Genomic DNA, 57,671 nt, shown 5'->3' with positions numbered 1-57,671 from the left:
ATTTTTCACGGGTAGGAATTTTCTGAACTGAAAATTCCGTATGATACCGTTGTGGTCGCGGATTTTGCCGATTCGGAATGCGAAGCATCGGCAAAATCCTGTTACAGTGCGCGGGCATGGAGTGCCAGTGTACTGTAACCATTTCGTTACAGATCACGCACTGCCTGTCCGCACACTGCAGCAGGATCCTGATGCAGGAAAGCAGCTATACATCCTCGTCCAGCATCCGGATCAGGTCTTCCCTTGTGATGCTGCTGAGTGCTCCAGTTCCCTCCGTCACCACAGTGTCCGCGAGATCCCGCTTCATCTCCTGAAGCTTCAGGATGTTCTCCTCGATCGTATGTTTTGTGATGAGTTTGAATACGGAGACCTGATTTTCCTGACCGATCCTGTGGGCACGGTCTGTCGCCTGGTTCTGCGCCGCCACATTCCACCACGGATCGTAATGGATCACCACATCCGCAGCTGTCAGGTTTAATCCTGTTCCGCCTGCCTTCAGGGAAATCAGGAACACCATCACATCGTCCTTCTGGAAAGAAGATGCCATCTGCATGCGGTCCCGCTTCGGTGTCGAACCGGTGAGCAGGTAGAACGGGATCTTCTCCTTTTTCAGACGCTTTGCGATGATCTCGAGCATCGACGTGAACTGTGAGAATAAGAGGATCTTATGACCTGCCGATGTCCCGTTCAAGAGCAGTTCCATGCAGGTGTCAAGCTTCGCAGAGCCGCCTTTATATCCCTCAAAACACAGGGACGGCTCACAGCAGATCTGGCGCAGACGCATGAGTTCCGCGAGGATCTGCATCCTCTCTTTTCCGTAGTCACCGTCGGTTCCCTCCATCAGCTGTTCCTTTAAGGAGGCGGCTGCCGCCGTGTAGAGATCCTTCTGCTCGCCTTCCATGTTGGAATACAGGACCGTCTCAAGCTTATCCGGAAGCTCCTTTAAGACGTCTTTCTTTAATCTTCTCAGGATAAACGGACCTGTGAGCTTCTTTAACTGAGCCAGGGCATTCGGATCCTGGTCTCTCACGATCGGCATCTCAAACGCCCGCTTAAATTTCTGCGAGGTGAATAAAAATCCCGGCATCAGGAAATCAAAGATACTCCACAACTCTCCGAGATGGTTCTCGATCGGCGTTCCCGTCAAAGCAAAGCGTGTTCTTGCCGGAACAGCCTTTACAGACTTCGCCGCCTGTGTGGAGGAATTCTTGATATACTGCGCCTCATCGATGATCTCAAAGCGGAACTCCTTTTCATGATACCAGAGAATATCGCGCTTTAAAAGGTCGTAGGAGGTGATGATCACATCCGGCTTTTCTGTCTCGTAAGCTGCGAACATCTCCTCGCGCTCGGCCTGGTTTCCCGCCGCCGTCATGATCTTAAGTTCCGGTGCAAACTGGGCAAACTCATTTTCCCAGTTGTATACAAGGGACGCCGGGCACACGACAAGAGAAACTCCGCCGTTTTTCGCCTTCTCATCGAGCAGAAGGGCGATGACCTGGATCGTCTTTCCAAGACCCATCTCATCTGCGAGAATTCCACCGAAACCATATGCATCCAGGCTCTTTAACCACCGGTATCCGACTTTCTGGTAACTGCGGAGCGTTGAAGCGAGGCGCTCCGGGATCTCATAATCGCTGTCTTCCACGTCTTTCATGCCGCGGACCACCGCCTTGAACAGCTGGTCCCGGTAGACGCTGACACTCTTATCCTCTTTTAACGCCGCATCTAGGAACATGGCGCGGTACGCCGGAAGTTTGATCGTCTCGGAACCAACCAGCTCCTTCGAGACACCCAGCTGTTCCGCGATCTTTGCCACCGTGAGAAGTCCGCCGTCCCCGAGTGTCAGGAAGTCGCCGTTCTTCATCCGGTAGAAGCTCTTTTTCTTCCCGTAAGCCGCAAGGACCGCCGCCAGCTCTTCCCTCGGAAGTGCCCCGGTATCCACCTCAAGCTCCAGCCATCTTCCAAGCGTTCTCACCTGGACAGATGTGCTCACCGGCGGGAGAACGCGGATCTTCTTGAAGGACTCGGACACGAACACGTCACCCGTGTCCATGAACTTCTTCATTCCCTCAGAGATCAGACGATATACCGCCTCGTCATCATTTTTGATCACAAGGTTTCCGGAACCGTCCTCCGTATATTTAAAGTAGGTAGTGATCAGCTGGCTCACCTTGAACTCTCCCGGAACATCCCGGCAGATCTCTTTCGGAACATTCTCATCTGCCAACGGATGGAAGGAAAAATCTCCATATGCAAGCTCCGGGCGCAGATTGACCGTCCCGACAGCGTCACTGTCAAAATAGAACGAGGCTTTCAACTCTTTCGGGCGGTAGCTCTCAAGATCCACGCCTTCTGAGCGAATCAGTCCGAAGGATTCCAGCTTTCTCAGAACACGCTCGTAAAAGAGCGGCATATCCCGGTCGTTGACTGAGACCTCGTTCTCCGCGTCCAGTCCCATGACCATGTATTCCATAAATACGGTCAGGCACTCCGTGTAGTCCGCATCACAGCAGTAGATTGCCTCCTGATCTGCGATAAACAGGGATTTTTCACCGGAAAAGGCCATGATATCCTTGTCCACGGTGACTTTGATGCCGTCTCTTCCCTCTTTTTTCACTACCGCGGTAAAGACCGGATTTTCCCTTTTTACTGTGAGCATCCGTTTTTTCTTCCGGTAGTCCTCGCACTCGATGGTCTGACCTTCCATGATCGCTAAGAAGCGCTCTCTCCCGGCTTTTCCGAGGATCAGCTCCTTTAACGCCGGCTCCGCCTCCATGGAAAATCTTCCGCTTCCGCGGTACTGTTCCCGGAAAAATCCGACACGCTCCATGATGAGAAGCGCAAGCGCACGGCTCTCCTCATCAAAAGCCTGGAGACTGTGGTGGAAAGCCAGTCCTTTTCCGTACTGGACAAGACTCATGTTTTCCATTGCTTTCGCGAAGGCGGTCAGATCCTTCACCGGGTACTGTTTCTCCCGTCCCACCGTGAAGCGGACCTTCACCTGTTCCCGCGAGATCGCGACGATCGGGACCAGACGGTAATGTCCTTCCTCGGAGGCCCCCATGATCCGGCTCACCTCACGGTTTGTGTATTCCCGGACCATAAAGCGGACCTTCTGTGAAGTGGAGACCGGATGTTTTGACTCTCTGCTCTCCCTGCGGATCCACTCCGCGAGCAGGGCATGGGCATGCGGGCACATCGGGATCCCGTCCGGTCCCTGTGTGCAGGAGACTCCGCAAAATCCAAGATTTCTTCCTGTTTTACTGATATGCGAACAAGAGTAGTCAAAATTCTGACTACCCTTGCGCAGGATACGGACACGGTATTCATCTTCCCCGTCCATGACGGTTCCTCTGATCTCTGTTTCGCCTTTCCAGAAGGTTTCGGCGGTAAGCTCCGTTACTTCCATATCGATTTGTCCCCCAGGTTTTTTAATAAAATATCCTACGAAACCAGATCGCTCCGCGCTTCGCGCTCCCACGATCTCAAACTTCATTCGCAATCCGGCCTCACGGCCTACTTGCTCATGAAGTTTTACCTGTCAAATGTCTGTGCATCTTGGGAAGCAAGCTTCCCAATCTGTACAGCCGCTTGACAGGTTATTTCATCACATTCTCTCCGGAGCGTCAAATCCCAGGACGTTGATGCAGGTCATAAGAACATTGCGGGTTAATGTAACAAGGCTGATATATCCGGCCTGTTTCTTTTTATCTTCCTCGGCGATGATCTTTGTCTCGTGATAGAAGTGGTTTAATGCGTTGGAGAGCTCGTAGATGTAAGCACAGATCTTATGCGGTGCAAGCTCCTCAAAACAGGTGAGCATCACGTCACTGTATCTGGAGAGTGCGAGCATTAAGGTCTTCTCCGGCTCTGCGGACGGCGGAAGGATCTCGCCGTTCTCTGTATTTTCACAGGTATCCTGATATTTCTTTAAGATCGAATTGATTCGCGCGATCGTGTACAGGATATACGGACCTGTATTTCCCTCGAAAGAAGTAAACCGGTCGATATCGAAGACATAATCCTTTGTCGCCTGGTTGGAGAGATCCCCGTATTTTAAAGCGGCAAGACCAACGATCTCAGCTGTCTTCTTCGCCTCATCCTCGGAGACGGTACGGTTTTCCATAATACGGTTGTAAGCAGCCTCATCGATATCCGCGATCAGGTTCTCCAGACGCATAACGCCGCCCTCTCTCGTCTTAAACGGCTTTCCGTCCTTTCCGTTCATCGTTCCGAAACCGACGAAATCCATCTTCCGGTCTGCCGGAACGATCCCCGCCTTCTTCGCAACACGGAACACCTGGGTAAAATGAAGCTCCTGGCGCTTGTCCACAACATAGATGTAGTGATCCGGCTTGAAATCTTCCTCTCTCTCAACGATCGTTGCAAGGTCAGAAGTCGCATAGAGAGCGGCTCCGTCGGATTTTCTCACGATACACGGCGGAAGCTCCTTCGTATCGGTCGGCTCCGCGATATCGACAACAAGAGCACCCTGGCTCTCGTAAGCAAGTCCCTTATCCTGAAGATCCTTGATCAGTCCCGGGATATACGGCTGCGCGTCGCTCTCCCCTTTCCAGAGATCAAAATCAACATCGAGATTTGCATAGTTTCTCTTCAAATCCTTTAAAGACACATTCATGATGTGCTTCCAGATCGCACGATACGGCGCATATCCACTCTGAAGCTTGAAAGTTGCCTCCTGCGCACGCTCCTTGAACGCCTCATCCACCTTGGACTTTCCGCTCGCCGCCGGGTAAATCTCCTCAAGCTCAGAGATCGTAAACGGTGCCTCCTTCGGATACTCCCCTGTAAAATTCGGATCAAAATACGGAAGCTCCAGCTTTCTGTCCTTTAACTCCTCGATGATAAGTCCCATCTGAAGCCCCCAGTCACCGAGATGAACATCACCGATCACCTTGTGGCCGACAAAACGTCCCATGCGCTTTAACGCCTCACCGATCACCGCAGAACGAAGATGACCGACATGAAGCGGTTTCGCAACATTCGCTCCGCCATAGTCGATAATGATCGTCTCCGGATTCTCGACCTCATCCATACCAAGCTTCTTCGCATCCTTCATTCCGTTCATATAGTCAGAAAGAAAAGAAGCATCTACCTTTAAATTGATGAATCCCGGCATAACGGCATTCACCTCTTCAAACACCTTGCTGTCCTTTAACTGCTCTACGACACCGTTCGCGATATCGATCGGTTTCTTTTTATATGTCTTTGCAGCTGCCATCGCACCATTGCACTGATACTCGCAAAGGTCCGGGCGGTTAGACAACGTCACTTTCGCAAAATTCTCGTCATAACCATTCGCCGCAAAAGCTTTTCTCATCTCATCCGTGATGATATCCAGAATCTTTTTCATCTGATCTTCTCCTTTATTAGCGTGCGAGTCTGCGATCATCCCATTCGCCGCACCAAAACAGCCAAACAATACCGCAGACTGATACAGTAACTATCATTATACCGTATCACGGTAGAAAAATCCATACTTCTGCACACTTTTTTGCACAATCCGCGCCGAGCGCAGCAACGGCGCACTCCTTGCGCCTGCAGCGGAGAGCTTCCGGTCAGGAGTGCATGAATACGGGGAAGGATCCCACCGCACTCCTGCCCGGAAGCTCTCCGCCCCGCTCTCGCCAACACACTCTCTCCCGAAAAAACAACTGCCAGGCTCTCCAAAGAACCCGGCAGTCACAACTATATCACGCTCTGATCTCTTATTTCCCGATCACACTCGCCGCAAAATTCACCGACGCCATCGCATCCTTGCAATACGCATCCGCCCCGATCGCATCCGCATACTCCTGCGTCAGAACCGCACCTCCGACCATGACCTTCACCCAGGGCGCATCCTTCCTCAGCGCCTTGATCGTCTCCTCCATCGACGGAACCGTTGTCGTCATAAGAGCACTGAGCCCGACCACCGGCACATGCTCCCTGATCGCCTCTTCCACGACCGTCTCCGGCGTAACATCTCTTCCAAGATCGATCACATCAAAACTATAATTTTCCAGAAGGACCTTCACGATATTCTTCCCAATATCATGGATATCCCCCTTCACCGTCGCCAGGATCACCTTTCCCTTCTTCTCCTGGACCTCTCCGCTCGCCTCCATGGACTCCTTCACGACAGCAAACGCCGCCTTCGCAGCCTCCGCACTCATCAGAAGCTGCGGAAGGAACACCGTTCCGGCCTCGAATCCCTTTCCGACCTCGTCGAGAGCCGGGATCATGTCCGTGTTGATGAGTTCGAGCGCATCCGTATCCTTCAGGGCAAGTCTCGCCGCATCAGACGCCGCCTGGGACATTCCCTTTATGATACTCTTCTTTAACGCAGAGCCCGTATCCGCTGCTCCTGCCCCGGATGCAGTTCCGGAACCTGCCGCACTTCCGGTGCCCGCAGTCCCGCTCACGCCTGCCGCCTGGTTCACAGCCGCTGCCTTTAAGATCTCCTTCTGTCTCTTTTTCTCCGCTTCCTTCGGACCGTAGATCCCCACATATCCCGCACAGTTCTCATCCTGCGCCGTCAGCACCAGGAAACTGTCGTAAACCTGCATCATCGCTTCCAGATTCGGGTTCACGATCCCTGCAGAAAGCCCATTCTGCATTGCGAGAAGGAAAAATGACGCATTGATATTTTCGCGCATCGGAAGTCCGAATGACACGTTGGAAACGCCGAGAACCGTCTTTCCGCCCAGCTCGTCCCGGACTCTCCGCACAGTTTCCAGGGTTGTAAGTGCCCCGTTCTTATCGGAGCTAACCGCCATGCAGAGGCAGTCCACGAGAATGTCCTTCTTCGGGATCCCGTAGGATGCCGCCGTCTCGTAGATCTTCTTCGCGACCGCAATTCTTCCGTCCGCAGTCTCCGGGATCCCGTCCTCATCGAGTGCCAGGGCAACGACAACACCGCCGTAATGCTTTACGAGCGGGAAGATCTGTTCCATGACCTCTTTCTTTCCGTTTACCGAGTTGATCAGCGGTTTTCCGTTGTAGATCCTGAGCGCCCGCTCCATCGCCACCGGATCGGAAGTATCGATCTGCAGCGGCAGGTCCAGGACACCCTGAAGTTCCTTCACGACATCCACCATCATCTGTGGTTCATCGATCCCCGGAAGTCCCACGTTGACGTCGAGAACATCGGCGCGGCTCTCCTGCTGGGCAACACCCATGGAGAGGATGTATGTCAGGTCCTTATCCTTTAATGCCTGCTTGAATTTCGGCTTTCCGGTCGGATTGATCCGCTCTCCGATCAGGATCGGGCGGCCGCCGAACGTCACCGCATGGGAGTAGGAGGAGATCACGGTCCGTCCTTTATCTGTGATCTCACAGACCGGGATCGCGTCGCAGACAAGTTTTGTCTTGTGAATGTGCTCCGGCGTCGTTCCGCAGCAGCCTCCGAGGACCGTCGCCCCGTTCCGTGCCATCTCCTTCATCGCCTCGGCAAACTCGTCCGCATTGATATCGTAGACAGTCTTTCCGCCCTCACTTCTCGGGAGTCCTGCGTTCGGGTTTACAAGGATCGGTGTGGAGGAAACACGTACCATATCTTTTAAAAACGGAAGAAGCTGGATCGGTCCAAGTCCGCAGTTTAATCCGATCACATCGGCGCCGAGGCCTTCCAAAAGCGCCGTCACGGACTCCACATTTCCTCCGGTCAGCATTTTTCCCTTTTCATCGAGGGTGATCGTCGCAAAGACCGGGAGATTGCTGTTTTCTTTTGCTGCCAGGACTGCTGCCTTTAACTCGTAGCCGTCTCCCATCGTCTCGATGATCACAAGGTCGGCTCCCGCCTCTTTTCCGGCGATGACCACCTCTTTATATGCCTCATAGGCATCCTCAAACTCGAGATCGCCGTACGGCTTTAAGAGCTTTCCGGTCGGTCCCATGTCGAGCGCCGCGTATCCGTGTCCGCAGGCTTTGATCGCGCGCTTCGCATTTCCCACCGCTGCCGCAACGATCTCCTGCACCGAATATCCGTCCTCGGCCTTGAATTTAAAATGGTTCGCACCGAAGGTATTGGTCGTCACCACATCAGAGCCTGCTTCCAGGTATTCCCTGTGGATCTCCTCGATGATCTCCGGTTTGGAAAGATTCCATGTCTCCGGAAGTTCCCCGGGCTGCAGTCCTCTCGCCTGCAGAAGGCTTCCCATTCCTCCGTCAAAATAAATTCGTCTCTCTTTCATCAGTTCCAGAATATTCATGGTTCTCTCCTATCGTCCCTGATCCGGATCCTGACCGGATCAGCTCGTAATTTTCCATCATTTTTTATTTTCTGTATCTCAGTCCTGACATCTCCGGAACACGCAGTCCTTTTTCCCGCACGCTTCACATCCTTCGATCGTACATGCTGCCGGTGTCCTGCTCACACCGATCACCGCCGTCACCGATTTTGACGGCATCATAAGATATCCCTCTGTCAGAGTGATCCCGATCCTTTTCCCCGCCTCCAGGCCGTCAAGGATCTCTTTTTGCGCCGACAGCGGAAAATCTCCGTATCCCGGCGAAAATCTCGGTCTGAGATAGAGGCCTTTTTCCAGATATTCCTTTTTCCACCCGGCATTCAGCTCATTGCAGTAAGCTTCCACCATCGCAGCGGCGGCAGCCTGCATGACCACCGCTTTTGCCACGGAAAGTTTCCCGTACCTGGCCAGAAGTCTGTCCACCTGTGCGCCGACAGTGACCGCCATCACCAGCACGGAATCACAGCCAGCCAGGTTTTTTCTTAAATTTTCACTCTTCACCCGAAAACATCCGCCATTGATCGTCCCATCATCTTCCATGATCAGCGGATACTCCCGGATCAGATGTCTGAAATCTGCCGCACTCTCTGCTTCCCGGATACATTCCTCTAAAAGCCGCTCCGTCTCCGGATCCGGTTCATGTTTTCCAAGCCCCAGATAGCGGAGCGCTTCTTTTCTGTCTGTCTGCATTTTCTGATCGGTTCCTTCACTGTTTTTTCATATTTCCTGGATCTTCTCTGCACTGTTTCCGAGGATCTTTTCCGGTTTTGAATGAGTTTCTTCCTTATTATAATAGACCATATAACCGGCAGTTAAGTCACTTATAACTACAGGTTAATCTATTGCTTCCGTTATAATCTGCCTTTTATCCGTTCTTTTTCGGATGCTTATCAGCATACCACCTGGTATCTGCCCTCGTCCAATATATTCGCTATGTGCCTGGCTATAGGTTTTTCCTATTGCTATTTTGATCCGTCACATTCCCTCAAATTTCCGGATCTCCTCCAGATATTTCTGTCCCAACGGGCTTAGCGCGATTCCTTTTCTCTTCAGATATCCGATCGTCATGACCTCATCCGACTTTAACTTGACGGCAAGGTAATCCGATCCGTTCAGATTGTCGCAGAGGATCCCGGAACAGAGCGTATATCCGTTTAAGCCCACCATCAGGTTTAACAGGGTCGCACGGTCATTTGCACGGATCAGCCGTTTATAGCTGTAGGTGCTGAGGACTTCCTCGGCAAAATAGAAGGAATTATAATTTCCCTGTTCAAAGGAGAGACACGGATATTCCTGAAGTTCCTCGATCGTGATCTCGTCCTGACCGGCCAGCGGATGACCTTTCCAGAGATAGACATAGATCCCGCAGTCCATCAGCGGACAGAATTCCAGATCTGACTCATCAAACAGCTTCGTGAGGACTTTCCGGTTAAAGTCGTTTAAATAAAGAATACCGATCTCACTGCGGAATGTCTTCACATCCTCGATGACCTCGTAAGTCTTTTCCTCCCGCACCGCAAATTCGTATTCATCCATGCCGAACTGCTTGACCATCTCGATGAACGCATTCACCGCGAACGTATAATGCTGCATGGAAACGCCGAATTTTTTCTTCACGTTCTTCTTTTCGATATAGCGGGACTCCATCAGCTTATACTGTTCCGTGACCTGCCTGGCATAGCCCAGGAACTCCTGTCCTTCCGGGGTCAGGACAACGCCGCGGTTGCTTCTCTTAAAAAGCTCCGTTCCGATCTCGTGTTCCAGCTCCTTTAACGCCAGTGAGAGACTCGGCTGGGAAATAAACAGGAGCTTCGCCGCTTCGTTCATGGAACCGGTGTCTGCGATCGTGATCACATATTTTAACTGCGTAAGCGTCATAATACTCTCCTTTCCGGCCGGTTCGGATGGCCAGGATCTTCGTTCGCCCAGTTACTCAGATTTTACCGATTCCCGCGCATTTTGTCAATCACAGAGACACATCGTCTGACACGTCCGCTATTTTTTACGGACAGAATATTTCCAAACGGAAGCTGCGGATTCTGCCGCTTTGAAATGCGGAATACCGGCTTCTTTCCGTCCAGTAAAACAAGCCTTGTTTTATTCCGCAACTCAGAATAAATCCAGCGTTTTTCTCCCCAAAATGCTATAAACCCGTAAAAAACACGTGTTTTTCCCCGTTAAAATTTTAATTAGCTTGACATTCTGAAGTAAACTCCCTATAATTCAAAATAATCTTTAACCGTTCCACTTCAAATTGACAAAGCAGTGAATGGTTATCATGATAACAAGTTCCAGAGGAGGAAACATTATGAAAAAAAGATTTTTAAGCCTTGGCCTTGCAATGGCAATGGCAGCATCTTTAACAGCATGTGGAAGCTCTTCTTCCACAACAGAAACAACAACAGCTGCAGCAGCTGACGCGACAACAGCCGCTGCCGGAGAGAGCACAGCAGCTTCCGGTGAAGTATTCAAGATCGGTGGTATCGGCCCGGTTACAGGTGCAGCTGCCGTATACGGTCTCGCAGTTAAGAACGGCGCACAGATCGCAGTTGATGAGATCAATGCTGACGGCGGCATCAACGGCTACCAGATCGATTTCCAGTTCCAGGATGATGAGCATGACGCAGAAAAAGCCGTCAACGCTTACAACACCTTAAAAGACTGGGGCATGCAGATGCTCATGGGTACTGTAACATCCGCTCCGTGCGTAGCAGTCGCTGACAAGACAATGGCTGACAATATGTTCCAGATCACACCGTCCGGTTCTTCCGTTGAGTGTGCACAGAACCCGAACGTATTCCGCGTATGCTTCTCTGACCCGGATCAGGGTGCTGCATCCGCAACCTACATTGCTGAGAACAAGCTTGCTGATAAGATCGCAGTGATCTACGACAGCTCCGATGTATATTCCAGCGGTATCTACGAGAGGTTCGCTTCCGAGGCTGCAAACCATGGTCTTGATATCGTTGCTGCTGAGGCATTCACAGCTGATTCCAACAAGGACTTCTCCACACAGCTTCAGAAAGCAAAGGATGCAGGCGCTGACCTTGTATTCCTTCCGATCTACTACACAGAGGCATCCCTGATCCTCAACCAGGCAAACACTATGGGTTACGCTCCGAAATTCTTCGGATGTGACGGTATGGACGGTATCCTTCAGGTTGACAACTTCGATACAAAGCTTGCTGAGGGCTTAATGCTCTTAACACCGTTCGCAGCAGATGCTGACGACGAGCTCACACAGAAGTTCGTAACTGCTTACAAAGAGAAATACGGCGAGACACCGATCCAGTTCGCTGCTGATGCATACGATGCGATCTATGCGATCAAAGCTGCTGCTGAGGAAGCTGGCATCACACCGGAGACTTCTGTAAGCGATACATGCGACAAGATGAAAGAAGCAATGTTAAAGGTCACTGTAAACGGTCTTACAGGTGAGAACATGACATGGACAGAAGACGGCGAGCCGCACAAGGCACCGAAGGCTGTCAAGGTTGTAGACGGCGCTTACCAGGCGATGTAATCAGACATGAAAGAATGACGTTACCGGACACATCATGTGAACCGTAACAATGACAGAATTAAGAGGATTGTCGCTTCGGCAATCCTCTTGTTTCTTTCAGGGTCTTATGGTATTATGAACATAAAATTTGCTGTCGGGGGCAAAAATCCGTCAGCAGGATCCCGCCCGCAACTGTCCATCCGGTCTGTACGTTCCTATTATAGACCGCAAGAACCGGCGAAAACCCGCCGGAAAAGATACCGAGGTGTAAAAGTTATGATGGGTTTTATCAACTATTTAATCAATGGAATCAGCCTTGGCAGTGTCTACGCGATCATCGCACTCGGATACACCATGGTCTACGGAATTGCCAAAATGCTGAACTTCGCCCATGGAGATATCATCATGGTCGGAAGCTATACCGTATTTATCACAACGCGCTACCTGGGAATGCCGACTTTCTTAAGCGTGCTCCTGGCCGTTGTCGTGTGCACGCTCCTCGGTATCGTCATCGAGCGCGTTGCCTACAAACCACTGCGTGACGCCTCCCCGCTGTCCGTCCTGATCACGGCGATCGGTGTCAGCTACTTATTACAGAACGTCGCTCTCCTCTTATTCGGAGCCGACACAAAGTCCTTTACATCCGTTGTGACATTCCCGGCGATCAAGCTCGCAGACGGAGCCATCACGATCACCGGAGAGACGACCGTTACGATCCTCTCCTGTATCGTCATCATGATCGGACTTACCGCATTTATCAACAAGACAAAAGCAGGTCAGGCAATGCTCGCTGTCTCTGAGGACCGCGGCGCTGCAACCTTAATGGGTGTAAACGTAAACGGTACGATCGCCTTAACATTCGCGATCGGTTCTGCTCTCGCTGCGATCGCAGGCGTGCTGCTCTGCTCCGCTTACCCGTCCCTGACCCCGTACACAGGATCCATGCCTGGTATCAAGGCTTTCGTAGCCGCAGTTTTCGGCGGGATCGGTTCCATCCCGGGCGCCCTGATCGGCGGAGTCCTGCTCGGAATTATTGAGATCCTGTCAAAAGCGTATATCTCTTCCCAGCTTTCCGATGCGATCGTGTTCTCCGTACTGATCATCGTCCTTTTAGTACGTCCGACCGGTATCCTGGGCAAGAAACTGAACGAGAAAGTGTAGGTGATCGACATGAAAAGTACAGCAAAAAAGAAAACATTCGTCAACAATATGATCACCCTCGGAATGGTGGCCGCTGCCTGGCTCATCATGGAGATCCTCATGAACACCGGACATGTATCCAGCCTTTTAAAGGGACTTCTCGTCCCGTTCTGTATCTATGTGATCATGGCAGTATCCTTAAACCTTACCGTCGGAATCCTCGGTGAATTAAGCCTTGGACATGCGGGATTCATGTGCGTCGGTGCATTCGCCGGTGCCCTCTTCTCCAAATGCATGAAGGGAACCTTAAATCCGACTGTAAGCCTTGTGATTGCGATTTTTATCGGCGCTGCCGTTGCAGCTGTCTGCGGTATCCTGATCGGTATCCCGGTTTTACGTCTGCGCGGTGACTATCTCGCGATCGTTACCCTGGCATTCGGTGAGATCATCAAGAACCTCATCAACGCCATATTCCTTGGACGGGACGCAGATGGTTTCCACATTTCCTTTAAGGACTCCATGTCCCTCGGCTTAAAAGACGGCGGTGAAGTCCTCATCAAGGGACCGCAGGGAATCACCGGAACTCCGCAGGCCGCAACCTTTACGATCGGTATCATCCTGGTCCTGATCACTCTCGTGATCGTCATGAACCTTGTAAATTCCAGAACGGGCCGCGCGATCATGTCCATCCGTGACAACCGCATCGCTGCTGAGTCCATCGGAATCAACATCACGAAATATAAGCTGCTCGCATTCAGCATCTCCGCAGCTTTAGCAGGTGTTGCCGGCGTTCTCTACGCCCACAACCTGACCACACTGACTGCTCTCCCAAAGAACTTCGGCTACAACATGTCCATCATGATCCTTGTATACGTCGTTCTCGGCGGAATCGGAAGCATCCGCGGATCGGTGATCTCCACCGTCATCCTCTATCTGCTCCCGGAGCTTTTAAGAGGCTTAAACAACTACCGTATGCTGATCTACGCGATCGTCCTGATCCTTGCGATGCTCTTCAACTCTGCACCGCAGTTCATCACGCTCCGCAAACGGATTTTCGGCGGATTTGCATCACATACCACACATTCCGGAAAGGGGGAAGCTTAAAATGTCAGACATGTTAAGTGTAAAGGGACTGAGCATCTCCTTCGGCGGCTTAAAGGCTGTCAACAATTTTGCGATCAATATCGAAAAGGGCCAGCTCTACGGCCTCATCGGACCGAACGGTGCCGGCAAGACCACGATCTTCAACCTTCTGACCGGTGTTTATAAGCCGGATACGGGAACGATCCTCTTAGACGGTCAGAACCTTACCGGAAAGTCCACGACCGACATCAACAAGGCCGGAATTGCCCGTACTTTCCAGAACATCCGTCTCTTCAAGGACCTCTCCGTTCTTGACAATGTAAAAGCAGGACTTCACAATCACCACCCCTACTCCACGATCGAGGGAATTCTCCGGCTCCCGCGCTATTATAAGGTCGAAAAAGAGATGGATGAGGAAGCCATGGAGCTCTTAAAGGTGTTCGGACTCGACAATGAGTGTGATTTCAAGGCATCCAACCTTCCTTACGGTAAGCAGAGAAAGCTTGAGATCGCCCGCGCGCTCGCAACGAAGCCGAAGCTTCTTCTTCTCGATGAGCCGGCGGCCGGCATGAACCCGAACGAGACCGCGGAGCTGATGGAGACGATCCGCTTCGTCCGTGACCATTTCGGAATGACCATTCTCCTGATCGAACACGATATGAAACTCGTCAGCGGCATCTGTGAGCGCCTCACCGTGTTAAACTTCGGTCAGGTTCTCTGCACAGGTCCTACGCAGGAAGTTTTGAGCAATCCGGATGTTATCAAGGCATATCTCGGTGATGAATAGGAGGAGAAACAGATTATGGCAATGCTGGAAGTAAGAGATCTGGAAGTCTATTATGGCGTGATCCAGGCTTTAAAGGGAATCTCCTTCGATGTAAACCAGGGAGAGATCGTTGCTCTGATCGGTGCCAACGGTGCCGGTAAGACGACTACGCTGCACACGGTAACAGGACTTTTAAGTGCCCGTTCCGGACATATCATCTATGAGGGAACCGATATCACAAGAGTCCCGGGCTACAAGCTTGTCAGCATGGGCATCGCCCATGTTCCGGAGGGGCGCCGCGTGTTCTCCACGCTCTCCGTTCTCCAGAATTTAAAGCTGGGCGCTTATACGAGAAAGGACAAGGCGGAGATGGAAGCGACGTTGAACATGATCTACGAGCGTTTCCCGCGTCTGAAGGAGCGTGTGAACCAGCCAGCCGGTACTCTCTCCGGCGGTGAGCAGCAGATGCTCGCCATGGGCCGCGCTCTCATGAGCCACCCGAAGCTGATCGTTCTTGACGAGCCATCGATGGGTCTGTCTCCGATCTATGTGAATGAGGTGTTTGACATTATCCAGAGTATCAACCGCGACGGTGTGACGGTTCTCCTGGTCGAGCAGAATGCGAAGAAGGCGCTTTCGATCGCGAATAAGGCGTATGTGCTTGAGACGGGGAAGATCGTTTTGAGTGGGGATGCGAAGGATATGATGAATAATGATCAGGTGAAGAAAGCTTATCTGAGTGAGTAAGTGAATTGATCTGTGGTTACGGCTTACGCGTTGCGTGGGCCGTAATTTTTTTGAATGATTCATAGTGGCGGAAGGCGGGACGCGTTGAGCCTGTTTTATATTTTCTTACAGTTCTATAAATTGGGAAATTTTGTGTAACTTTTTGGCGATTTTATGGTATACTCTTTACAGACAGCACTGAAACTGTGCAGAATTAAGGATAATAGCAACTTGTACAGGGGAGGAAGATATTATGAGCAAAGTCATCACTATCAGCCGTGAATTCGGCAGCGGCGGACGCGAGATCGGCGTCTGCCTCGCAAAGAAACTTGGGATTCCTGTTTACGATAAGGAACTGATCGCTATGGCGGCCGAGGACAGCAATATCTCTGAGGATCTTTTTCACGCAAACGATGAGGTGATCGCCAGACAGAAGCGGATCAACTATGATGATCTCGCAACGGTCGATCCTTTCTCTCCTGCCTATGAGATCCCGGTTTCCGATCAGCTTTTTGTGATCCAGTCGAAGATCATCCGCCAGCTTGCGAACGAGGGACCTTGTGTCATCATCGGAAGATGTTCTGACGTGATCGTTGAGGATGCTTTCCGGGTATTTATCTCCTCCGGTCTCAAAAAGCGTGTGGAGCGCATCCTGGCGCTTGAAAAGGAACCGGATGAGGATGTGAAGAAGCTGGAAAGCCGGATTCGTGCCATCGACGCGAAGCGCCGCGACTACTATCAGTACTACAGCGGCAATGAGTGGGGCAAACCGAAAAATTATGATCTCTGCTTAAACAGCGGTACTCTCGGGATCGAGCGGTGCGTAGAGATCATTGCGAATACGGTGTCATTGGAATAGGATATAGAGATTTTGATCGGCTGGAAATCCCCGGCATAGTTATGAGCACATGGCTGCGCCGGGGATTTTTCGTGATATTCCCGTCTTCTGTAATCCTGACCTTTTACGTCCTTGTATCGTACTTACAAATTTACAACTAGTCTTCTATCCCCACTGCTGTTCGGATCTTTTTTGTTCTGATCATTCTTCTGCTCTTCTTTATTTTTTAGCCTTTATTATTTCATTCTTTTGTATATTTTATCACATAAAAGCGTAAAACTTCAACTTATTGAATTTTTCTATTGACAAATGCATCTGACAGCGCTATGATAACTTCAGCAGCCGGAAAGAATCGATCCGGCGGTCAATCTTCAGAGAGGAGAACAGCAGATATGAAGAACCAGATGATGAATCTTTTTGCATCCTATTCTTTTTATTATTTTCCGGGCTATTATTACGGCGCGGACTGTTTCTGCTGCAAAAAACAAACCTCTCCGATCGAAGGTCAAAGGGCCTGAGGAAACGTAACGAAAACGTGGAGCCGGTGTTTGCGATTGCAGCAGACACCGGATTTTTTATTTTAACAGAAAAAAGGAGAAAACAATCATGATCATTATCTTAAAGAAAGACGCCAATAAACAGAAAGTAGAATCTTTAAAGACCGAACTTGTAAACCAGGGCTTCAAGCTTCATCTCTCTGAGGGAACCGAAGCTTCCCTGATCGGACTGATCGGTGATACGAGTATGATCCATGAGGACTGGCTGCGCGCCAACGATGTCGTTGAGGATGTCCGCCGGATCCGCGAGCCGTACAAAAAGGCAAACCGCTCCATGCACCCGGATGACTCCGTGATCGATATCTGCGGCAGAAAGATCGGCGGCGGCAATTTCCAGGTGATTGCCGGACCGTGTTCGATCGAGACGAAGGAACAGATCACAGAGGTCGCTGAGGATGTGAAACGCTCCGGCGCTACTCTTCTCCGCGGCGGTGCTTTCAAGCCGAGAACTTCCCCGTACGCATTCCAGGGGCTTCATGAGCACGGTCTTGATCTTCTCCTCGAGGCAAAAAAAGCCACAGGTCTCCCGGTCGTCACAGAGATCATGAGTGCTGAGCATCTCCCGCTCTTCGATGACGTGGATGTCATCCAGGTCGGTGCGAGAAATATGCAGAACTTCGAGCTCTTAAAGGTTCTCGGAAAGATCGACAAGCCGATCCTCTTAAAGCGCGGACTTGCCAACACTCTGGACGAGCTCTTGATGAGTGCCGAGTACATCATGGCAGGTGGAAATGAAAAGGTCATCCTCTGTGAGCGCGGGATCCGTACTTTCGAGACTTCCTACAGAAATACGCTCGATATCTCCGCTGTCCCGATGTTAAAGAAGAAAACTCACCTTCCGGTCATCATCGACCCGAGCCACGCAGCCGGGATCCGTTTCATGGTCGAGCCGCTCGCTATGGCAGCGATCGCAGCCGGAGCTGACGGTCTCATGATCGAGGTCCACAACAATCCTGAAAAAGCCCTCTGCGACGGTGCCCAGTCCCTGACACCGGAGATGTTTGATCATCTGATGAAGAAAGTGAATAAGACGGTGGATTTCTTCCATACACTTGGGTAAGCCGATCATCTGTCTGAAATCACCGCCATGCAGAATATAAAATGCCCCCTGAATCTCGTTCACTCAGGGGGCATTCTTGGTATTTTTCTCTTGCATCCCAGCATTTTGATCTTAAATGTAAAAAATATATTTTCTCATGTTTTGAACCCAAATGGAAAATGCAAGAACACCTACAGCGGCCATACTATTCAGGCATATATAAACATATTGCAGGGTTGCGAAAAATATAAAATCAGATTTTCCTTTTTCTAAATATGCAGTATAATAAATTTGTCAATATTTTAGGCAGACCAATCCCGCAAAGATGGCTGCCCGGCAGATTTTTATTGAAATATTTCAGGGAGGTTTCCACTATGGTCAGAAAAACAGAAGTCGCATTTGTACCGAATTTAAGAGGCGGTGAAGGCACCGTCGAGATCCGTCATCTTTTAAGCAAGGACGAGCTCATGGGACATGCATCCATGTACGCGCACGTGATCATCCCGCCGCACGGCAGCATCGGTTTCCACCAGCATGTAGAAAATACCGAGCCGTACTATGTGATCAAAGGAAAGGGGATCTTTGAGGACAACGACCACACAGAGACCGAGATCCACCCGGGCGATGTCTGTGTGATCGAGGTTGGTCAGAGCCATGCCATCAAAAATCCGTTTGATGAGCCGTTAGAATTTATGGCACTCGTGATCAATGAACGCGGAAAAGAGATTTAAATCTGCGTTTCCCAGTCCATCCGAAGCAAAAATACGATAAAAATGATCGAGCTTAAGCTCCATGTCAGCGGGTAAGCCGATGAGATCGTCCGGAATACCGGAATGATCCGGAGTGCGATCGTCACGTAGAGAACGCGGATCCCGCACCAGCAGATGAGCATCGTGAACATCGGGACCACTGATTTTCCGGCTCCGCGGAGGACGCCGGACGCGCAGTTGGAAAATGCCAGAAGGAAAAAGAACAGTGCAACCGTTCTTCCATGGATCGTTCCGAAGCGGATCGCTTCCGGTGCATCGACAAAGATCCTAAGAAGGATCGGGATCCAGATAAAAAGACAGATTCCCACAAGCTCTGCCATCACCATGCCGAACGCAAGGCCGATGGCGGAGCCTTTTTTTGCCCGGTCTGCTCTCCCGGCTCCAAGATTCTGGCTCACAAAGGTCGTGAGCGCCATGGACATGCTCATGATCGGGAGAAACGCGATCCCCTCAAGCTTCGCAAAGGCACCCTGTCCGGAGATCGCGAATGCGCCGAATGTATTGATATTTGACTGGACGACGAGATTTCCGATGCTGATGACCGAGTTCTGGAGCCCCGTTGGAAGTCCCTGGACGATAACCTGGCGGATCATTTCTTTATGGAAGCGCAGTTCCTTCCAATGGATCGTCGCTGCCCCGCCGTCCTTTACCATGCGTGACAGGCATAAAAGAACGCTGAGTCCCTGCGCGATCACGGTCGCAACCGCGGCTCCGGCTGCGCTCCATTTGAATCCGGCGACAAAAATGAGATCCAGGATCATGTTCACCACGGAGGAAAAGATCAGGTAATAGAGTGGATGTACGCTGTCCCCGACCGCCCGCATGATGTTCATGCAGATGTTGTACATGATGACCGTGGAGACGCCGGCAAAATAGATTCCAAAGTACAGTCGCGCCTCCGTCATTACGCTGTCCGGCGTGTGAAGCCAGCCAAGCAGGATCGGGACAAACACCTGACCGATGATCGTCGCGAGAATAGAAAACACGATTCCAAGAAGGAAGTTCGTGTGGACTGCCCGCCGCAGGTTCTCCTCGTCCTGTGCTCCAAAGTATTTTGAGATCACGACTCCGCCGCCGATCGCGATCCCGCCGAAGAGCGTGATCACCGACATCGTCACATTTCCGGACAGGCTGACCGCCGCGAATGCATCATTGCTCGCATAGTTCCCGACAACCCAGGCGTCCGCCATGTTGTAGAGCTGCTGCAGAAGCTGACCGAGAAAGATCGGGATCATAAACGTAAAAAGCCCCTTCGCGATCGGTCCTTCCGTCAGATTTCCTTTCTGATCCGCATTTTTCTTTGCCGTGCTTTTTCTGAAAAAATCCATCTTTTTCCTCCCCGCAGGACCAGGGAATATCCGCCGTTCACGGACATTCGTCGTTTAAGTGACACGTTGTAACTAATATAATCGTATCATGCAAGTACCTGCTTGTCAAGTGAAGGTATTTCCTGCGCTATGCTTATAATCTTCGTGTTGGAAGGCGCCTATACACGGATTTTTCCTGTCCGTGCACGGCGCCTTTTCATTCATTATTTTCTGATCCGGGCAGGCATACTCTTCCTGTCTCAGTCCAGCTTCTGTTTCGTCAGATATGTCAGATGCACCACGCTGTCCGGAAGCTGCTCCACTGCCTTCAAGTTCATTTTCCTCCTTTTGATTTCCGATTCTTCCAAATTTCTAGCTTCCATCTCTCTGCCTAACCAACCGCTGATTGTTTTCCAGGCACCATTCATCAGATTTTCCCATCTTCCGCCGCGTACAACCGCAGCATTAATTTCCAAGTGATAACAAATCCGTCCACTCTTTCACATCTGCCTGCGCCTTCGGAACGTTGTTTCTCGAAACAGACAGTCCGTTATCCACGACATCTGCGGCCGCCATGACTATACTGATCTGTTTTACTCTGTTCAGTTTCATTTTGCTCTTTTTCGTCCTTTCATGATTCCTGCAAGCAGGAGATTCAGCCCGAATATCATAACACATGTTTGCGCAATGCGCGGACAGGAACCAGCGGCCTGCCGAACCGTTCCTTGTCTTTTCGGGTCTCTCATGCTATAATCCGATTGATACTACCGATTATATATTCCGATTGTAACAACCGGTCAATGGCTTTCGGTATCTGCCAACGTAAAACGTGACAGCAACAACCGCCGTATTTTCGATGAACATGATGTAAAATGGATCAAAGACCTGGTCTGCCTGAAAAAATGCGGGATGAGCATTCAGGAAATGAAGGAATATCTTGCCCTTTGTCTTCAGGGCGAGAGCACGATCATGAAACGAAAGGAAACGCTTTCCAGGAAGCAGGAAATGCTGCGCGAATCCATCCGGGAGCTGGAGAACAGCATCGACTATATCGACTGGAAGCAGAATTTTTACGATGAGGTGCTTTCCGGGAAACGCCCGTATGTCAGCAACCTGATCTGCTTAAAAGAAGAAACAGACTGAACCGAAAAGGAGATTTTATGCCAGCAATCATAACGATCACCGACCTTAATCTGCCGGAACTCGACCTCTTTTCCCGCTATTCCGAGTCCCAGCTTTATCATATCAACGAACCGGCCCCCGGGATCTTCATTGCGGAAAGCCCGAATGTGATCCGCCGCGCCCTGAATGCCGGATACGAACCTGTCTCCGTCCTGATCGAGGACCGGCAGACGGATCCATGGATCCCGGAACTTTTTTCCGATTACCCGGACCTTCCCGTTTATACCGCAGCTGCCTCTCTTCTCACAAATCTCACCGGCTTCGCACTGACACGCGGACTTCTCTGCGCCATGAAGCGGAAGCCGATGCCTTCTGTGGAGGAGATCTGTAAAGGAAAACGCCGGATCGCCGTGCTCGAAAATGTTGTAAATCCAACAAATATCGGCGCCATCTTCCGCTCAGCCGCAGCGCTCGGCATGGATGCCGTCCTACTCTCCTCCGGCTGCAGCGACCCGTTTTACCGGAGAGCCGCCAGAGTCAGCATGGGAACCGTTTTCCAGATCCCGTGGACTTATTTTCCGAAAGAGGCCGATCTCTCCGCAGGCGGACTTACACACCTCAAAGCCATGGGATACAAGACTGCCGCCATGGCATTAAAGGAAGATTCCGTCTCCATCGATGATCCCGGACTTCTCTCAGAAGAAAAGCTCGCCGTGATCCTCGGAACCGAGGGCGACGGTCTCGCCTCCGCCACGATCGATGGCTGTGACTACACGGTCATGATCCCGATGGCGCATGGCGTTGACTCCTTAAATGTCGCAGCGGCGAGTGCGGTGGCGTTCTGGGAGCTCTCGAGACATTGACGAGACCGGAACCCTGACATCTTCTCGCGTCGGATGCGTTTGTCCTTGATAACCGATTGCTTCGTGCAGGCACGCATCGCCACCTCATGAACACTCGGCAAATTCCGCCATGTGAAAAATCTGTGTATTTCACAGTTTTAACAAACTTAATTCGTATACTTCTTTGTATACTTCATTTTAGAAAGGATCTGATTCTCATGAAAAAACAGGCACTCTTCTGCATGCTTCTTGCAGGGACCCTTATGGTCGGCGGATGCGGACAGAAAGCCGCTGATCCCGCCGCTGATACTACCGCACAGGTGACAGAAGCTTCCGATTCCGCTCCGGCTGATAAACCGGATGGAGCTCCGGGAGAAAATTCTGACAGGCCAGGAAATCCGCCGGATGATACTCCGGGAAATATGGACGGAAAACAGGCTCCTCCAGTCGGAGAAGGCGGTCCTGGCGGCCCGGGCGGACAGAATTCCGCACCGGAATCCTACGATGCTGTCTCCAGCTTTTCTGAAGATAAAGAGGAAAGCGACCAGACCTACGCTTCCACCGGAAAGGATGAAAGTGCAGTTCTTGTGACCAGCGGTGCGTCTGTCACTTTAAATAACTTCACGATCGACCGCACCTCCACCGACAGCACCGGCGGCGACAACTCCAGCTTCTACGGCACCGGCGCCGCTGCCCTTGCCACAGACGGAGCCCTGACACTCACCGGCGGCACGATCACCACCGACGCGAAAGGCGGTGCAGGCGTCTTCAGCTACGGCAACGGCAATGTCTCCGTATCCGACACCACGATCACCACAAAGCAGGACACCTCCGGAGGGATCCACGTCGCCGGCGGCGGAACTCTCACCGCTTCCAACCTTACTGTTGAGACAAACGGCGAATCTTCCGCAGCGATCCGGAGCGACCGCGGCGGCGGGACCATGACCATAAACGGTGGAACCTACACGTCAAAAGGAACCGGTTCCCCGGCTGTCTACTGTACTGCGGACATTACCGTCAGCGATGCAGCGCTCTCCGCGGAAAATTCCGAGGCGGTCTGCATCGAAGGTTTAAACTCCCTGTCCCTCAAAAACTGCACGCTCTCCGGAAACATCCCGGAAAATGAGCAGAATGACTGCGACTGGACCGTGATCCTCTACCAGAGCATGTCCGGCGATTCCGAGGTCGGCGAGAGTAACTTTTCGATGGAGGGCGGCAGCCTGACTTCCTTAAACGGCGGTCTGTTCTACACGACAAACACTGAGAGTTCCTTCTATCTGAAACATGTGGACATCACCTACTCTCCATCCAATGACTTTTTCTTAAAGTGTACCGGCAATGCCAACAAGCGCGGCTGGGGCGAGAGTGGAAAGAACGGCGCTGACTGCACCTTCACCGCAGATGAGCAGGAAATGAGCGGTGCGATCCTCTGGGACAGCATCAGCAATCTGAAGCTGAACCTCACGAACGGAACGATCCTGACCGGCTCGATCCTTCAGGACGAGACAAATGCCGGCGACGGCGGAAACGGGACCTGTGATGTAACGATCGATGCCCTCTCCGCATGGACCGTGACCGGAAACAGCACAGTCTCCTCCCTGATCTGCAAAGGTTCCATCACGGGTGCTGACGGAAAGAGCGTTTCGATTATCGGAACCGACGGCACCGTGTTTGTCCAGGGCGAAGGCGAGTATACGATCACAACGGGAAGCTATGAACATTAGATAGTAACTGTTCAGTAGTTCTGCGCTGACCATAATAAAACAAGGATTCACAGAAAGGAATTTTTATGAACTGGACTGGACTGATCGCTGCGATCGGAACGTTTCTTCTGATCGGCAGTTTTCATGTGATCGTCATCAAGACAGAATATTACTTTGGAAAACAGGTATGGCCTGTGTTCGCGGGGGTCGGGATTTTTTCCCTGCTCGCCTCTCTCCTGATCTCAAATATGATCATCAGCGTGCTGATCGCTGTTTTCGGGATCACCTGCATCTGGAGCATCAAGGAATTATTTGAGCAGGAAGAGCGGGTAAAGAAAGGATGGTTTCCGGAAAATCCGAAGAAAAAGCAGAAATAAGAAAAATCAAAACAGAACGTCGCTGTTACATAAAAAGTCATGTTCCCACCCATTTTTCAGATGGGGAACATGACTTTTTTCACACTTATCGTAACTGTTCAGTACCTTCACAGTCACGAGCAAAAATCCATGAAAAATTGCCTGCGGCAATGGGATTTTTGCCTACCCGCCTATGTTTTCTTACGGTCAGCGCAGTAAATGCGCAGACCTACTGAACATTTACCACTTATCTTCTAATGCAGCATTCTCCAACATAAAGAGTTCCGGTTTTTCTGGAATTTTCTGGTTTTTTCGTTGTAAATACAACGGTTTTTCATTTCCGGTTATACTATACTGAACATGCAGGAAGGAAAAACTGAAACCATCTTCCACGCGGAACATTTCCGCACGATTCTGAGCTAACAGGAGGGATCCTTTATGAAACAGACCATCAACCCAAGAAAAGCAGCCGTCATCGGATGCGGCTTCGTCGGATCTGCCACCGCATTCACCCTGATGCAGAGCCGCCTCTTTTCCGAACTCGTCCTTTTGGACGTCAACCACGACAAAGCCGATGGGGAGGCGAAGGACATCGCCCACGGAATCCCGTTTGCCGGTCAGATGAAGATCTATGCCGGAACTTACGATGACATCGCCGATTCCGCGATCATCATCGTCACCGCCGGAGCGAACCAGAAACCGAATGAGACGCGCCTGGACCTGGTCCACAAAAATGTCGCAATCTACAAAACGATCATCCCCGAGATCGCAAAGCGCGGCTTTGAGGGAATCCTCCTCATCGTGTCCAATCCGGTCGACATCCTGACCTACGCGGCGTTAAAGCTCTCCGGCTTCCCGGAAAACCGCGTCATCGGTTCCGGAACCGTACTCGACACGGCGCGGTTAAAATATGCGCTCGGGGAACATCTCGGTGTCGACAGCCGCAGCGTCCATTCCTTCATCATCGGAGAGCACGGAGACAGCGAGATCGCCGCATGGAGCAGCACCAACGTCTCCGGGATCCCGTTAAACACCTTCTGCGAGATGCGCGGCCATTTCGACCATGACCACGCTATGGACCGGATCGCGGAGGACGTAAAAAACAGCGCTTATGACATCATCTCCAAAAAACAGGCAACCTATTACGGGATCGCCATGAGCGTCAAACGGATCTGCGAATGCATCATCCGCAACGAGCGGTCCATTCTCCCGGTTTCCTCCATGATGCACGGGGAGTACGGGATCGACGGCATCTCCCTCAGCATGCCGGCCATCGTGGGATTAACCGGCATCGAGACGCATGTTCCAATCGCGTTAAATGCGGAGGAAGCTGAAAAGCTCCGGGCGTCTGCGGAGACATTGAAGAAAATTGCAGCGATGTTGGAATTGTAAACTCCATCGGCAATGAAATTACCGGTCTTCCATTTACAGCAGCTCCTCATAATCCTCCGGCAGGAACCGGTGGTAGATCAGATGGCATCCCTCATCCTTAAAACAGTAATAATACCGATCCGGGATGCCATCCGCAAAGTGGAACGCCCAGTCGAAATCGCCGTCCTCAATTTCTTCAAACACGGCATGTTCCGACCATTTGAGGAAAAGCTCCCGGATCTCATCAAGGCTGCATCCATGTCTCCCGACAAGTTCTACAAGATCCTGGATAAACTCCCGTCCTTTCATCTGTTCATGGACGAACACACTGCCCTCTTCCGGGATCTTAATACAGAACCGGTCCCCTTTTGCGGTCACCTGAACAGCTCCAAGCGTATCCTTCGTGTGGACTCCAAGCTCCTGAAGCCGCTCTTCCATCCGTTCCGGGGTATCATCTGTCCCGAAAAAGTGATTCAGCGTCGAGACCGGATAGTACAGCCGGATCACCTCCGGGCGAAACCCGAGCTTCGCCTGCTGCTCCTTCACCATATCGATCAGATTTTCTTCCAGTTCATGAAATCCCATGTTATTCTCCTTTATGCCTCTTTCTTCTCAAATTCCGCCGCAACATCACACAGCAGATCGCGGATCTTCAGCTGCTGCGGACAAATCTGCTCACATTTTCCGCATTTGATGCAGTCGGATGCCTTTCCATGCCCATTCGTGTGGATTTCATAGTAATGGTCAGAATTCCAGTTCTGATACATCTTTTTCGCATTCATGCAGGCGAAAAGATCCGGGATCAAGATCTTTTTCGGACAGCCGTCCACACAGTAGCGGCATTCTGTACACGAAATCAGCTTTTTGCCCCGGATGATCTCACATACCTTCTCTACCGCCTGTGTCTCTTTCTCGTCAAGCGGCCTGAAGTCTTTCATAAAGTCCAGATTTTCCTTCATCTGGTCGATCGTGCTCATTCCGGAGAGGACCATCATGATCCCCGGGAATCCCGCCGCATAGCGGATCGCATATGTCGCCGGACTTCCGCCATGGAGCTCGTCAAATACTGCTTTTGCATTATCCGGAAGATTTGCGAGACTGCCGCCGCGGACCGGTTCCATGACGATCACCGGTTTTCCATGCTTTCTGCAGACTTCATAGCATTTTCCGGACTGAACCGCCGGGTCATCATAGTCGATATAGTTGAACTGGAGCTGTACCACCTCTACCTGCGGATACTCGGTGAGGATCTGGTCAAGAACCTCCGCACAGTCATGGAACGAGATTCCAAAATGGCGGATCTTTCCCTCTTCCTTGAATTTCAGTGCCGTCTCATACGCATGACATTTCTTGAACTTTTCAAACTTTTCAACATTCTGGGCATGCATCAGATAAAAGTCAAAATACTCCACTCCGCAGCGTTCCAGCTGGGACTCAAAAAGCGGGCGGATATCCTCTTCTTTTTCGAAGAAATTTCCTGTCAGCTTATCCGTGAGGATATAGCTTTCTCTCGGGTGACGGCTCGTCAGGCAGTTTTTGATCGCAAGCTCGCTCTTTCCGCCGATATAGCCACGCGCCGTGTCAAAGTAATTGAATCCCTGTTCCAGGAAATAATCGACCATCTGACAGACCTGTTTCTCGTCCACCTCTTCCCCGATCATCGGGAAACGCATACAGCCAAATCCAAAATTTTTCTTGATCTTATCCATCCGCTTCTCCTTTTCCCACGCGATTCACCGGCCGGGATCTAAAATCATCTTCCGTTACAGTACATGGGCACTCCATGCCCGCGCACTGTAACAGGAGTTTGCGTCCCAGTCTCACGGTTTTCACCTGTTTCGTAAGTGACATGTTGTAACTAATTTTGATGTTAGCATACCCCACATGCCTTGTCAAGTGCCTGGAAATCAATTATAATGATGGTGTATTTATTGAATAAAGCATGGAATTGACAGGAGGTGAACCCCATGACAGACTTTGTACGCGCAAGAAGTGAAGAACAGAAACAGGCCCGGATGGCAGAGATCAAGGCTGCTGCCGACTCTCTTTTTAATTCCGTCACCTACCAGGAGATCACCCTGTCCACGATCGCAAGAAAGCTGTCATGGACACGCGCAAACCTCTACAAATACGTGACGACAAAGGAAGAGATCTATCTGGAAATCTGTTCCGATAAGATGCACTCCTATTTCGATGATCTTTTCGCCGCTTTCCCGGAAGGGAAAACATGGACTCCGGACGAGTGGGCTGGCCGCTGGGCCGATGTCTTAAACGACCACCGCGACTATTTCCGCTACAGCGATATCCTCTGCACAATCATCGAGGTCCATGTCTCTGCCTGCCGGCTTGCCTGCTTTAAAAAAAGTTATTTTACCGGCAAAGATGCTTTCGTCAGACTTATGGCAGACCACTTCAGTCTCTCTGACCATGACGCCAGCGAAATTTTTCTCGCCGTCCTGTACCATGCGTCCGGTCTCTGTGGGAGCACTCACTCGAATCCGGTCATGAAGGAAGCATTAAAAATAGCCGGAATCCCGCATAAAGAACGGGATTTCCGGCTCAGTATGTACGAATTTATCCGAATGAACCTCTGGTATTACCTTGAAAGTCCCACAGGATCTCCTACTGCAGGAAATAACACCAGATCGGAAGTGTGATCAATGAGACGACCGTGGAAAAGACAACGATCTTCGTTGCCAGGCGGTCGTCTTTTCCATATTTGACCGCAAGGACTACACTCGTGCTCGCCGCCGGCATCGCGGAGAGGATCACGCAGACCGCTGTGATCAGCGAGTCGATCCGGAACAACCGGCATCCTGCAAGGACGATGACCGGGATCAGGAACAGGCGGATAAATGTATAATAGTAAACTTCTTTTGAGAACACCTCTTTAAACGGCACCTCCGCCAGTGTGCATCCGATGAGCAGCATCGCGCAGAACGTATTAGCTCCGGCGATCGTCCGGACTGTCTGGTTTACAAATCCCGGAAGCTGAAACTGCGAGATGAGAAGCACCATTCCGGTAAAGATCGCGATGATGCACGGATGGGTCAGCACCTTTTTCACAAGTTCTTTTTTCGTCGGCGCCTCCGTAAAGTAAGTGAGTCCTACCGACCACATGAAGATCCTCGTCGGGATCGTATAGACTGCGGCGTACATGATCCCAAGGTCTCCGAAGATTCCTTCCGCAATCGCATTTCCGAGGATCCCGGCATTCGAGACGATCGTCGCGTACTGAAGAACCTTCCGGCTCTCTTCATTCCATCCCGGATAGAGGACGCGGCTGAGCCCGTTCGAGATGATCTGGATCAGAAATGAGATCACGATCACTTCCAGGGTCAGTTTTAAGATATCCATGCTGAATTCCATCTGGAACGATTTGATGATACTCGCAGGAAGTGTCACGTTCATGACAAGATTGCTCAAAAGCGCCTTTCCACTCTTATCGATCATCCCTTTTTTCCTCAGATACCATCCGAGCGCCAGAACGCAGAACATCATGCCCTGCATATTAAATAAACTTGTAAAATCCATTTTGTTCCCCTTACCTGCGGCTGTCCTATATGTTATGGATAACCGCCGTTTTATGCATTACAGTTATTGTAACTCTGGCATTTGGGAGTTGTCAATTGGCATGTCCGGCGCAGTTGCAAAATATGCTTGAAATTCTTTCTATTTGGCAGGCGGATCATCCAGACGCCGCAATTGGTCATTTACAAGACTTACGGGGTAAAAACGTTTTCCGACGATGATTGCAGGATATCGTTCCGCGACAAAACACCTGTTTTCATCTCCTTTTTCCGGTGCTATAATAACTCCTGTTACAGCAGTTTTTCAAAAAGGAGGTCCCCCATGGATTCCATCAATATCCGAAATGCAAAACTTGAAGATGCACCGCGCATCCTGGAAATCTATGCTTATTATGTCGAAAACACCGTGATCACATTCGAATACGAAGTCCCCTCTCTCGAAGAATTCGAAAACCGGATGCGCAACACCATGAAAAAATATCCATATCTCGTGATCGAGCGAAACGGAAAAATCGGAGGCTACTCCTATGCAGGTCCCTTCGTTGGCCGCGCTGCCTACGATTGGGCCTGCGAACTCACGATCTACCTGGACCATAACGCCAAAAAATGCGGTCTCGGCCGAAAACTCTACGAAGCCCTCGCCGACCGCCTGAAAACCATGGGCATTCTGAATCTTTATGCCTGCATCGGCTACCCCAAAGTAGAGGACGAATATCTCAACAAAAACAGTGCCCAGTTCCACGAACATCTCGGCTTCCACCTCTGTGGTACCTTCGAAAACTGCGGCTATAAATTCAACCGCTGGTACGACATGATCTGGATGGAAAAAATCATCGGGGAACACAAAACAGACCAGCCGCCGGTAAAACCGTACTCCTACATGGAATAAAAAGAATCCATAGAGATCAACACTTTTACGGATGTAAATATGCGTTATATTACATTTTTTCGGACGTAAATTCGTTCTATTCTACATTTTTACGGACGTTAAAGTCGTGCTGTACCACATTTTTTTCGGACGTTAGCTCACTCTTTCCTACATTTTTTCGGATGTTAGCCTGTCTCCGGCAACTTTTTTCGGGCAATGGACAGCAAAAAACTCCCTCTTGTACATTCCCCACCCCCGCGCTACAATAATAACCGTTCTGCACCTCACAGAAACATCGACTAACAGGAGACATACACAAATGAATACAAAAAAACAAAACGACACCCGCCCGATCTGGCGAGGTGAACTTGCCCTCTTGATCGTTGTCCTCATCAACAGCTTCGGCGTAGTCCTGATGCTCGACTCCGGCGCCGGAATCTCGGCAATCTCCAGCGTACCATACGCCTTCTCCGAATCATTCCCACGAATGACACTCGGCACCTGGACCTACATCTTTCAGGGCACACTCGTGGCTGTCCTGATGGTCCTTCGAAAAAAATTCGTTCCAACCTATCTCTTCAGCTTCGTAGTCGGCTTTGCCTTCAGCAAGATGCTGGATGTCTACAAAACTGCCCTTGCCGGTCTTCCAATGGGACTCGGATATCAGATCTGTTACTTTATCGTGAGCTATGTCGTCCTCTGCATCGGAATTGCACTCTCCAACCGCTGCGGACTCCCGATCATCCCGACCGACCTGTTCCCGCGTGAAACAGCTGAGATCCTCAAAGTACCCTACTCCAGAGTCAAGATCACCTTCGACGTGATCTGCCTCGCCGTGACTGCCGGACTGACCTTCCTCTTCCTCGGCCACATCAAAGGCCTCGGGATCGGAACGATCCTTGCTGCCTTTACCATGGGAAAAGTGATCGGTCTGATTGGAAACGTCCTCGACCGTCATTTCCGATTTGTATCATTTCTGACAGAAAAAGAACAGACGGCATAAAAAATCCCCCTCCCACTCCTGCCCGCACACCCGGATTTCCGGGCACACTGCAGAAGTTAGAGGGGGATTTTTATTTACGCGAAGCGTGTTTTCACTTGTTATATTCACAAATTACTGTATGACCAGACCGCAGCCATTACTCCAGCTCAAACGCACCTGTATAAAGCTGATAATACACGCCCTTCTGCGCGATCAGCGTCTCATGGTCGCCGCGCTCGATGATGTGACCGTGGTCGAGAACCATGATCGCCTTACTGTTGCGGACCGTGGAAAGACGGTGCGCGATAACAAAGACGGTACGTCCCATCATCAGGTTGTCCATACCTTCCTGGACGAGTGCCTCCGTTCTCGTATCGATCGAGCTTGTCGCCTCATCGAGGATCATGACCGGCGGATCCGCAACGGCTGCTCTCGCGATCGAGATGAGCTGTCTCTGCCCCTGGGAAAGGCTCGCACCATTTCCGGTGAGCATCGTATTGTAGCCCTCCGGCAGTCTCTGGATAAAGTCATCGGCATTCGCCAGTCTCGCTGCCGCCATACACTCCTCGTCCGTGGCGTCCAGACGACCATAGCGGATGTTGTCCATGACCGTGCCGGTAAACAGGTTGACATCCTGTAAAACGACGCCGAGAGATCTTCTAAGATCCGGTTTTCTGATCTTCGTGATGTTGATGCCATCGTAACGGATCTTTCCGTCCGGAATGTCGTAGAAACGGTTGATCAGGTTCGTGATCGTCGTCTTTCCGGCGCCGGTCGCACCTACAAACGCGATCTTCTGACCAGGTTTCGCATAAAGAGTGATATCATGGAGAACAAGCTTCTCCGGTGTGTAGCCGAAATCAACATCCTCCAACCGGATATCGCCCTTTAACGGGGTGTAGGTGACGGTTCCGTCCGCCTTGTGCGGATGTTTCCATGCCCAGATGCCGTTCTTGTCGTTTGTCTCCTTCAAGGTTCCGTCCGCAGTCCACTCCGCGCGGACAAGCGTTACATAACCTTCATCCTTCTCCGGCTCCTCATCAATCAGAGAGAACACTCTGGAAGCTCCTGCGAGTCCCATTGCGACCATGGAAACCTGCATGGATGCCTGCCCGATCGTCTGGGAAAGCTGTCTTGCCATTCCGAGGAACGAGACGATGATACCGATCGTAAGGACACCGTTTCCGCCGAGGCTTAAGTTCGGCGCTCCGCAGTAGACGAGAAGTCCGCCAACGATCGCCAGTACCACATACATCAGGTTGCCGACATTGTTTAAGATCGGCATCAGGGAGTTACCATAGCGGTTTGCAAGTTCTCCGTCGGAGAACAGTTTCTCATTTAACTTGTCGAAATCCTTCTTGCACTCTTCTTCATGACAGAACACCTTTACGACCTTCTGTCCCTGGATCATCTCCTCGATGAAACCTTCCTCTTTCGCGAGCGACTTCTGCTGCTCCATCATATAGCGGGAGCTCGCGCCGCCGAATTTCTTCGTGACCGTCAGCATAAGCACCGAGAACAGGCAGACCAGGATCGTCATCCACACGCTGTAGTAGATCATCATGAGGAACATGACTGTGATCGTCAAAGATGCCTGGAATACCATCGGAAGCGACTGACCGATCATCTGGCGGATCGCGTCCGTATCGTTCGTGTAGGTACTCATGATATCGCCGTGTGCATGTGTATCAAAATATTTGATCGGCAGGGACTGCATCTTATCGAACATGTCCACACGCAGATGCTTTAACGTTCCCTGTGTCACGATCGCCATGAGATGCGTGTAGGTGAACGCCGCTGCAACACCGAACGCGTAGATCGTGAGCATGGAGAGAATCGTCTGCATGAACGGCTGTTTCACACTTTCCATGCCCGATTTCAGGCCCGGAAGGATGCAGGTATCGATCAGCCGCTGTAAAAATACCGTCTGGACAACGGAAGCCGCCGCGCTGACGATAATGCAGCAGATGACCACGATCAGGTGGATCCTGTAATTCTGGAAGATATAGCGGAGCAGGCGGCCGAAAGTGCCTTTTTTCCTATTGTTCTGTTTTTCCATATCACTCTGCCTCCTTGCTCTTTGTCTGGGAATCATTGACTTCCCGGTAAATTCCGTTTAAAGCGAGAAGTTCTTCATGCGTACCGGACTCCACGATCCGTCCGCCGTCCATGACGAGAATGCGGTCCGCATCCTGCACAGAGGAGACACGCTGGGCGATGATGATCTTTGTGGTATCCGGAAGCTCATTCTTAAATGCCTGACGGATCAGGGCATCGGTCTTTGTGTCGACCGCAGAGGTGGAGTCATCGAGGATCAGGATCTTCGGCTTCTTTAAAAGAGCTCTCGCAATACAGAGACGCTGCTTCTGGCCGCCGGAGACGTTCGTTCCTCCCTGCTCGATGTAAGTGTCATAGCCGGCCGGGAACTGGGTGACGAACTCATCCGCCTGCGCAAGCTTGCATGCATGGATCAGCTCCTCGTCTGTGGCGTTCTTGTTGCCCCAGCGGAGGTTATCTTTGATCGTTCCCGAGAACAGGACGTTCTTCTGGAGAACGACGGCCACCGCGTCACGGAGCGCCTGGAGATCATATTCTCTCACATCGCGTCCACCGACTTTGACCGAACCTTCCGAGACGTCATAGAGACGCGGGATCAGCTGGATCAGGGAAGTCTTGGAGGAACCGGTTCCTCCGATGATCCCGATCGTAGCGCCGGACGGGATCTCAAGATCGATGTCCGTGAGCGCATATTTCTTGTTCTTTCCGGAATAGCGGAAGGAAACATGATCAAACTCGATGCTGCCGTCCTTCACTTCCTTCGCTCCGTTTTCCGGAGATCTCAGGACACTCTCATGTGTCAGGACCTCCGCGATACGGTCGCCGGATTCCTGCGCCATGCTGCACATAACAAATACCATGGACAGCATCATCATTGAAGACAGGATCTGGACGCCATAGCTGATCAGGGAGGAAAGTTCACCGGTCGAGAGCGATGTTCCGCCGGATCCGATGATGAGCTTCGCTCCAAAGAAGCTTACTAAAAGCATCGCAAGATAGATGCAGAACATCATGAGCGGGTTGTTCAATGCGAGGATCTTCTCTGCCATCGTGAAGTCTTTCCGGACTTCCTCTGCGGCTTTTCCGAACTTTTCCTTCTCGTAGTCTTCACGGACGAAGGATTTTACAACACGGATGCCGCCGACGTTTTCCTGGACGGAATTGTTTAAGGCATCATACTTCTTAAAGATCCGCTTGAAGATCGGATGTACATAGAAAAAGATGCCGAACAGCGCGATCGCGAGGACCGGGATCAGTGCCAGGAAGATGAAGGACATCCGGACATTGATACTCATGCTCATGATCACGGAGAAGATCATCATGAGCGGGGCACGGACTGCCATCCGGATGAGCATCTGATACGCATTCTGGACGTTTGTGACGTCGGTCGTCATTCTCGTGACCAGAGAGGACGATGAAAACTTGTCGATATCCGCAAACGCGAAATCCTGGGTTTTAAAATAGAGATCTCTCCGGAGGTTCTTTGCAAGTCCGCATCCGGCTGTTGCCGCGGATCTTGCGGAGAGGACTCCAAAACACAGGGACATGGTCGCAAGGACCAGAAGAAGCACGCCGTACTTTAAGATCGGTGTCATGGAAGTTCCCGTCATGTCATCGATGAGCTTTGACATGATGAGCGGGATCGTACATTCCAGCACGACCTCCATGGCAACGAACACGGGCGTCTCGATGGATGCCCGTTTATACTGGCGCACGCTTTTTAAAAGTGTTTTAACCATGAATCTTACCTCGTTTCCATATTATGATTTGTTATGATAAAAGTTCAAAAGGTTCGGTACAGCAAGTCCGTATCCTTGCAGAACCGGCTGTATCTTCCCCCTTTTGTCCTTATAACGGACTTTCTCCTTTCAGATAAGTCTTCTGTCTCCCGCTGCCGGAAAGAGAACAGAGTCTTATCTGACTAATCTGTATCAGGACATGTTCCGGATCATCCGGCTGATGACGCGGAAAAATGTCGCGAGATCATCCTCCGTGATCCCCGCGGTCAGCCTTCGTTCCGTCTCCTCCAGACTCTCCCGGATCATTTCCTGGTACTGGATTCCCTTTTCCGTCACAACGATCCGCTTTAATCTCGCATCGTAGGGAACCGTTTCCCGGCGGATCAGACCATTCTTTTCCATATCCTTTAAGATTTTTGTGGCCGTCGGCGGCCGCAGGCTGTATTCTTCCTCAACATCTTTCTGGAACACATCCGTGTCCATGCTTCTCGCCAGAATAAAATGAAGCGTTTTTCCCTGCGCGGGGCTCAGAGTGTCGTGAAAAGAAAAGGTACTGAAATGCCTCCGGATCAAATTGGACAGCATTCCGATACTTCTGCCAACAGTTTCTTTCATAAATCAAAATCCCCCTTTAAAAAAGAATGTGCCGCAGCTCATTCTCGCACCGAGCGTGATCGCTATCATCTTTGTCTGCCTCATATTTCAGCGCTTCTTTCCATTCTCCGCTCTGACCGTAAGAAAATGTGAAACCAAAATCAGAGTTCCTGTCGTCTCCGACCGTATTCCATTGATTTTATTCTTAGCAAATACTTAGTAAACTAATTTGTTAGCTTGCTAAGTATCATAAAACATCCATCATTTAATGTCAACGAAAAAATTGTGAAAATTCTGTGAGGAAATCATTACATGAAACTCCATATGGGAATGTGAATAAGAGCATATAAGAATATTGTATACAATTTGTGCATGTTTCCGAAAATGAAAAAAATGGAAAAAAAGACTTACGAAGACCGGAAAAATATTGTATACTGCGTTCACATAGAGATTGGAAACGCAGTGAGATGCACACAAAAAGCAGTGGAGTCGCAACGAGTTTTGTTGACTTCGCTGCTTTTTTCTGCCCCTTGCAGTGAGAAGCGCATCCGGAAGAAAAGACATTCCATATGCTTTTCCGATCATGAAAAAGAATATGTACGCTGGCACGTACAATAACCAAAAACACAATTTCACAAAGAGGAGAAAAAGTATGCCAAAAAATAAAAGAGAAAGTCTGATCTACACCGTATTAATGTGCTTTACTATGGTGCTCTGGATGAGCATCTACAATGTAACCCTTCACATGGGAGCTCTGAACCTGACCACGATCCGCGAAGCATGGATCGGTTTCCCGATCGCCTACGTGTTTGCGATGTGCATGGACTGGTTCGTCGTATCAGGCCCGGCAAAGGGATTCGCATTCCGTTTTCTCGTTAAGCCGGAAAGCCCGGTATTACACAAAGTGATCGCAGTTTCCTGCTCCATGGTCGTTCCGATGGTGATCATCATGTCCATGTACGGAGCTCTTGAGGGATGTGTAAAGAGCGGAAACTTCAATCTGCTCCTGAGCATCTGGCTGACAAACATTCCGAAGAACTTTATCATGGCTCTTCCGTTCCAGCTCCTCGTTGCAGGACCGCTTGTACGCCGCGTATTCCGCGGAGCATTCCCGGAAGGAACTGTGTTAGCATGATCGGATAAAAGCTGATCTGCGACAAAAATTTTTGTTATAGATCTCAAAAACGCCCTATCGGCAGAATGCAGCAATCTTTGCGAGTGAACCCATTGAAAAACAAAAGACACAATGCGAGATTGAATTTTTCAATCAGCACTGCGTCTTAGCGTCTGGCTCTTCCGTCTTTCCGGTCATGACCTGATTTCTTGTTTTTGTAACCGTTCGGTTACTTTGTATTATAGCAACCGAACGGTTACTTGTCAAGATAAAAGAAGACGTTCGGCGGAAACTGTTTCATGAGGAATAACATCATGCCGCCGCATTCGCATTCACCTGGTCGATCACCTTCCGGATCCCCATCCATACAGACAGATCTGTGAAGACATCCACAATACTTCCCTGATCTGTAAACGGGGAATCCTGAAGAACAGACAGATCCTTCATCATTCCATTCTGGACAATATATTCCACAATCTGGTTCACAAAATAGATCTGCCGGCTGTCAAGGTTGGTGCTGTCCAGATATTCTGAAAACGCCTGTTTCGCCGCATTCATATCGAGACCGACGATTCCCCGTACAAACTCACCGAGTGGCTTTTCCCCATACTCCGCCTCATAATCTGCCTTCGTTCCGAGATCACTCCAGAGGATCTTTTCCAGCTCCTTCACATCTTCGGAATTCAGCGGGATATTTCCTTTCAGCTTCGCAATCACTGATTCATTCTGATGTTCCCGGATATAGAACTCCGCCTTTGCCTTATAATTTTTCAGATCATCATTTTCGAGCTCCGATTCGTTCCACTCCGTAGATAAAACTTCATCATCCATATTCGTCTCATAAATGATATACTCTTTCGGAATGTACTTCACGAGATCACGCAGATTTTTCCGTATTTTTTCAAAATCATTGACATCCGCACGATCCAGATAATCTGTATGGAGGATCTGCTCAATCAACGGTGCCTGTTTTGTAATCTCCGGAATATTTGCAACCTTTGTAAGACCCCTTGCTCGTTTTATAAGATCATGTTTCCCCCTGGAATATTTCTTTCCGGCCAGATACGCCAGCTCAATTCCGTACATCAGTGCATCAAAACGGAGCGCCTGCGCATCATCTTTTTCCGGTTCAATCAACGGTGCCAGTTCATCCCGAGCTACCAAAGTATCCGCATAAGTCAGCGCCTGATAGTTCTCTCCTGATGAATACAGTTCCACGTATTTTAAATGCTGACGGACTGCAAAATTATCCCGATTCAGCTCGCGCACCTTTCCGGTCATATCTTCAATAAGCGAACTGCGGAATTTTTTTAGTTGTTCTGTCTGATATGCGAGATCCTGAAGCTTGTACGACATTTCGAATTTCAGCTGAAAAATCGCCCCCTGAACCGCAATCGTATTCGCTGTCGATTTTCCTTTGTTCATCCGGAAAAATTCAAAATTCCCACAAAAATCAAAGATATAAAACTTGTCCTTATCTGCACCATCCATAAGTCCCGGACAAAGTCTCGTTCCGCGTCCGATCATCTGCCAGAATTTTGCCTTACTCATAACTTTTTTGAAGAATACAAGGTTTAAGACCTCCGGAACATCAATTCCAGTATCCAGCATATCAACCGATATCGCGATCTGCGGCATTTTCTTTGGATCTGAAAATTCATCGATCGCACTCTGCGCATAGTTCAGATAATTATCTATCACTTTTGCATAGTCTTTCAAGTGTGGATATTCTTTTCCAAACACCTCAAGAATTTTCTCTGCATGCCGGTGGTTCTTCGCAAAAATGATCGTCTTTCCGATCTTATTCCCATAATCCACGCGAAGCCCATTTGTCATCAAAATATTCAAGACTTCACGAATCGTATCTTCATTAAACACCCAGTCATTAAGTGCCGAAGAATTGATCTGCTCCGGAAGATTTCCATCTTCTGTCTCAAAAGTCTCCTCGTACTCCTGCTTATCCTCCTCAGAAAGTTCATCGTAGACAATCCCATTTTCAATAAATTTTAACCTCGTCTCGATCGACATAAAATCCACAAGATAACCATCTTTTACCGCCTGAGCCAGCTCATATCCATATGTCGGCACACCACTTTCCAATTCAAAGATTTCATATGTATTCTTATCGATCTCATCCTTCGGAGTTGCGGTAAGTCCGACAAGCGGGGCATCAAAATAATTGAAAATATCCCGGTATTTATTGTAAATGGATCGATGTGCCTCATCACAGATCACAAGGTCAAAATGTCCGCATGTAAACAATTTTCCATCTTCATCCTGAACCATATCAATGCAGTTCATCATCGTCTGGTAGGTGGAAAAGACACAATGCGCGCCATAATTATCTTTCTCTTCGCAGAGATTCGTGACGGAAAAATCCGGCAGAAGATTGACAAAACTTCTTTTCGCCTGTGTTACCAGGCTGTTCCGGTCTGCAAGAAACAGTACATTTTTGATCCATCCATGATTCAGAAGGACTTTGACAAGCGCGATCACGGTTCTCGTCTTTCCGGAACCGGTTGCCATGACAAGTAGCGCTTTCCTGCGATTTTTCCGATCAAAGCTATCGCAGACTGCTTTCACCGCTGCCTCCTGATAATAGCGCCCGGCAATCTTTTTATCGACAAAAATATTCGTCAAGCCGGTACGCATAGACTGCAGATTGAACAGTTTTTCCAGATCACGCTTTGAATAGATGGAAGCAACCTTCCGCTCCGGATACTGGTTATCCGAAATCCGCGTTTCGAATCCATTTGTCAGGAATACCACAGGTCTTCTTCCCTGCTGTTTTTCGATCAGATCCGCGTATAATTTCGCCTGCTGCCGTCCCTTGCTCACATCCACACAGGTCCGCTTTGCCTCGATGATCGCAAGCGCCTTTCCATCATCCCCATAGAGAACATAATCTGCAAATCCAGTCTCGCTCTTATTCGGCATTCCCGGGATTTCCACTTCATTCAGCCAGTTTTTCCCCTCGATCCAACCGGCATCCTCCAGCATGGCATCGATGTAAAGTTTTCTTGTCTTATATTCCGAAATATCAAGCGGTTTCGGCACATAGGTCGGCTGCTGCTCTTCTCTTCGTGCCGTCAGCTCTGCCTTTAACGCCTGGTTTTCTTTGATCAGTGTTTCCAGGTCGATCTCCGGTGTCTGCGGCTTTATAGCGACTGGTTTCGTCTCTGTCTTACCCAACAGTTTTTCATCAAATGCCCGTTCTGTATATTGATCTGCATAGCAATACGCTACATAATCCATGAAAACAAACAGATTTTCCAGACACAGCGCCGCCTGCTCCTTCGATACCCGTTTTCCTGTATGAGCCGCTGTATTTCCCATTTTCCGGATAAAATCCAACCGCTGCCATAAATCATTATCCACAAGATCCCGGAAATCTTCCGCACTCATCAGGCTGACCAGCTTGTCATCCCATGTTTTCGTCAGCGAGCTGTCAACCGAATACATCCACTTGATTGCAAATTCCATCGCCCGACGGCAGTTTAAAACAGATGCAGACTCATCAATGGAAAAAATCCGCTCCGCTGCGATCGCTGTATCGGCAAAACTTTTGAATTTTGGTTCATCCTTTAAAAAATCAAAGTTCGTCATGATGACACCTCCTGTTCGGGTGTATGACTTTTTTATTACCGTCCGTACAGCACGTGCACAGACTGATTGAATCATTACAAGATTTTCTTTTCTCTGTAGCTTTCAAAAATGTACGATGGATTTTCATAGTAAACACTGCTGTTATAGTCATCAATTTTCGGGCTGATAAAAGAATTATAAACCTGCATCAGTGCATCGATCACACTGATTTTTTCGTTTTCCGCAACCTTCTTGATCAGCCTTTTATAAACTTTTCCAATTTCCCAGTAAGTCGGAATTGTATACTGACAATCTCCTACATTATCAAAACTGCCTTTTTTGATACCTGACTCCGCAATGAAATCATCGCTGACACGGTCTATGTTATCACAATGATAGACATCCGCAAGATCATAAATCTTTTCCAGACGTTTTTTCCCTAATGCGTTTACAACATCTGCTCTTTTGTTTGTTGTCTTCCTGGCAATATAATCGATCAAACTGCATGTAAAAAAGAGATCGTTGTCTTTCTGCGGTTCTCGCCCTGTTTCCTGCATTATTGAATCACCTCATAATCTCTATATTCCAAACACTTCAAGGCATCTTCGGTACAAAAATTAATGAAATCCCGGTCCAAAGTCCTTCGTATTTCTCCCGATCCGAATTTCCGGTTCCTTCACCGGCATGTAGCCGCCGTGATAAACTGTCATTTTAGGCATAAGTAGTGTCCTTTCTACGAATTTTGCATGAAATAGTCGAATATTAACTGGTATTGGGTTGACAGGTGTGCGTATGCAACTGATATCGCAATTTTGATTTGTCGATATGCTTGACAAAATCAGCGAACTGGTTTTGAAGTTCCAACGGTGGGATAGGCACAACCAAATTTAGAATATCTTTATTTGAAATATTAGCCTGTCTAACACCTCTACTAATTCCCGTAAGTCTTTTCTTTATTTGCTCAAATTTGAGCAACTGTGACAAATAATACTTATCTATTCCCTCTTTTATTTCAAGTTTTGCATTCCGCTGATTTAAGTAATACATTTCATAATCATCGTCCAAAATACAAACATTACCGTAGTCATCTTTTCCGACAGTTCCTGTTAATGACATAACCAAATCACCAGGATACATAACATACCTTTCAAGACTTTCATCTTTCTGCCAATACACCATATTAACAGGCTTAAAATATCCAGCATTTATATTTCCAATACGAAGTACAGGAATACCACCTTTTTCATCAAACTGGTCACTCTTAAATGCATATCCGCCTAATACATTAAGTTTCTTAGATAACGGACATTCATTCCACTTTTTCGAATTAATATTCGGATCCCCAAACATCTCGACAAATCGGGCTCTGATCAAATTTTCTAACAATTTTAGTTCTCGTTGTCTCTGAGTTTTTATCTGATTAATATAATTTAATTGTTCAACAATATATACTTGTTCTTTCATACTTCTAAGTGGAATTTTCATCTTTCGCATAGCAGCTTGCGTCAATTTCTGTCTAGTAGCACCATTTATCATTCCTTCTACTTTATAAAACATAAGTGAATAGCATAAATAGTCTACATTTAGGCTTGCTTTTGGTTTTAAAACATGAGCATGATTGTTTACCCAACATTTTCCAGAAACCCTATACGCAATTGGTTTTTCTTTAGAGCCAAAGTTACCGCCATCTTCTGCAAGAAGAACTAATTCATCATCAAAAATGTAATCTGCAACATAATCTTGAATTCCATTTGCACCATAATAAGGATATTTCCCCTCTTCTCTGTCAGATTCTGTAATAGGTATTCGCATTGAATCAAGAATTTCACAGCAGTCTTCTAAATTCATTATTTCCATATTACTTATTTCATCCCCACAAACCCGAACTTGATCAGGCAATGTACTTCTGATGGGATGTCTTTACATTCAATTGGTTGACCATGGCGTACTGCATTGTGGTATCGATCTGTGAATGTCCGAGGATTTTCTGGACCTGCTCAATCGGCATTCCTTTGTCGATTGCACGGGTCGCCATGGTCCGGCGGAATTTATGGGGATGAATTCTTGTCAGATTGATCTTTTGTCCGAGTCTCCGCAGTCGGATCTCAACACCGCTGATCTTTAAGCGGGCATGAGGTGCGTCCAGCGTGACAAACAATGCCGGGTTGTCATCGGAACGGCTGTTTAAATAATTTTGCAGATGCAGCTTTGCCTTCGCATCAAAGTATACTTTGCGCTCCTTATCACCTTTTCCGAACACCACACATTCCCTGGCCTCAAAATCCACATCTTTAATGTTCAGATTTACCAGTTCCCCGACACGGATTCCTGTTGAATACAACAGATCAATGATTGCCAGGTCCCGGACACAACAGCAATGATCCCGCAGTTGCTCAATCCCCTCGTCGGAAATCACTTCCTTTACCTGCTGTTTCGTCTTGATTTTGTGGATCCGACGCATTGGACTCTTCAGGACATAATCCTCTTCTTCCAGCCATGAGAAAAAACTCGAAATGTTCCGGCGGATGTTGTCGATCGTGGATTTCCCACAGTTGTTGATCTTCTGATATTCCGAAAGATACGTCCGGATCTCCTCCGTTGTGATCTTTCTGACCGGTGTCTTTAGCATCTGGAACATTTTTTCTACGGTGACACGGTAATATTGAAGTGTTCTCTCGGAACATCCTTCGATTTTCTTTGCATCCAGGAACATCTGCAAGTAGGTATCATTCGTAGTCTCTACTTTAGTTGTTTCCGGCTGTGCCAGATTTTTCAACAGAACCTCCTGCAGTTTCTTCATCTGTGAAATATTCAGGTATTCTGCCATCTGATTTAAGATATTTACAAGCTTTTCTTCCATGTCGGTATACTCCTTCCTTTGTATACCAACATCCTACTCCTGCAAATGCCATATATTTTTAATCCGGTGCGACTGTTTTATACCTCACAGTTATGATCGGATCAATATTTCCCAATCCCCGTTGCGCTTTCCATTTTTTCTTTGAATCAGTCCCTTTTCCTTTAAAGTTCCCATTCTTATCTTGATCGTGCGCTCTGATTTTCCCAATGCAGCAGACAAAGCTTTTTGAGTGATTCGCGGGTTCTCTTCGATGACCTTCATTACAGCCATTTCTTCCAAAGTGCAATTCAAAATATTATCTATACACTTTGAACTCTCCGCATTCTCACTTTGAATCATCCTATCATCCCGATAATCCACACGCAAATAGCGGTTCTTTAATTCATGATTCACATTCATCAACAGATTTTCGAAAAACTGTTCCAGATATTTTGTTGTTGCATGAATCCCCAACTGAAAATCATTATAATTGGATCGAACCAGCGCATTTCGAAAATACCATGAATGCTCTGCAAATACATCACTGTTGACCCGTAATCCAAATGCCTTCAGATATTGAATAACAAAAATTGCTGTGGTGCGGGTGTTTCCCTCACCAAATGGATGAATCTGCCAGATTCCGGATGTAAATGCCGCAATATGTTTCATTGCATCTGCAACTGAAACTGTTTCATACGGGAACTGTTTTTCCTGTGAAAAATCGTAATCCAATGCAGCCTGTATTTCATTATAAGAAGCGTAATAAACGGTTTTCCCGTTTAAAATCCACTCATCTTTTGTGATATTGTAGCTGCGCAGCCGCCCTGCATGCGGGAATACCCCTGTAAATAAGCGTTTATGAATGTTGATATAAAATGCAGGTGAAAGCTGAAATGTTTTCTCTCCCAATAATTCCACGATGTGCAGCGAAACGAGGTCTGCCTCCCGTGTCCTCTCTTCGGCATCGGTAAGGTGTCCTTTCCGTTTTTCATAGTATGTCTGAATCCGTGTTTTCGCCGCATTCATGTCAATCCTGCCTTCGATATGTTCTTTGGCAATTTTCAACAAATATTCTGAGATTTTTAATCCATCCACATCCTGCAAACCAATTGCAGTCTGCCATGCAGCACTTTTTTCAGCCATCCCTGAATCTCCCTGCCGGATATATTGATCCAAAGCAAGTTTCCATTCCTGCGATTTCCCCATGCATTCACCTTCTGTCACTCAAATTTATCCGAAATATTGCTGCATCAAGCTGTCAAACAGAAGCTGCGCCTCATCAAGTGCCTTTTGTACAGAATCTTTTGATTTGTCGATTTGTTGGACAAAATCAGCAAATTGGTTTTGAAGTTTCATATCTGGTATGTATACCTTAATACTTTGCAACTCCTGCGCATTGATATTTGCCTGGTTTACAGCACCTTTCGCCATCCCCCGTAGTATGACCTTCAATGGTTCAAGATTCATATACTGTGAAAAGACTACAGGTAACATTTCTTTAGTGAGCCGAACCCGAATAATATACCCTGCAATGACCATCTCCTCAGTCAAATCAAAAACTGCTGTTTTACCTACCAGTTCAATACTGTTAGTTCTATTAAAAAGGACATCACCTTTTCTAACAACACATTTTTCGATTTCATCTTCTGAAATGTCGATATATTTCAAATCCTTCAAATCCAAATGTCCATCTGCCGTTAAATTGTTCATTCTTAAATAGGGGTATTTTCCACCTTCAACAGCAGGTTTGCTTGTCCCATATCGCACCTCTGTAACAATGTCCCCAACTGTAACTATTTTCCATCCTTTTTCATTAAGAACTGGATCCCCAAACATCTCGACAAATCGGGCTCTGATAAGATTATCTAAACATTTCAGCTCCTGTTTTCGATCTTCTATTACTTCATAGGCTTTATCAATAACTTTAACAATTTCAAGTTGCTTTGATAGCTCTGGCACAGGAACCTCTAATGCCTTCAGCATTGACATATTTATATTATTTTGCGCAACACCTCTTCCAACTCTATTAACATACGTCTTTTTTGATTTTAAATAATAATATAAATAATCTGTATTTAATTGTTTTATATCGTTAATCATTATCCCAGCTATTGCCTGGTTTGTGCAAGCAGCAATTTCTAATATACCGACTTCTCCTAATGTTGCAAATATTGTATATAGAATTGTTCCTGCAGGCAACATTTTTGTAGATGACCCATCGAGTCCTTCCTTTGTGATGAATTCATCTGTTTCATTAATATATTTCTCTTTGATATCTCCAATTTTTACCCATGGAATTGTCCCATTATTCCAGAATTCTGTTTTTGTCCTTGAAGGTGTGCCACCCGATACAATATTACAAAGCTCTCCAAGTCTTTTTATCTCCATCTACCTCATCCCCACAAACCCGAATTGTCCATTTTCCATCTCCGAAAATCTCCCAATTCCATATTCTCTTTCCATCATCTTCCTACAACCCCAACAGTCTTTCCAGCTCATCCATCTCTTCCCCGATCTTCATCTCCAGCTCCCGAAGCTCGGTCATGATCTCCAGCGTGGACGGATATTCTACCGGAACATACTCGATCTTCTTATATTTATTGATGGAGAGGTCATAATCGTTCTCCACAATTTCTTCCTTCGGGACGAAAAAGCTCTGCTCGGTGCGTTCACGGTCCGTCTCCTTTTCAAGATGATGGAATCGCTCAATGATGTCCGGAATATCATTCTCAGAAATTTCACTTCTCTTATCGTCAAGACTGAGTCCATCTGCTTTCATGTCGTAAAACCAGACTTTATCAGTGCCGCCATGACCAGTCTTTGTAAAGATCAGGATTGCAGTGGAAACTCCCGCATACGGTTTAAACACACCGGATGGCATGGAGATGACGGCTTCCAGGCGGTTGTTCTCGATCAGCTCTTTCCGGATCGCCTTGTGTGCGGTCGATGATCCGAATAATACGCCATCCGGGACGATGCAGGCGCACCGGCCACCGATTTTCAGCATTCTTAAGAAAAGGGCTAGGAACAGAAGCTCTGTTTTCTTTGTTTTGCAGACTTTTAAGAGATCCGCAGATACGATGTCGTAATCGAGGCTGCCCTTAAACGGCGGGTTGGCAAGAATCAGGCTATACTTCTCTTTGTCCGGGTTCTGATCACTCAGGCTGTCACGATACTCGATCGATGGATTTTCCACACCGTGGGTCATCATGTTCATGGCACCAATTCGAAGCATCGTACGGTCCATATCATAGCCATGAAACATATGATTCATATAATGGTCTTTGTTCGCCTTATCAAATAAGACTTCTTTTTTGCAATTCTCCCGCAGATATTCGCTGGCTGTCACCAAAAAGCCGGATGTACCGCAGGCCGGGTCACAGATCACATCATCTGGCTTTGGCTGCATCATGTCAACGATCATCCGGATAATGTGTCTCGGAGTCCGGAACTGTCCGTTTACACCTGCTGTTGCAAGTTTTGATAATAAATATTCATAGACATCGCCCCTGGTATCCGCTTTCTTTAACTGTTCCATCTGTTCGTAAACACCATCCAGCGCATTCACGATCTTATCCAGCATAAGCGGTGTCGGAACTTTGAAGATCGCGTCTCCCATGTACTTTGAATAGGCGCTTTCTTTATTCCCATGAAGGTTTTTCATGAACGGAAATACAAGTTCCTGCATGTTTGCATACATCTTTTCCGCCGGGAAATCATGGAACACACTCCATTTTAACTGATTTCCATCAACCATCCGCTCACCGATCTGCACTTGTCCCGCAAAAATACTCTTATAAGGAATTCCGAGCATCGCTGCTTCCTTTGCATGAGTATTATCCGCATCATCCAGATCCCGGATGAACATCAGATACGTCATCTGCTCGATTACCTCCAGCGGATTCGTCAGACCGCCTGTCCAGAATATCTCCCATAAACTGTCTATTTTATTTTTCAGTTCTCCTGTTACCATCTTTTTTTCCTCATCTTCCACTAAAATAAAAAGCTCTGCGCTTACTTTTATTCCCAATTCTTGCAGAAATGCTCTTTTATATTCCTGTTTATTATCATAAGTATAAAGCATCTGTCGCTATAAATCAACAAATCTACTTTGTCGAACTGCTCTTTCGTTACTGTACAGGGTCTCCGTGTTCTTTCTATAATAAATACACTTCCCCCGCACTTTCTGTCACATCCCCACGAAACTCCGCAAAAATCCACCAAAACTAAGGCTTTCGGCTTCTTGACAATCCCAATTCTACACGCTATAATACAGAGAATGTAAAGCTAAAAATTATAAAGGGTCATTCTGCCCCGAAACAATAAGAAAGGTAAGACGTCATGGCTGATAAGAAACATATTTTAACTTATGCAGGACTGAAAAAATACGAGGATGAGCTTCAGGATCTGAAAGTAAACCGCCGTCGTGAGATTGCCCAGAAGATCAAAGAGGCAAGAGAACAGGGAGACTTATCCGAGAATGCCGAGTACGATGCTGCGAAAGATGAGCAGAGAGATATTGAGTTAAGAATCGAAGAGCTCGAGAAACTGTTAAAGAACGCAGAGGTTGTCGTTGAGGACGAGGTAAATCTTGACAAGATCAATGTCGGCTGTATCGTAAAGGTTTACGATGTCGATTTCGACGAGGAGATGGAATTCAAACTCGTTGGTTCCACAGAGGCAAACAGCCTTGAAAATAAGATCTCCAATGAGTCTCCGGTCGGACACGCGCTGATCGGCAAACGCGTTGGCGATGTTGTTGACGTTGAAACACAGTCCGGAGTTATCCAGTATAAGGTACTCGATATTAAAAGAGTCGATTGATCACTATCGTGTACAGACAGGGATCTCCCGGACTGAAAATTCTGTACACGATCGTATCGATCATACACAAAGACTACAGTGAAGGAGAAATAGAAAAGTGGCTGAACAGCAGAATCAGAACAAGAATGCAAATGCAAAAGAGCAGGATATCCATCAGCTCTTAAAGGTGCGCCGCGAAAAGCTTGCTGAATTACAGGCAGAGGGCAAGGACCCGTTCCAGATCACAAAGTATGATCAGGATACTCACAGCGCAGATATCAAAGACAATTATGCAGAATATGACGGAAAGGAAGTTTCCATCGCCGGACGTATCATGTCCAAGCGTGTGATGGGTAAAGCTTCTTTCTGCAACGTCCAGGACCTTAAGGGCAACATCCAGTGCTATGTATCCCGTGATGAGCTCGGTGACGATTCCTACAAAGACTTCAAGAAGATGGATATCGGCGATATCGTCGGCATCAAAGGCTTTGTATTCACAACAAAGATGGGCGAGATCTCTGTTCATGCCCATTCCGTAACTCTGCTCTCCAAGAGCTTACAGATCCTTCCGGAGAAATACCATGGTCTGACAAACACAGATACCCGTTACCGTCAGAGATATGTGGACCTGATCATGAACGAGGACGTAAAGAAGACTTTCGTGATGCGTTCCAAGATCATCAGCTGCATCCGCAGATATTTAGATAACCTCGGATTCCTCGAGGTTGAGACTCCGATGCTCGTTGCAAATGCCGGCGGTGCTGCTGCAAGACCGTTCGAGACTCACTACAATGCACTTGACGAGGACGTTAAACTTCGTATCTCCCTCGAGCTCTACTTAAAGAGACTCATCGTCGGCGGTATGGAGCGTGTTTACGAGATCGGCCGCGTATTCCGTAACGAAGGTCTTGACACAAGACACAACCCGGAATTCACTCTGATGGAGTTATACCAGGCATATACAGACTACAAGGGAATGATGGACCTCACCGAGAACATGTTCCGTCATATCGCAGAGCAGATCTGCGGATCCACAACGATCCCGTATGCGGATGTTGAGATCGACCTTGGAAAGCCGTTCGAGCGCCTGACCATGATCGACGCGATCAAGAAATATACCGGTATTGATTTCAACGAGATCACGACAACTGAGGAAGCAAAGAAATTAGCAGATGAGAAGGGCGTTCACTATGAGGATCGTCATGTCCGCGGCGACATCATCAACCTCTTCTTCGAGGAATTCGTTGAGGAGCACCTGATCCAGCCGACCTTCATCACAGACCATCCGATCGAGATCTCCCCGCTTACCAAGAAGAAACCGGATCATCCGGAGCAGGTTGAGCGTTTCGAGCTCTATATCTATGCCCGTGAGATGTGCAATGCATACTCCGAGTTAAACGACCCGATCGACCAGAGAGAGCGTTTCAAAGCGCAGGAGGCTGCTCTTGCTGCCGGTGATGACGAGGCAAACACAACAGATGAGGACTTCTTAAATGCCCTTGAGATCGGTATGCCGCCGACCGGTGGTATCGGATACGGTATCGACCGTCTTGTTATGTTATTTACAAACTCCCCGGCGATCCGTGACGTACTGCTCTTCCCGACAATGAAGTCCTTAGACACAAAGAAGTCTGAGAAACCGGTCGTTAAGACATCCGAGAACGCAGCTCCGGAAGTCATCGACTTCTCCAAAGTTGTGATCGAGCCGATGTTCGCTGATTATGTTGATTTCGAGACATTCAGCAAGTGCGATTTCCGCGCTGTTAAGGTAAAAGCCTGCGAAGCAGTCAAGAAGAGCAAAAAGCTCCTTCAGTTCACACTCGATGACGGAACCGGCACAGACCGCACGATCTTAAGCGGTATCCATGCTTTCTACGAGCCGGAAGAGCTTGTCGGAAAGACCCTGATCGCGATCACAAACCTTCCGCCGAGAGCCATGATGGGAATCGATTCCTGCGGTATGCTGCTTAGTGCAATCCATACTGAAGAGGGCGAGGAGAAGTTAAACCTTCTCATGGTTGATAACCATATCCCGGCTGGTGCGAAGCTGTACTAATTAAAACATCCCTGGTGACAAGTTTGTCGGAAATTTCCAATGAAAACGGAACTCCGCCCTGCATAATGACCTGTCTGTATGTCATATCGATAAATACAGATACCGGAATCCCCAGTCTGTCCAGGATTGCCTCTGCCTGTTCTTTTATATTCGGTTGGATTCGCGCTGTCACATTCGCTGTTTTAGCTGCCATATCATATACCTCCTTGTTATCGCAACAGTCGCCAAGGTCTCGCGCAAGCGCGGACTTTGGCTCGTTGTTCGCGTAAATAAAAAACCAGCACCTCCCTTTCCTGATCCTGCAAAAGTGAAGTGCTGGTTTCCAATTTCTTTTCTTAATTTATTTTGTGATCTGGAACGACCGGTTGATCGGGGAGGCAAGGTAATTGCCGCCGAGAACGACTACGGTCATCGTGTAACGCCCCGGCTCAGTCGGCGGGGTTGTTGTGCTGGAATAAACTTTCCATTTGCTGGTAAAGCCTGAATACAGCACACTGACGCTCGACTGATCTGCAACTGCTGCGCCGCCGATTTCCAGGCGAGCTCCGAAATCAGCACCCGCCGCTTCCGCTGCAGAGATCTTTTTGCCGATACTCTGGTTCCATACAAGCTTTGCCTTGTCAGCTTTTAAGACAAGAGCGCCGGCGCCGACACCCGTATTGTAGTTCTTATTGTCGGTGACTGCTGTCACGCTGTAAATTCCGGCATGATTCGGGGCACCGATACTGATCCGGAGATTATCAGCGATGGACGGAAGCTTGTTGATCACCTTGATGACCTGTCCCAAAGCACCGGTATCCACACCGATCTTCTCAAGCACATCGATCACTTCACTGGTATTTAGAAGCTGTCTAAGTTCACCGACTGTAATGCCGTTCTGCAGCATTTCTGTCAGGGTTGGCTGATTTAAGCTTTCCAGCGCCTTATCGACGATCTTAATGACAGTGCTGTTGGAGGTATACTGTTCCGGAAGCTCCAGATAAACGCCTGTAGTCACATTGCTGGTGATTCCGGCGTAGATGATATACAGGTTGAACTGATCCTCCGGATCTGTGGAGACAAGCTCTCTGCCCTTCACAGCCTCGCTCACATATCTGCTGGCGCTGTTGACGCTGACCTTCACATTTGCTTTGTTGATGGTCACGCTGCCCTCAGCTTCTTCACTTGCGCGATACTCTGAATTTCCCTTGAAGGTCACTTTGATCTTCTGCTCGCCTGCGCCGATCTGCGGGAAGCTTCCTAGAACCTTTCCTCCGAGCTCATAGCTTTTTCCTTCAAACGGAACATCGTCCCTGATTCCTTCTCCGTTCAGGAATTTGTCAGCAAAGCTGTCACCGAGCTCGCTGCTCAAACCGTCCAGAAGAGAAAGTCTCGCATTGTAGGAAAAAGTGAAATCGTCAACAGACAGTGTATCCCGCTCCGGAAGCTCGGAATTTTCCCAGTCGATCACATTGTCAAGAACCGCCTGTTTTACTGCTTCCACATCCTTATTGTATGTGAAGGAGGTTTCGCTCTTTAATACGACTTTACTGTTGATCCGGTTATCCGTCACTGTTACTGATACCGTCACGCTGCCCGGCGCATAGTCCCTGCTTCCGCCCCAGGAAATACGGATCTTCCAGCTTCCCGTGCCGAATTTCTTTGTTACAAGTGACTCATCATCGAGCGGTCTGAAATTTTCAATGAGTCCGGAAGGATCTGCATTGTACTTCACCTCGAACTCATCAAAATCCACTTCCGGTTCTGTGGACTCCACTACAGCCTCGTAGATCGCTTTTGCAGTTGCAGTATAATCGATATTCTGATCATGATCAAAAACAAGCCCTGCCTCGTAAGGAGCTTCTTTCAGATTGAACTTCATCTGCTCCCGTTCCGTCATGGTCACGTCTGTCTCTTTTTTAAAACCGGAATACTCCTCATCGCCGTCCCATAAAATACGGATCTTCTGTTTTCCTGCCGGGATTGCCGGATAGGTCAGGAGATTCACCGTCTCCCCGTCCAGTGCGACCCAGTTCTTTCCGAGATTTCCTACAGCGCCTGACTCAGCTTTACCGTAGTACTGGATCGTCACATCGTCACAGGTAATAAACTCCGCATTGGAAGCTGAAAAAACTCTCGTAAAGATCTCTTTTTTCGTCTCTTCGGCATTAAGGGTTCCGTCCTCGTCATATATCAGCGGAATTTCCTGATCCCGGAGCAGTTCGCAATCTACGGTAGGTTTTGCTGTTTTTCTGATTGTGAATTTTTTCTCTCCTGTGCGTACCTGATATTCACCATCCGCATTGTCTGCCAGCGCCGGATGGATATAGGTGTGAGTCACTAAGTATTTTTTGTTGTACTTTCAAATCCGCCTACTGATCCCCATGCGGTATTTTTCAGCAGACCACCGTCTTCCTTTCCAACACACTCGTACTCCCATTCCAGTGTATCTTCACTGTCCGGGAGAAGCGTTTCTGTCAGGATCTGATTCACAGTCTCCGTCTCTGTTCCAGCCGGAATACACACCTCCGGATTTTCAGCGCCGAATGCTGTCAGGCAGAATGCCTGCAGCAGAACAAAAAGTGCCAGTAACGCAATCATGATTGGATGAAGCGTTTTCTTTTTCATATCTGTATCCTCATGTTTCTCTTTAATTTTTTTATTTTTCTTTTCTTCTCTTTTTCATCACAAGACCTGCCGCCAGAAGGACCGCGCCTGCGGAGATCAGGATCCCTACCGGCCACCACAGCTGTCCTGTCTGGGGAAGCTTCTTTTCGTTCTCCACGGTTGTCTCCGTAGATGTCTCTGTTTCACTCTCTGCCGTACTCTCCTCCACTCTGGTTTCCGACTGTGTCTCTGCATCTGTGATCGTCACCGTCTCGTCAGCCGCTGTTGTGATAGTCGGCTTCTTATTCGGAGTCGGATCCCAGTCGTCATCATCGCTGTCATCATAATAACGGGTCGGAGAGGTCGGATTCGACGGATCCGTCGGGTTTGTCGGGTTTTCCGGTTCTTCAATATCACACTTGATATCTGCTTCAGCCGCGGCACCGCCCGCTTCCACGAGAACCGGTGCCGGAATGTAGGTCTTTCCGCCAACGGTCATCGGATCCCCTGTAACAAGGTAGAGAGCCTCTCCATCCGGAAGATTCCGAAAAACCACATGCTTTCCGCTTCCCGTTCCGGTCCGGTAAGGCTGGATCCCCTGCGCCTTCACAAAATTTGTAAGAGTGATTGCAGCCTCTCTGGAACCACCTCCGGAAACATCCGCACCGGATGCCTGAAATTTCTCATTCAGCACATAGACACCCGCCTGTTTTTCTGCAACCCGATAGAGATATAACGTCATTCCGGCCTGTTCAGTTTTTATGTTCAGACTGCCCCGCTGTGCCGCGTAGGACGGATTTTGAAATATCACCATCCATACCGCAAGCACGGCAAAAATAAAGCCCAGGATCTTATTCTTTTTCCGAATTCCTGTCATCTTGGATTCCTTCCTTCTACATCGATTTCTGTATCTGATCTACATGCTTCTTTTTCTCTTCCACGCTGCTGCCGCTGTGCCCATAAACAGGAGTCCCAGACCCGTGAACATTCTCCGTCCCATTCCGCCTGTGGACGGAACCTTCTTATCGAGGACATCACCTTCCACGGAGTCATGTTCTCCATCGTTGACCCAGGCTTCGTTAAACAGCTCGTCCCCCTGGATCGCATCGTCTGTCACGACCGCTTCATAGGTCACTGTAATCGGATTTTCATCCGTCAGATCTTCATAATCGATGATTCCGGTATTAAAGAGGTTTACAAGATCAACCTCAACCTGGAATGCATTAGAACCACTGGCTGTTACCGTGTAATACCCGGAAGGAACTTCTTTTCCATCCCTGCCCGCGGTCACACGGAGCGTACTGTCAATAAACTTCAGATACCGGTTCATTTCATCGTGGAAGACCATGGTCTCCACAACCGAATCCGGGATCGCATATTTTTCATCTGCAGAAAGGGACTGTGCAGAAATCTCATTGTCGTAGTTGTCTCCGCTTACGCTTCTCGCTCTTCTTGCACCGGACGCACTGTACACGCGGACTGTCTCCGCACCGGACGCACTGTGTACGCGGACTGTTCCCGCGCCGGACGCACTGTGTACGCGGACTTTGCGAATCTCCCTTGCGGAGTTTGCCGGTGAGGCGTTGGATGCCGTCACAACATAGCGTGCAAGCAGCTTAGGAAGACTGGAGGTCAGTGTAAACCTGATCTTCTTTCCCTGACTTACGGTTCCGATCTCGTCCTCGCCGTCTGCCTTTTTATCGATCGGATAACTTGTCGTCTCGTAGATCTCCGCGCCATGAGCCGCCTTGATCTGAAATCCCGTCTCATATTCGCCGGAAGCTGCCGAAACGATATGACGATTTTCCGGAAGATTATCGTCTGCGTTCCATCTTGAGCCCTCTGTATCGTCATACCAGCCGTCGATGCGGTGATTGCAGTCGTCGAGGTTCCAACCGGTTCCGACTGCGCAGAAGGTCAGCTTCCGCCCTGCGGTGTTGTAAATATCGTCAGCACCTTTGGCTGCGTGGTTGTTGTAGAGAATCACGCCGTCCGAAAGCTCAGCAGTTCCGTTTTCCCCGTTATAGAGGCCGCCACCGTAGATGGCTGCATGGTTGTTGCAGATGCGGACGCCGGTGCCGATCTTCAAGGTTCCCTCATTGAAAATTCCTGCTCCGGTTGAACCCGTTTGATTTTTACAAACGCTGCCTGCATTTAAAGTCAGTTCTCTCAAGTTACGGATTCCGCGATCATGATTCTCTTCAACCTTAAGCGTTGCTCCATTCTCAACAAACAGCTTATACGTATTTAAAATCCCGTTTGATCTATTTTCACAGGCCGATACAATTGCCCCTGCTTTGACTTCAACATCGCCGTACCAATAATCGCTGCCGCTATATACCTGAAGACCTCTTTTCCCATTTCCGTCGAGACTGATCTCAGCTCCTCCCTCAATGGTTCCTTTTCCTCCGACATCCAGCCCATTTCCGGTATTTCTACAGGAAATCAGTTTTGAAGTACCATCTACAAACAGCTCTTTTACAAAAATTCCCCAGGCGCTACCAATATTCTGATTCGTTGTCACATCAGAATGATCCGTTACGCTCAGTTTTCCGTAATAGCAGCCAATTCCACCACCGTAGTTCGGATTTCCACAGCCCGTAATATCGATATGTGAATATTGTTCTACCGTCACGTCGACCGGATTGACCGTCATTCCGTGCCAGTCACAATCAGTGATATTGAGACTGGAATGATCTGAAATTATAATACTCCGGTTTGGCATATCATCATACTCTGAATTGTCTGCGAAAATACCACTTGCCCGGGATCCTTTATAGCCGGATATCGTCATGACTGTACCATTTACGAGGCATAAATTACTTTCCTGATACAAATACATTCCGCTTCCACTGCCGCCATCCGTGCTATTCTGTGTCCACGTCACATGATCCAAGATGAGGTCTGTATTCGAAATCAGATTCGCAGTGCCGCCACTTCCACCCGGATTATCATTCGCGGTTATATCCAATACGCAGTTTTTAAATGTCAGCCGGCTGGTATTCCAGCTTTTAGCTGCAGCATCATAAGTTCCTTCTGTGTGGATTCCCTTTCCTTCCATCTTGATCGTCTTCTGATCCGACGTGCCGCACTGGATCGTCACATTTTTTCCTGCACCGATCACAAGTCCGTCCGTAAGACTTACATTTTCCTCAAGATCGATCACTACCGGTGACTCTCCCGCAGAATTGATCGCATCCTGAAGATTATTGAACTCCTGTGTTCCTACCTTCGCCACAGCAGCCAACGAAGAAAATGCCATGGCAGCCGTCATCGCAGCGGCGGCTGCGGTGACGGTCATGAAACTTTTCCATGATTTTTTCATGTCTCTACCTCGTTCTCATAACTAACAATAATCCGAAAAGTCTGAATTACTGTTCTTTTTTCTTCCTCTTACCTGTCACGATCACAGCACCTGCTGCCGCTCCCATCAGGGCGATTCCTGCTGCTGTGAAGGCTTTTGTTCCAATTCCACCTGTAGACGGGACATCCGGATCGATGACCGGGCCGTCAACGATATCTTTCTCGCTGTCGTTGACCCATGCACGGTTCTCCACCTTGTCTCCATCAATGGCTTTGTCAGAGACAGCTGCGTCATAGGAAACAATAATCGGCTCTGCATTCTTTAACTCATCATATGTAATATATCCGTCATTGAATGCTGCGATCAGAGCGATGCTTACCCGGAATGTCTCATTGCCTTTTCCGGTTTCTACCTTGTAATACTCTTCTGGAAGTACACTTCCTTTATTTCCGACTGTCACTTTCAAGGTTACTTTATCAAATTCCAGATTTTTGCTCATCTCGTCATGGAAGATCATGCGCTCGGAGAACTTCTCCGGAATCAGCAATCTCTCTGCATTAGAATCGGAACGTACTACAAATCCGGCCAGTCTTGCCGGAAGATGGGATTCCAGTGTAAAGCTTATATTATCGCCCGGTTTTACGCCCTTGATCTCATCCTCACCGTCTGCCTTTTTATCGATATCCGGTCTGCTCTCCTTATCGTCCGCATCAAGTCCATGCGCAGCTTTGATCTGCAGCATACCGGTCTTACTTCCGCTGTTTACAAGAACAATATGGTGCTCACTTTCACCGCCATCGGCATTCCAGCGACTTCCTTCTGTGTCATCATACCAGCCGTCGATCGCGTGATTACAATCGTCGAGGATCCACTCTTTGTTTGTGTCTCCGAATTTCAGTGTCGCGTTTTCTCCGTTGTAGATATCGTCGGCACCTTTTCCGGCATGGTTATTGTAGAGAATAACCGATGAGCCGAGACGCATGGTACCGATATTGTAGATGCCTCCGCCGTATTCGGCACCAATCTTATTCTCATTCTGTATTCCCGTTCCGTTGTTGATGATCGTTGCGGAATCGATCGTCAGATCGCAGGCTGCCTGTTTTGTATAGATTCCGGAACCGGCATTGTTCATGATCGTCACATCTGCGCCCTTCTCGATCGTGCTTTTATATGTTCCATTTCCCTGAAATACAATTCCGCCACTTGTAGCTGCGGATAAAGGTTTCACCCCGTTTTCTTCCACATCCAGCTTGCATGTCTTATCCACATTCAACACTCTGGTTCAGATACCGCTGTACCCGTTGTTTGTTGCTGTTAAGGAGGATTGATTGCTCATGTCGATCCGCCATGCGGAAATTCCCCAGTTACCGTTTCCATCAAACAAAACTTCCGATCCATTTTTTATCGTATAGTATGTACCGTTTGATCCGTTTCCATGGCTGTTTAACACCTGAACTTTACTGTTATCGATCGTGGCATAAAATTTTCCCGTAAAACCTGAGCGGTTATTATCCGAGATGTAGGTCGAATTTTCGAGATTCACATTATAGCCTCCGTCACCGCCATCCCACTCCAGGGCATCCTGCGGATAATTTCGGATCTCCAGCGTGGAATTCTTCAGATTCAGCTTATTATTCGAGCAGAAATAGATCGCATGAGTGTTTGCAGCGACACCTTCGCCATCCATTACCATCTCTGCATTCTCCAGATGCAGTTCTGCATCCTTCGATGCAGAGATCGTCATCCAGCCCCACTCTGCTGTATATGGTGTCGATCCGATTCTTTTCAGTTCCACAGCGCAGTTCTTAAAAGTCAGCTTTTTGCCCCAAAGTGCAATTCCTTTGTCCGTAAATGTAAGATTCTTCTTATCCGTACCACCATCTACCGTCAAGTTCTTGCTCAGATTGAGCCCACTCGTCGCCTCATCCGTATCAAGAACGATCACCGCTCCATCTTCTGCCGCAGCCACTGCCTCATCAAACGTATTATAGGTAGTCCCGCCAATATGTACCTGCGCAAATGCCGAAACCGACATTCCAGCCGTCATCGCAGTTGCTGCCAGACAGACCATGAAAGCCTTATTCATTTTCTTTTTCATTTTCGATCCCCTCCATGTCAATTTATGTCGAAAAAAGCGCCGTTTTCACTTTTTTGTGAACCGGCGCATTTTTTCCATCATTTTTCCGGTCCTGTTACCCGGTGTCCGCGGACAAGAAGCCTGTGGGTATTTACCCCG

Annotated in this window: 47 protein-coding genes; 19 read left to right on the top strand and 28 right to left on the bottom strand. The window is 48.6% G+C overall.

Annotated elements, in window-relative coordinates; all coding sequences use genetic code 11:
• Positions 1-205: 205 nt before the first annotated feature.
• From GPK90_RS18605 to GPK90_RS18585, 5 genes are all read right to left on the bottom strand, one after another.
• Positions 206-3,412: a DEAD/DEAH box helicase gene (locus GPK90_RS18605; protein WP_215703657.1), complete on the bottom strand. Its 3,207-nt coding sequence runs from the start codon at positions 3,410-3,412 to the stop codon at positions 206-208.
• A 198-nt stretch (positions 3,413-3,610) separates the two neighbouring features.
• Positions 3,611-5,377 (bottom strand): arginine--tRNA ligase, encoded by a 1,767-nt coding sequence (gene argS, locus GPK90_RS18600; protein ID WP_215703656.1) that lies wholly within the window; start codon positions 5,375-5,377, stop codon positions 3,611-3,613.
• A gap of 355 nt (positions 5,378-5,732) precedes the next feature.
• The gene (locus tag GPK90_RS18595) at positions 5,733-8,216 is read right to left on the bottom strand and encodes a homocysteine S-methyltransferase family protein (protein ID WP_215703655.1); all 2,484 of its coding nucleotides are present in this window, start codon (positions 8,214-8,216) and stop codon (positions 5,733-5,735) included.
• 78 nt (positions 8,217-8,294) lie between these two features.
• Complete coding sequence (locus GPK90_RS18590; protein ID WP_215703654.1) at positions 8,295-8,945, bottom strand: vitamin B12 dependent-methionine synthase activation domain-containing protein; 651 nt, start codon at positions 8,943-8,945, stop codon at positions 8,295-8,297.
• Between the two features lie 285 nt (positions 8,946-9,230).
• Positions 9,231-10,133, bottom strand: coding sequence for a LysR family transcriptional regulator (locus GPK90_RS18585; RefSeq protein ID WP_118297024.1), 903 nt, complete (start codon positions 10,131-10,133; stop codon positions 9,231-9,233).
• A 430-nt stretch (positions 10,134-10,563) separates the two neighbouring features.
• Between GPK90_RS18585 and GPK90_RS18580 the strand changes: the two genes are divergently transcribed.
• From GPK90_RS18580 to GPK90_RS18545, 8 genes are all read left to right on the top strand, one after another.
• Positions 10,564-11,778: an ABC transporter substrate-binding protein gene (locus GPK90_RS18580; protein WP_215703653.1), complete on the top strand. Its 1,215-nt coding sequence runs from the start codon at positions 10,564-10,566 to the stop codon at positions 11,776-11,778.
• Positions 11,779-12,036: 258 nt separating this feature from the next.
• Entirely contained in the window at positions 12,037-12,918 is an 882-nt protein-coding gene (locus tag GPK90_RS18575) for a branched-chain amino acid ABC transporter permease (RefSeq protein WP_118533227.1), read from the top strand.
• Between the two features lie 9 nt (positions 12,919-12,927).
• Positions 12,928-14,001: a branched-chain amino acid ABC transporter permease gene (locus GPK90_RS18570; protein ID WP_118297138.1), complete on the top strand. Its 1,074-nt coding sequence runs from the start codon at positions 12,928-12,930 to the stop codon at positions 13,999-14,001.
• Between the two features lies 1 nt (position 14,002).
• Positions 14,003-14,767 (top strand): ABC transporter ATP-binding protein, encoded by a 765-nt coding sequence (locus tag GPK90_RS18565; RefSeq protein WP_215703652.1) that lies wholly within the window; start codon positions 14,003-14,005, stop codon positions 14,765-14,767.
• A gap of 15 nt (positions 14,768-14,782) precedes the next feature.
• On the top strand, positions 14,783-15,493 hold the full coding sequence (locus tag GPK90_RS18560; RefSeq protein WP_118514659.1) for an ABC transporter ATP-binding protein: 711 nt from the start codon (positions 14,783-14,785) through the stop codon (positions 15,491-15,493).
• A 232-nt stretch (positions 15,494-15,725) separates the two neighbouring features.
• Entirely contained in the window at positions 15,726-16,331 is a 606-nt protein-coding gene (locus tag GPK90_RS18555; protein ID WP_118533193.1) for a cytidylate kinase-like family protein, read from the top strand.
• 585 nt (positions 16,332-16,916) lie between these two features.
• Positions 16,917-17,927, top strand: coding sequence for a 3-deoxy-7-phosphoheptulonate synthase (aroF, locus tag GPK90_RS18550; RefSeq protein WP_215703651.1), 1,011 nt, complete (start codon positions 16,917-16,919; stop codon positions 17,925-17,927).
• A 353-nt stretch (positions 17,928-18,280) separates the two neighbouring features.
• Positions 18,281-18,637 carry a cupin domain-containing protein gene (locus GPK90_RS18545; RefSeq protein ID WP_118297029.1) on the top strand — a complete coding sequence of 119 codons (357 nt, stop codon included), beginning with the start codon at positions 18,281-18,283 and terminating at the stop codon, positions 18,635-18,637.
• Here the strand turns inward: GPK90_RS18545 and GPK90_RS18540 are convergent.
• Positions 18,634-20,004, bottom strand: a complete 1,371-nt coding sequence (locus GPK90_RS18540) for an MATE family efflux transporter (protein WP_215703650.1) — start codon at positions 20,002-20,004, stop codon at positions 18,634-18,636. The two genes, GPK90_RS18545 and GPK90_RS18540, sit on opposite strands and share 4 nt — an antisense overlap.
• 444 nt (positions 20,005-20,448) lie before the next feature.
• A complete protein-coding gene (locus tag GPK90_RS18535) occupies positions 20,449-20,595 on the bottom strand; it encodes a hypothetical protein (RefSeq protein WP_215703649.1) in 147 nt (48 codons plus the stop codon).
• Between the two features lie 165 nt (positions 20,596-20,760).
• Here GPK90_RS18535 and GPK90_RS18530 point away from each other — a divergent pair, with 165 nt between their 5' ends.
• The 5 genes from GPK90_RS18530 to GPK90_RS18510 all read left to right on the top strand — a co-directional run bounded on the left by GPK90_RS18530 (position 20,761) and on the right by GPK90_RS18510 (position 25,398).
• Positions 20,761-21,126, top strand: coding sequence for a MerR family transcriptional regulator (locus GPK90_RS18530; protein WP_215703662.1), 366 nt, complete (start codon positions 20,761-20,763; stop codon positions 21,124-21,126).
• Between the two features lie 17 nt (positions 21,127-21,143).
• The gene (locus tag GPK90_RS18525; protein ID WP_215703648.1) at positions 21,144-21,968 is read left to right on the top strand and encodes a TrmH family RNA methyltransferase; all 825 of its coding nucleotides are present in this window, start codon (positions 21,144-21,146) and stop codon (positions 21,966-21,968) included.
• A 197-nt stretch (positions 21,969-22,165) separates the two neighbouring features.
• Positions 22,166-23,671: a hypothetical protein gene (locus GPK90_RS18520; RefSeq protein ID WP_215703647.1), complete on the top strand. Its 1,506-nt coding sequence runs from the start codon at positions 22,166-22,168 to the stop codon at positions 23,669-23,671.
• Between the two features lie 65 nt (positions 23,672-23,736).
• A complete protein-coding gene (locus GPK90_RS18515; protein ID WP_118533207.1) occupies positions 23,737-24,027 on the top strand; it encodes a DUF4491 family protein in 291 nt (96 codons plus the stop codon).
• Between the two features lie 417 nt (positions 24,028-24,444).
• Entirely contained in the window at positions 24,445-25,398 is a 954-nt protein-coding gene (locus GPK90_RS18510) for an L-lactate dehydrogenase (protein WP_215703646.1), read from the top strand.
• A 33-nt stretch (positions 25,399-25,431) separates the two neighbouring features.
• On the opposite strand, the gene GPK90_RS18505 is transcribed toward GPK90_RS18510, so the two are convergent.
• Positions 25,432-25,962 carry a DUF3877 family protein gene (locus GPK90_RS18505; RefSeq protein ID WP_118297035.1) on the bottom strand — a complete coding sequence of 177 codons (531 nt, stop codon included), beginning with the start codon at positions 25,960-25,962 and terminating at the stop codon, positions 25,432-25,434.
• 11 nt (positions 25,963-25,973) lie between these two features.
• Positions 25,974-27,086 carry an aldo/keto reductase gene (locus tag GPK90_RS18500; protein ID WP_215703645.1) on the bottom strand — a complete coding sequence of 371 codons (1,113 nt, stop codon included), beginning with the start codon at positions 27,084-27,086 and terminating at the stop codon, positions 25,974-25,976.
• Between the two features lie 258 nt (positions 27,087-27,344).
• Here GPK90_RS18500 and GPK90_RS18495 point away from each other — a divergent pair, with 258 nt between their 5' ends.
• Entirely contained in the window at positions 27,345-28,034 is a 690-nt protein-coding gene (locus tag GPK90_RS18495) for a TetR/AcrR family transcriptional regulator (protein WP_215703644.1), read from the top strand.
• Here the strand turns inward: GPK90_RS18495 and GPK90_RS18490 are convergent.
• Positions 28,000-28,911, bottom strand: coding sequence for an AEC family transporter (locus GPK90_RS18490; protein WP_118297038.1), 912 nt, complete (start codon positions 28,909-28,911; stop codon positions 28,000-28,002). The two genes, GPK90_RS18495 and GPK90_RS18490, sit on opposite strands and share 35 nt — an antisense overlap.
• Before the next feature lie 318 nt (positions 28,912-29,229).
• On the opposite strand from GPK90_RS18490, the gene GPK90_RS18485 reads away from it, so the two are divergent.
• Both GPK90_RS18485 and GPK90_RS18480 read left to right on the top strand, forming a co-directional pair.
• Positions 29,230-29,796 carry a GNAT family N-acetyltransferase gene (locus GPK90_RS18485; protein ID WP_215703643.1) on the top strand — a complete coding sequence of 189 codons (567 nt, stop codon included), beginning with the start codon at positions 29,230-29,232 and terminating at the stop codon, positions 29,794-29,796.
• Between the two features lie 298 nt (positions 29,797-30,094).
• Complete coding sequence (locus GPK90_RS18480; RefSeq protein WP_215703642.1) at positions 30,095-30,778, top strand: DUF6198 family protein; 684 nt, start codon at positions 30,095-30,097, stop codon at positions 30,776-30,778.
• A 136-nt stretch (positions 30,779-30,914) separates the two neighbouring features.
• On the opposite strand, the gene GPK90_RS18475 is transcribed toward GPK90_RS18480, so the two are convergent.
• The 3 genes from GPK90_RS18475 to GPK90_RS18465 form a co-directional block, all read right to left on the bottom strand.
• Positions 30,915-32,816, bottom strand: coding sequence for an ABC transporter ATP-binding protein (locus GPK90_RS18475; RefSeq protein WP_118533219.1), 1,902 nt, complete (start codon positions 32,814-32,816; stop codon positions 30,915-30,917).
• Between the two features lies 1 nt (position 32,817).
• Positions 32,818-34,554, bottom strand: a complete 1,737-nt coding sequence (locus GPK90_RS18470) for an ABC transporter ATP-binding protein (RefSeq protein ID WP_118603374.1) — start codon at positions 34,552-34,554, stop codon at positions 32,818-32,820.
• A 192-nt stretch (positions 34,555-34,746) separates the two neighbouring features.
• Positions 34,747-35,169 carry a MarR family winged helix-turn-helix transcriptional regulator gene (locus GPK90_RS18465; protein ID WP_215703641.1) on the bottom strand — a complete coding sequence of 141 codons (423 nt, stop codon included), beginning with the start codon at positions 35,167-35,169 and terminating at the stop codon, positions 34,747-34,749.
• A 631-nt stretch (positions 35,170-35,800) separates the two neighbouring features.
• Here GPK90_RS18465 and GPK90_RS18460 point away from each other — a divergent pair.
• Positions 35,801-36,283 carry a DUF2798 domain-containing protein gene (locus tag GPK90_RS18460; RefSeq protein ID WP_215703640.1) on the top strand — a complete coding sequence of 161 codons (483 nt, stop codon included), beginning with the start codon at positions 35,801-35,803 and terminating at the stop codon, positions 36,281-36,283.
• A 291-nt stretch (positions 36,284-36,574) separates the two neighbouring features.
• Here GPK90_RS18460 and GPK90_RS18455 read toward each other — a convergent pair whose 3' ends face one another.
• From GPK90_RS18455 to GPK90_RS18420, 8 genes are all read right to left on the bottom strand, one after another.
• On the bottom strand, positions 36,575-39,868 hold the full coding sequence (locus GPK90_RS18455) for a DEAD/DEAH box helicase family protein (protein ID WP_215703639.1): 3,294 nt from the start codon (positions 39,866-39,868) through the stop codon (positions 36,575-36,577).
• Positions 39,869-39,942: 74 nt separating this feature from the next.
• Positions 39,943-40,404 carry a hypothetical protein gene (locus GPK90_RS18450; RefSeq protein WP_118532817.1) on the bottom strand — a complete coding sequence of 154 codons (462 nt, stop codon included), beginning with the start codon at positions 40,402-40,404 and terminating at the stop codon, positions 39,943-39,945.
• 60 nt (positions 40,405-40,464) lie between these two features.
• On the bottom strand, positions 40,465-40,566 hold the full coding sequence (locus tag GPK90_RS19840) for a DUF3990 domain-containing protein (RefSeq protein WP_486463683.1): 102 nt from the start codon (positions 40,564-40,566) through the stop codon (positions 40,465-40,467).
• Between the two features lie 43 nt (positions 40,567-40,609).
• Entirely contained in the window at positions 40,610-41,704 is a 1,095-nt protein-coding gene (locus GPK90_RS18440; RefSeq protein WP_215703638.1) for a restriction endonuclease subunit S, read from the bottom strand.
• Between the two features lie 34 nt (positions 41,705-41,738).
• Entirely contained in the window at positions 41,739-42,707 is a 969-nt protein-coding gene (xerA, locus tag GPK90_RS18435; protein WP_215703637.1) for a site-specific tyrosine recombinase/integron integrase, read from the bottom strand.
• A gap of 90 nt (positions 42,708-42,797) precedes the next feature.
• The gene (locus GPK90_RS18430) at positions 42,798-43,892 is read right to left on the bottom strand and encodes a Fic family protein (RefSeq protein WP_215703636.1); all 1,095 of its coding nucleotides are present in this window, start codon (positions 43,890-43,892) and stop codon (positions 42,798-42,800) included.
• Positions 43,893-43,916: 24 nt separating this feature from the next.
• A complete protein-coding gene (locus GPK90_RS18425) occupies positions 43,917-45,074 on the bottom strand; it encodes a restriction endonuclease subunit S (protein WP_215703635.1) in 1,158 nt (385 codons plus the stop codon).
• Between the two features lie 82 nt (positions 45,075-45,156).
• Entirely contained in the window at positions 45,157-46,659 is a 1,503-nt protein-coding gene (locus tag GPK90_RS18420) for a class I SAM-dependent DNA methyltransferase (protein ID WP_215703634.1), read from the bottom strand.
• Positions 46,660-47,027: 368 nt separating this feature from the next.
• Between GPK90_RS18420 and greA the strand changes: the two genes are divergently transcribed.
• Positions 47,028-47,510, top strand: a complete 483-nt coding sequence (gene greA, locus GPK90_RS18415; protein WP_015554956.1) for a transcription elongation factor GreA — start codon at positions 47,028-47,030, stop codon at positions 47,508-47,510.
• 97 nt (positions 47,511-47,607) lie between these two features.
• Complete coding sequence (gene lysS / locus GPK90_RS18410; RefSeq protein WP_021905726.1) at positions 47,608-49,545, top strand: lysine--tRNA ligase; 1,938 nt, start codon at positions 47,608-47,610, stop codon at positions 49,543-49,545.
• Here the strand turns inward: lysS and GPK90_RS18405 are convergent.
• The 7 genes from GPK90_RS18405 to GPK90_RS18375 all read right to left on the bottom strand — a co-directional run bounded on the left by GPK90_RS18405 (position 49,502) and on the right by GPK90_RS18375 (position 57,533).
• Positions 49,502-49,738: a type II toxin-antitoxin system RelB/DinJ family antitoxin gene (locus GPK90_RS18405; protein WP_215703633.1), complete on the bottom strand. Its 237-nt coding sequence runs from the start codon at positions 49,736-49,738 to the stop codon at positions 49,502-49,504. The two genes, lysS and GPK90_RS18405, sit on opposite strands and share 44 nt — an antisense overlap.
• Positions 49,739-49,885: 147 nt before the next feature.
• Entirely contained in the window at positions 49,886-51,865 is a 1,980-nt protein-coding gene (locus GPK90_RS18400) for a hypothetical protein (protein WP_252197612.1), read from the bottom strand.
• Positions 51,865-52,152 carry a hypothetical protein gene (locus GPK90_RS18395; protein ID WP_215703632.1) on the bottom strand — a complete coding sequence of 96 codons (288 nt, stop codon included), beginning with the start codon at positions 52,150-52,152 and terminating at the stop codon, positions 51,865-51,867. The genes GPK90_RS18400 and GPK90_RS18395 overlap by 1 nt, the downstream gene beginning before the upstream one ends.
• 31 nt (positions 52,153-52,183) lie before the next feature.
• Positions 52,184-53,008 carry an LPXTG cell wall anchor domain-containing protein gene (locus GPK90_RS18390; protein WP_215703631.1) on the bottom strand — a complete coding sequence of 275 codons (825 nt, stop codon included), beginning with the start codon at positions 53,006-53,008 and terminating at the stop codon, positions 52,184-52,186.
• 39 nt (positions 53,009-53,047) lie between these two features.
• On the bottom strand, positions 53,048-55,456 hold the full coding sequence (locus GPK90_RS18385; RefSeq protein ID WP_215703630.1) for a hypothetical protein: 2,409 nt from the start codon (positions 55,454-55,456) through the stop codon (positions 53,048-53,050).
• Between the two features lie 46 nt (positions 55,457-55,502).
• Entirely contained in the window at positions 55,503-56,702 is a 1,200-nt protein-coding gene (locus GPK90_RS19675; protein ID WP_215703629.1) for an isopeptide-forming domain-containing fimbrial protein, read from the bottom strand.
• A 15-nt stretch (positions 56,703-56,717) separates the two neighbouring features.
• A complete protein-coding gene (locus GPK90_RS18375; protein WP_215703628.1) occupies positions 56,718-57,533 on the bottom strand; it encodes a hypothetical protein in 816 nt (271 codons plus the stop codon).
• Positions 57,534-57,671 lie beyond the last annotated feature (138 nt).

The organism is Clostridium sp. MCC344, from assembly GCF_018785365.1.
Classification (GTDB): Bacteria; Bacillota; Clostridia; order Lachnospirales; family Lachnospiraceae; genus Pilosibacter.
Note: the sequence above shows the minus strand (reverse complement) of the source record. Positions and strands in the feature narration are given on the sequence as shown.

Bases quoted from the DNA above. Each gene is read 5' to 3' on its own strand.
- GPK90_RS18595 (WP_215703655.1), bottom strand. From the start codon at position 8,216: ATGAATATTCTGGAACTGATGAAAGAGAGACGAATTTATTTTGACGGA.
- aroF (WP_215703651.1), top strand. From the start codon at position 16,917: ATGATCATTATCTTAAAGAAAGACGCCAATAAACAGAAAGTAGAATCT.
- GPK90_RS18475 (WP_118533219.1), bottom strand. From the start codon at position 32,816: ATGGAAAAACAGAACAATAGGAAAAAAGGCACTTTCGGCCGCCTGCTC.
- GPK90_RS18590 (WP_215703654.1), bottom strand. From the start codon at position 8,945: ATGCAGACAGACAGAAAAGAAGCGCTCCGCTATCTGGGGCTTGGAAAA.
- GPK90_RS18510 (WP_215703646.1), top strand. From the start codon at position 24,445: ATGAAACAGACCATCAACCCAAGAAAAGCAGCCGTCATCGGATGCGGC.
- GPK90_RS18585 (WP_118297024.1), bottom strand. From the start codon at position 10,133: ATGACGCTTACGCAGTTAAAATATGTGATCACGATCGCAGACACCGGT.
- GPK90_RS18450 (WP_118532817.1), bottom strand. From the start codon at position 40,404: ATGCAGGAAACAGGGCGAGAACCGCAGAAAGACAACGATCTCTTTTTT.
- GPK90_RS18560 (WP_118514659.1), top strand. From the start codon at position 14,783: ATGGCAATGCTGGAAGTAAGAGATCTGGAAGTCTATTATGGCGTGATC.
- GPK90_RS19840 (WP_486463683.1), bottom strand. From the start codon at position 40,566: ATGCCTAAAATGACAGTTTATCACGGCGGCTACATGCCGGTGAAGGAA.
- GPK90_RS18505 (WP_118297035.1), bottom strand. From the start codon at position 25,962: ATGGGATTTCATGAACTGGAAGAAAATCTGATCGATATGGTGAAGGAG.
- GPK90_RS18470 (WP_118603374.1), bottom strand. From the start codon at position 34,554: ATGGTTAAAACACTTTTAAAAAGCGTGCGCCAGTATAAACGGGCATCC.
- argS (WP_215703656.1), bottom strand. From the start codon at position 5,377: ATGAAAAAGATTCTGGATATCATCACGGATGAGATGAGAAAAGCTTTT.
- xerA (WP_215703637.1), bottom strand. From the start codon at position 42,707: ATGGAAGAAAAGCTTGTAAATATCTTAAATCAGATGGCAGAATACCTG.
- GPK90_RS18540 (WP_215703650.1), bottom strand. From the start codon at position 20,004: ATGGATTTTTTCAGAAAAAGCACGGCAAAGAAAAATGCGGATCAGAAA.
- GPK90_RS18565 (WP_215703652.1), top strand. From the start codon at position 14,003: ATGTCAGACATGTTAAGTGTAAAGGGACTGAGCATCTCCTTCGGCGGC.
- greA (WP_015554956.1), top strand. From the start codon at position 47,028: ATGGCTGATAAGAAACATATTTTAACTTATGCAGGACTGAAAAAATAC.
- GPK90_RS18375 (WP_215703628.1), bottom strand. From the start codon at position 57,533: ATGAAAAAGAAAATGAATAAGGCTTTCATGGTCTGTCTGGCAGCAACT.
- GPK90_RS18385 (WP_215703630.1), bottom strand. From the start codon at position 55,456: ATGAAAAAATCATGGAAAAGTTTCATGACCGTCACCGCAGCCGCCGCT.
- GPK90_RS18580 (WP_215703653.1), top strand. From the start codon at position 10,564: ATGAAAAAAAGATTTTTAAGCCTTGGCCTTGCAATGGCAATGGCAGCA.
- GPK90_RS18575 (WP_118533227.1), top strand. From the start codon at position 12,037: ATGGGTTTTATCAACTATTTAATCAATGGAATCAGCCTTGGCAGTGTC.
- GPK90_RS18605 (WP_215703657.1), bottom strand. From the start codon at position 3,412: ATGGAAGTAACGGAGCTTACCGCCGAAACCTTCTGGAAAGGCGAAACA.
- GPK90_RS18455 (WP_215703639.1), bottom strand. From the start codon at position 39,868: ATGACGAACTTTGATTTTTTAAAGGATGAACCAAAATTCAAAAGTTTT.
- GPK90_RS18440 (WP_215703638.1), bottom strand. From the start codon at position 41,704: ATGGAAATAATGAATTTAGAAGACTGCTGTGAAATTCTTGATTCAATG.
- GPK90_RS18545 (WP_118297029.1), top strand. From the start codon at position 18,281: ATGGTCAGAAAAACAGAAGTCGCATTTGTACCGAATTTAAGAGGCGGT.
- GPK90_RS18395 (WP_215703632.1), bottom strand. From the start codon at position 52,152: ATGAAAAAGAAAACGCTTCATCCAATCATGATTGCGTTACTGGCACTT.
- GPK90_RS18480 (WP_215703642.1), top strand. From the start codon at position 30,095: ATGAATACAAAAAAACAAAACGACACCCGCCCGATCTGGCGAGGTGAA.
- GPK90_RS18515 (WP_118533207.1), top strand. From the start codon at position 23,737: ATGAACTGGACTGGACTGATCGCTGCGATCGGAACGTTTCTTCTGATC.
- GPK90_RS18535 (WP_215703649.1), bottom strand. From the start codon at position 20,595: ATGAAACTGAACAGAGTAAAACAGATCAGTATAGTCATGGCGGCCGCA.
- GPK90_RS18500 (WP_215703645.1), bottom strand. From the start codon at position 27,086: ATGGATAAGATCAAGAAAAATTTTGGATTTGGCTGTATGCGTTTCCCG.
- GPK90_RS18425 (WP_215703635.1), bottom strand. From the start codon at position 45,074: ATGGAGATAAAAAGACTTGGAGAGCTTTGTAATATTGTATCGGGTGGC.
- GPK90_RS18485 (WP_215703643.1), top strand. From the start codon at position 29,230: ATGGATTCCATCAATATCCGAAATGCAAAACTTGAAGATGCACCGCGC.
- GPK90_RS18490 (WP_118297038.1), bottom strand. From the start codon at position 28,911: ATGGATTTTACAAGTTTATTTAATATGCAGGGCATGATGTTCTGCGTT.
- GPK90_RS18460 (WP_215703640.1), top strand. From the start codon at position 35,801: ATGCCAAAAAATAAAAGAGAAAGTCTGATCTACACCGTATTAATGTGC.
- GPK90_RS18405 (WP_215703633.1), bottom strand. From the start codon at position 49,738: ATGGCAGCTAAAACAGCGAATGTGACAGCGCGAATCCAACCGAATATA.
- GPK90_RS18520 (WP_215703647.1), top strand. From the start codon at position 22,166: ATGAAAAAACAGGCACTCTTCTGCATGCTTCTTGCAGGGACCCTTATG.
- GPK90_RS18465 (WP_215703641.1), bottom strand. From the start codon at position 35,169: ATGAAAGAAACTGTTGGCAGAAGTATCGGAATGCTGTCCAATTTGATC.
- GPK90_RS18570 (WP_118297138.1), top strand. From the start codon at position 12,928: ATGAAAAGTACAGCAAAAAAGAAAACATTCGTCAACAATATGATCACC.
- GPK90_RS18420 (WP_215703634.1), bottom strand. From the start codon at position 46,659: ATGGTAACAGGAGAACTGAAAAATAAAATAGACAGTTTATGGGAGATA.
- GPK90_RS18430 (WP_215703636.1), bottom strand. From the start codon at position 43,892: ATGGGGAAATCGCAGGAATGGAAACTTGCTTTGGATCAATATATCCGG.
- GPK90_RS18390 (WP_215703631.1), bottom strand. From the start codon at position 53,008: ATGACAGGAATTCGGAAAAAGAATAAGATCCTGGGCTTTATTTTTGCC.
- GPK90_RS18555 (WP_118533193.1), top strand. From the start codon at position 15,726: ATGAGCAAAGTCATCACTATCAGCCGTGAATTCGGCAGCGGCGGACGC.
- GPK90_RS18525 (WP_215703648.1), top strand. From the start codon at position 21,144: ATGCCAGCAATCATAACGATCACCGACCTTAATCTGCCGGAACTCGAC.
- GPK90_RS18495 (WP_215703644.1), top strand. From the start codon at position 27,345: ATGACAGACTTTGTACGCGCAAGAAGTGAAGAACAGAAACAGGCCCGG.